At 46.2% G+C, this 54,432-nt stretch carries 65 protein-coding genes, 6 tRNA genes and 1 rRNA gene (1 of these 72 only partly in view); 38 read left to right on the plus strand and 34 right to left on the minus strand.

What is annotated here, in order from left to right; all coding sequences use genetic code 11:
* Positions 1-187 precede the first annotated feature (187 nt).
* Entirely contained in the window at positions 188-1,822 is a 1,635-nt protein-coding gene (gene pheT / locus NKMY2_RS00035; protein ID WP_042683691.1) for a phenylalanine--tRNA ligase subunit beta, read from the minus strand.
* On the minus strand, positions 1,813-3,219 hold the full coding sequence (gene pheS / locus NKMY2_RS00040; RefSeq protein WP_042683547.1) for a phenylalanine--tRNA ligase subunit alpha: 1,407 nt from the start codon (positions 3,217-3,219) through the stop codon (positions 1,813-1,815). The genes pheT and pheS overlap by 10 nt, the downstream gene beginning before the upstream one ends.
* A gap of 52 nt (positions 3,220-3,271) precedes the next feature.
* On the opposite strand from pheS, the gene NKMY2_RS00045 reads away from it, so the two are divergent.
* Positions 3,272-4,384 carry a tryptophan--tRNA ligase gene (locus NKMY2_RS00045; protein WP_042683548.1) on the plus strand — a complete coding sequence of 371 codons (1,113 nt, stop codon included), beginning with the start codon at positions 3,272-3,274 and terminating at the stop codon, positions 4,382-4,384.
* Positions 4,381-4,662, plus strand: coding sequence for a hypothetical protein (locus NKMY2_RS00050; RefSeq protein ID WP_042683549.1), 282 nt, complete (start codon positions 4,381-4,383; stop codon positions 4,660-4,662). The genes NKMY2_RS00045 and NKMY2_RS00050 overlap by 4 nt, the downstream gene beginning before the upstream one ends.
* Here NKMY2_RS00050 and NKMY2_RS00055 read toward each other — a convergent pair.
* The 4 genes from NKMY2_RS00055 to NKMY2_RS00070 form a co-directional block, all read right to left on the minus strand.
* Positions 4,659-4,967: a hypothetical protein gene (locus NKMY2_RS00055; RefSeq protein ID WP_420887340.1), complete on the minus strand. Its 309-nt coding sequence runs from the start codon at positions 4,965-4,967 to the stop codon at positions 4,659-4,661. The two genes, NKMY2_RS00050 and NKMY2_RS00055, sit on opposite strands and share 4 nt — an antisense overlap.
* Positions 4,968-5,048: 81 nt before the next feature.
* Complete coding sequence (locus NKMY2_RS00060) at positions 5,049-5,519, minus strand: phosphopantetheine adenylyltransferase (protein ID WP_042683551.1); 471 nt, start codon at positions 5,517-5,519, stop codon at positions 5,049-5,051.
* A 31-nt stretch (positions 5,520-5,550) separates the two neighbouring features.
* Entirely contained in the window at positions 5,551-6,609 is a 1,059-nt protein-coding gene (locus NKMY2_RS00065; protein WP_042683552.1) for a hypothetical protein, read from the minus strand.
* A gap of 297 nt (positions 6,610-6,906) precedes the next feature.
* Positions 6,907-6,978, minus strand: a tRNA-Ala gene (locus NKMY2_RS00070).
* Positions 6,979-7,064: 86 nt separating this feature from the next.
* Between NKMY2_RS00070 and NKMY2_RS00075 the strand changes: the two genes are divergently transcribed.
* Together NKMY2_RS00075 and NKMY2_RS00080 are read left to right on the plus strand one after the other, a co-directional pair.
* Positions 7,065-7,616, plus strand: a complete 552-nt coding sequence (locus NKMY2_RS00075) for a thioredoxin family protein (RefSeq protein ID WP_042683692.1) — start codon at positions 7,065-7,067, stop codon at positions 7,614-7,616.
* Between the two features lie 39 nt (positions 7,617-7,655).
* Positions 7,656-7,746 (plus strand) — tRNA-Ile (locus NKMY2_RS00080).
* 5 nt (positions 7,747-7,751) lie between these two features.
* On the opposite strand, the gene NKMY2_RS00085 is transcribed toward NKMY2_RS00080, so the two are convergent.
* The gene (locus tag NKMY2_RS00085) at positions 7,752-8,648 is read right to left on the minus strand and encodes a helix-turn-helix domain-containing protein (protein WP_042683553.1); all 897 of its coding nucleotides are present in this window, start codon (positions 8,646-8,648) and stop codon (positions 7,752-7,754) included.
* A gap of 183 nt (positions 8,649-8,831) precedes the next feature.
* Between NKMY2_RS00085 and NKMY2_RS00090 the strand changes: the two genes are divergently transcribed.
* Positions 8,832-8,996, plus strand: a complete 165-nt coding sequence (locus tag NKMY2_RS00090) for a hypothetical protein (RefSeq protein WP_157832398.1) — start codon at positions 8,832-8,834, stop codon at positions 8,994-8,996.
* A gap of 80 nt (positions 8,997-9,076) precedes the next feature.
* Entirely contained in the window at positions 9,077-9,463 is a 387-nt protein-coding gene (locus NKMY2_RS00095) for a hypothetical protein (protein WP_042683555.1), read from the plus strand.
* A gap of 5 nt (positions 9,464-9,468) precedes the next feature.
* Here NKMY2_RS00095 and NKMY2_RS00100 read toward each other — a convergent pair.
* Positions 9,469-9,589 (minus strand) — tRNA-Leu (locus NKMY2_RS00100).
* A gap of 91 nt (positions 9,590-9,680) precedes the next feature.
* On the opposite strand from NKMY2_RS00100, the gene NKMY2_RS00105 reads away from it, so the two are divergent.
* Positions 9,681-9,754 (plus strand) — tRNA-Thr (locus NKMY2_RS00105).
* Positions 9,755-9,863: 109 nt separating this feature from the next.
* Here NKMY2_RS00105 and NKMY2_RS00110 read toward each other — a convergent pair.
* The 4 genes from NKMY2_RS00110 to NKMY2_RS00125 form a co-directional block, all read right to left on the minus strand.
* A complete protein-coding gene (locus tag NKMY2_RS00110; protein WP_042683556.1) occupies positions 9,864-10,715 on the minus strand; it encodes a DNA adenine methylase in 852 nt (283 codons plus the stop codon).
* A 127-nt stretch (positions 10,716-10,842) separates the two neighbouring features.
* Positions 10,843-11,493 (minus strand): ammonia monooxygenase family protein, encoded by a 651-nt coding sequence (locus tag NKMY2_RS00115; RefSeq protein ID WP_042683557.1) that lies wholly within the window; start codon positions 11,491-11,493, stop codon positions 10,843-10,845.
* A 115-nt stretch (positions 11,494-11,608) separates the two neighbouring features.
* Positions 11,609-11,968 carry a hypothetical protein gene (locus tag NKMY2_RS00120; RefSeq protein ID WP_042683558.1) on the minus strand — a complete coding sequence of 120 codons (360 nt, stop codon included), beginning with the start codon at positions 11,966-11,968 and terminating at the stop codon, positions 11,609-11,611.
* 103 nt (positions 11,969-12,071) lie between these two features.
* Entirely contained in the window at positions 12,072-12,635 is a 564-nt protein-coding gene (locus tag NKMY2_RS00125) for a methane monooxygenase/ammonia monooxygenase subunit C (RefSeq protein ID WP_042683559.1), read from the minus strand.
* Between the two features lie 282 nt (positions 12,636-12,917).
* Here NKMY2_RS00125 and NKMY2_RS00130 point away from each other — a divergent pair, with 282 nt between their 5' ends.
* Positions 12,918-13,484 carry a methane monooxygenase/ammonia monooxygenase subunit B gene (locus tag NKMY2_RS00130; protein WP_042683560.1) on the plus strand — a complete coding sequence of 189 codons (567 nt, stop codon included), beginning with the start codon at positions 12,918-12,920 and terminating at the stop codon, positions 13,482-13,484.
* A gap of 110 nt (positions 13,485-13,594) precedes the next feature.
* Entirely contained in the window at positions 13,595-14,131 is a 537-nt protein-coding gene (locus NKMY2_RS00135; RefSeq protein WP_042683561.1) for a hypothetical protein, read from the plus strand.
* A 101-nt stretch (positions 14,132-14,232) separates the two neighbouring features.
* On the opposite strand, the gene NKMY2_RS00140 is transcribed toward NKMY2_RS00135, so the two are convergent.
* Together NKMY2_RS00140 and NKMY2_RS00145 are read right to left on the minus strand one after the other, a co-directional pair.
* The gene (locus NKMY2_RS00140) at positions 14,233-14,502 is read right to left on the minus strand and encodes a hypothetical protein (protein ID WP_042683693.1); all 270 of its coding nucleotides are present in this window, start codon (positions 14,500-14,502) and stop codon (positions 14,233-14,235) included.
* Between the two features lie 109 nt (positions 14,503-14,611).
* Positions 14,612-14,941, minus strand: coding sequence for a hypothetical protein (locus NKMY2_RS00145; RefSeq protein ID WP_042683562.1), 330 nt, complete (start codon positions 14,939-14,941; stop codon positions 14,612-14,614).
* A 114-nt stretch (positions 14,942-15,055) separates the two neighbouring features.
* On the opposite strand from NKMY2_RS00145, the gene NKMY2_RS00150 reads away from it, so the two are divergent.
* The 14 genes from NKMY2_RS00150 to NKMY2_RS00215 all read left to right on the plus strand — a co-directional run bounded on the left by NKMY2_RS00150 (position 15,056) and on the right by NKMY2_RS00215 (position 28,050).
* Positions 15,056-15,505, plus strand: a complete 450-nt coding sequence (locus NKMY2_RS00150) for a 30S ribosomal protein S15 (protein ID WP_042683694.1) — start codon at positions 15,056-15,058, stop codon at positions 15,503-15,505.
* On the plus strand, positions 15,505-16,923 hold the full coding sequence (recJ, locus tag NKMY2_RS00155; protein ID WP_042683563.1) for a RecJ family nuclease: 1,419 nt from the start codon (positions 15,505-15,507) through the stop codon (positions 16,921-16,923). The genes NKMY2_RS00150 and recJ overlap by 1 nt, the downstream gene beginning before the upstream one ends.
* Positions 16,889-17,131: a KEOPS complex subunit Pcc1 gene (locus NKMY2_RS00160; RefSeq protein WP_042683564.1), complete on the plus strand. Its 243-nt coding sequence runs from the start codon at positions 16,889-16,891 to the stop codon at positions 17,129-17,131. The genes recJ and NKMY2_RS00160 overlap by 35 nt, the downstream gene beginning before the upstream one ends.
* A complete protein-coding gene (gene serS / locus NKMY2_RS00165) occupies positions 17,131-18,393 on the plus strand; it encodes a serine--tRNA ligase (RefSeq protein WP_042683565.1) in 1,263 nt (420 codons plus the stop codon). Before NKMY2_RS00160 ends, serS begins: the two co-directional genes overlap by 1 nt.
* A 40-nt stretch (positions 18,394-18,433) precedes the next feature.
* A complete protein-coding gene (locus tag NKMY2_RS00170; protein ID WP_042683566.1) occupies positions 18,434-19,051 on the plus strand; it encodes a 30S ribosomal protein S3ae in 618 nt (205 codons plus the stop codon).
* A gap of 14 nt (positions 19,052-19,065) precedes the next feature.
* Complete coding sequence (locus NKMY2_RS00175) at positions 19,066-19,497, plus strand: RNA-binding domain-containing protein (protein WP_042683567.1); 432 nt, start codon at positions 19,066-19,068, stop codon at positions 19,495-19,497.
* A gap of 146 nt (positions 19,498-19,643) precedes the next feature.
* Complete coding sequence (locus tag NKMY2_RS00180; RefSeq protein WP_042683568.1) at positions 19,644-21,122, plus strand: FAD-dependent oxidoreductase; 1,479 nt, start codon at positions 19,644-19,646, stop codon at positions 21,120-21,122.
* Between the two features lie 35 nt (positions 21,123-21,157).
* Positions 21,158-21,958, plus strand: coding sequence for an AAA family ATPase (locus NKMY2_RS00185; protein ID WP_042683569.1), 801 nt, complete (start codon positions 21,158-21,160; stop codon positions 21,956-21,958).
* Positions 21,958-23,526 (plus strand): vWA domain-containing protein, encoded by a 1,569-nt coding sequence (locus tag NKMY2_RS00190; protein WP_042683570.1) that lies wholly within the window; start codon positions 21,958-21,960, stop codon positions 23,524-23,526. The genes NKMY2_RS00185 and NKMY2_RS00190 overlap by 1 nt, the downstream gene beginning before the upstream one ends.
* Before the next feature lie 45 nt (positions 23,527-23,571).
* Positions 23,572-24,975 (plus strand): MBL fold metallo-hydrolase, encoded by a 1,404-nt coding sequence (locus NKMY2_RS00195; RefSeq protein ID WP_042683571.1) that lies wholly within the window; start codon positions 23,572-23,574, stop codon positions 24,973-24,975.
* Positions 24,976-25,015: 40 nt separating this feature from the next.
* A complete protein-coding gene (locus NKMY2_RS00200; RefSeq protein WP_157832399.1) occupies positions 25,016-26,011 on the plus strand; it encodes a hypothetical protein in 996 nt (331 codons plus the stop codon).
* 25 nt (positions 26,012-26,036) lie between these two features.
* Positions 26,037-26,501 carry an ASCH domain-containing protein gene (locus tag NKMY2_RS00205; protein WP_255347473.1) on the plus strand — a complete coding sequence of 155 codons (465 nt, stop codon included), beginning with the start codon at positions 26,037-26,039 and terminating at the stop codon, positions 26,499-26,501.
* A 52-nt stretch (positions 26,502-26,553) separates the two neighbouring features.
* Positions 26,554-27,117, plus strand: coding sequence for a TATA-box-binding protein (locus NKMY2_RS00210; protein ID WP_042683573.1), 564 nt, complete (start codon positions 26,554-26,556; stop codon positions 27,115-27,117).
* A 90-nt stretch (positions 27,118-27,207) separates the two neighbouring features.
* Positions 27,208-28,050 carry a CBS domain-containing protein gene (locus NKMY2_RS00215; RefSeq protein WP_102007744.1) on the plus strand — a complete coding sequence of 281 codons (843 nt, stop codon included), beginning with the start codon at positions 27,208-27,210 and terminating at the stop codon, positions 28,048-28,050.
* Between the two features lie 55 nt (positions 28,051-28,105).
* On the opposite strand, the gene fsa is transcribed toward NKMY2_RS00215, so the two are convergent.
* From fsa to NKMY2_RS00230, 3 genes are read right to left on the minus strand one after another with little or no spacing between them, the layout of a single operon-like run.
* Positions 28,106-28,762 (minus strand): fructose-6-phosphate aldolase, encoded by a 657-nt coding sequence (gene fsa, locus NKMY2_RS00220; RefSeq protein ID WP_042683574.1) that lies wholly within the window; start codon positions 28,760-28,762, stop codon positions 28,106-28,108.
* Positions 28,759-29,733 carry a transketolase family protein gene (locus NKMY2_RS00225; RefSeq protein ID WP_238549717.1) on the minus strand — a complete coding sequence of 325 codons (975 nt, stop codon included), beginning with the start codon at positions 29,731-29,733 and terminating at the stop codon, positions 28,759-28,761. Before NKMY2_RS00225 ends, fsa begins: the two co-directional genes overlap by 4 nt.
* On the minus strand, positions 29,730-31,397 hold the full coding sequence (locus NKMY2_RS00230) for a ribulose-phosphate 3-epimerase (RefSeq protein WP_042683575.1): 1,668 nt from the start codon (positions 31,395-31,397) through the stop codon (positions 29,730-29,732). The genes NKMY2_RS00225 and NKMY2_RS00230 overlap by 4 nt, the downstream gene beginning before the upstream one ends.
* A 107-nt stretch (positions 31,398-31,504) precedes the next feature.
* Here NKMY2_RS00230 and NKMY2_RS00235 point away from each other — a divergent pair, with 107 nt between their 5' ends.
* Entirely contained in the window at positions 31,505-31,888 is a 384-nt protein-coding gene (locus NKMY2_RS00235) for a hypothetical protein (RefSeq protein ID WP_238549718.1), read from the plus strand.
* 275 nt (positions 31,889-32,163) lie between these two features.
* Positions 32,164-32,298, plus strand: a complete 135-nt coding sequence (locus NKMY2_RS10945) for an MscL family protein (protein WP_238549719.1) — start codon at positions 32,164-32,166, stop codon at positions 32,296-32,298.
* A 70-nt stretch (positions 32,299-32,368) separates the two neighbouring features.
* On the opposite strand, the gene NKMY2_RS10435 is transcribed toward NKMY2_RS10945, so the two are convergent.
* Positions 32,369-32,530 carry a CxxC-x17-CxxC domain-containing protein gene (locus NKMY2_RS10435; protein WP_420887341.1) on the minus strand — a complete coding sequence of 54 codons (162 nt, stop codon included), beginning with the start codon at positions 32,528-32,530 and terminating at the stop codon, positions 32,369-32,371.
* Between NKMY2_RS10435 and NKMY2_RS00245 the strand changes: the two genes are divergently transcribed.
* From NKMY2_RS00245 to NKMY2_RS00255, 3 genes are all read left to right on the plus strand, one after another.
* Positions 32,457-32,984: a hypothetical protein gene (locus tag NKMY2_RS00245; protein WP_177316485.1), complete on the plus strand. Its 528-nt coding sequence runs from the start codon at positions 32,457-32,459 to the stop codon at positions 32,982-32,984. The genes NKMY2_RS10435 and NKMY2_RS00245 overlap by 74 nt on opposite strands.
* A gap of 61 nt (positions 32,985-33,045) precedes the next feature.
* On the plus strand, positions 33,046-33,576 hold the full coding sequence (locus NKMY2_RS00250; RefSeq protein ID WP_042683577.1) for a hypothetical protein: 531 nt from the start codon (positions 33,046-33,048) through the stop codon (positions 33,574-33,576).
* Between the two features lie 266 nt (positions 33,577-33,842).
* The gene (locus tag NKMY2_RS00255) at positions 33,843-35,318 is read left to right on the plus strand and encodes a leucyl aminopeptidase (protein WP_042683578.1); all 1,476 of its coding nucleotides are present in this window, start codon (positions 33,843-33,845) and stop codon (positions 35,316-35,318) included.
* Here NKMY2_RS00255 and NKMY2_RS10990 read toward each other — a convergent pair.
* Both NKMY2_RS10990 and rrf read right to left on the minus strand, forming a co-directional pair.
* Positions 35,305-35,433: a hypothetical protein gene (locus NKMY2_RS10990; protein WP_255347474.1), complete on the minus strand. Its 129-nt coding sequence runs from the start codon at positions 35,431-35,433 to the stop codon at positions 35,305-35,307. The two genes, NKMY2_RS00255 and NKMY2_RS10990, sit on opposite strands and share 14 nt — an antisense overlap.
* Positions 35,434-35,476: 43 nt before the next feature.
* Positions 35,477-35,596, minus strand: a 5S ribosomal RNA gene (rrf, locus tag NKMY2_RS00260).
* Between the two features lie 95 nt (positions 35,597-35,691).
* Between rrf and NKMY2_RS00265 the strand changes: the two genes are divergently transcribed.
* Both NKMY2_RS00265 and NKMY2_RS00270 read left to right on the plus strand, forming a co-directional pair.
* Positions 35,692-37,476, plus strand: a complete 1,785-nt coding sequence (locus NKMY2_RS00265; protein WP_042683579.1) for a ribosome biogenesis/translation initiation ATPase RLI — start codon at positions 35,692-35,694, stop codon at positions 37,474-37,476.
* A gap of 5 nt (positions 37,477-37,481) precedes the next feature.
* Positions 37,482-38,309 carry a class I SAM-dependent methyltransferase gene (locus tag NKMY2_RS00270; protein WP_042683580.1) on the plus strand — a complete coding sequence of 276 codons (828 nt, stop codon included), beginning with the start codon at positions 37,482-37,484 and terminating at the stop codon, positions 38,307-38,309.
* On the opposite strand, the gene NKMY2_RS00275 is transcribed toward NKMY2_RS00270, so the two are convergent.
* From NKMY2_RS00275 to NKMY2_RS00285, 3 genes are all read right to left on the minus strand, one after another.
* Positions 38,310-38,531 (minus strand): hypothetical protein, encoded by a 222-nt coding sequence (locus tag NKMY2_RS00275; RefSeq protein ID WP_042683581.1) that lies wholly within the window; start codon positions 38,529-38,531, stop codon positions 38,310-38,312.
* 35 nt (positions 38,532-38,566) lie between these two features.
* A complete protein-coding gene (gene rimI, locus NKMY2_RS00280; RefSeq protein ID WP_042683582.1) occupies positions 38,567-39,067 on the minus strand; it encodes a ribosomal protein S18-alanine N-acetyltransferase in 501 nt (166 codons plus the stop codon).
* An 80-nt stretch (positions 39,068-39,147) separates the two neighbouring features.
* On the minus strand, positions 39,148-40,074 hold the full coding sequence (locus tag NKMY2_RS00285) for a mechanosensitive ion channel family protein (RefSeq protein WP_042683583.1): 927 nt from the start codon (positions 40,072-40,074) through the stop codon (positions 39,148-39,150).
* Between the two features lie 154 nt (positions 40,075-40,228).
* Between NKMY2_RS00285 and NKMY2_RS00290 the strand changes: the two genes are divergently transcribed.
* A complete protein-coding gene (locus tag NKMY2_RS00290; RefSeq protein WP_042683584.1) occupies positions 40,229-41,320 on the plus strand; it encodes a site-2 protease family protein in 1,092 nt (363 codons plus the stop codon).
* Here NKMY2_RS00290 and NKMY2_RS00295 read toward each other — a convergent pair.
* Positions 41,303-42,388: a nickel-dependent lactate racemase family protein gene (locus NKMY2_RS00295; protein ID WP_042683585.1), complete on the minus strand. Its 1,086-nt coding sequence runs from the start codon at positions 42,386-42,388 to the stop codon at positions 41,303-41,305. The genes NKMY2_RS00290 and NKMY2_RS00295 overlap by 18 nt on opposite strands.
* 51 nt (positions 42,389-42,439) lie before the next feature.
* Here NKMY2_RS00295 and pyrE point away from each other — a divergent pair, with 51 nt between their 5' ends.
* A complete protein-coding gene (gene pyrE, locus NKMY2_RS00300) occupies positions 42,440-43,045 on the plus strand; it encodes an orotate phosphoribosyltransferase (protein ID WP_042683586.1) in 606 nt (201 codons plus the stop codon).
* Here pyrE and NKMY2_RS00305 read toward each other — a convergent pair.
* Positions 43,042-43,605, minus strand: a complete 564-nt coding sequence (locus tag NKMY2_RS00305; RefSeq protein ID WP_042683587.1) for a TATA-box-binding protein — start codon at positions 43,603-43,605, stop codon at positions 43,042-43,044. The two genes, pyrE and NKMY2_RS00305, sit on opposite strands and share 4 nt — an antisense overlap.
* Positions 43,606-43,880: 275 nt before the next feature.
* On the opposite strand from NKMY2_RS00305, the gene NKMY2_RS00310 reads away from it, so the two are divergent.
* A complete protein-coding gene (locus NKMY2_RS00310) occupies positions 43,881-44,345 on the plus strand; it encodes a universal stress protein (RefSeq protein ID WP_042683588.1) in 465 nt (154 codons plus the stop codon).
* A 4-nt stretch (positions 44,346-44,349) separates the two neighbouring features.
* Here NKMY2_RS00310 and NKMY2_RS00315 read toward each other — a convergent pair whose 3' ends face one another.
* The 3 genes from NKMY2_RS00315 to NKMY2_RS00325 all read right to left on the minus strand — a co-directional run bounded on the left by NKMY2_RS00315 (position 44,350) and on the right by NKMY2_RS00325 (position 46,281).
* Complete coding sequence (locus NKMY2_RS00315; protein WP_042683589.1) at positions 44,350-44,706, minus strand: iron chaperone; 357 nt, start codon at positions 44,704-44,706, stop codon at positions 44,350-44,352.
* Between the two features lie 177 nt (positions 44,707-44,883).
* Positions 44,884-45,315 (minus strand): DoxX family protein, encoded by a 432-nt coding sequence (locus NKMY2_RS00320; protein ID WP_042683590.1) that lies wholly within the window; start codon positions 45,313-45,315, stop codon positions 44,884-44,886.
* 123 nt (positions 45,316-45,438) lie between these two features.
* Complete coding sequence (locus tag NKMY2_RS00325; RefSeq protein ID WP_042683591.1) at positions 45,439-46,281, minus strand: hypothetical protein; 843 nt, start codon at positions 46,279-46,281, stop codon at positions 45,439-45,441.
* Positions 46,282-46,633: 352 nt separating this feature from the next.
* On the opposite strand from NKMY2_RS00325, the gene NKMY2_RS00330 reads away from it, so the two are divergent.
* Positions 46,634-47,434: a hypothetical protein gene (locus tag NKMY2_RS00330; RefSeq protein WP_238549720.1), complete on the plus strand. Its 801-nt coding sequence runs from the start codon at positions 46,634-46,636 to the stop codon at positions 47,432-47,434.
* A gap of 394 nt (positions 47,435-47,828) precedes the next feature.
* Entirely contained in the window at positions 47,829-49,046 is a 1,218-nt protein-coding gene (locus NKMY2_RS00335; RefSeq protein ID WP_042683592.1) for a cation:proton antiporter, read from the plus strand.
* On the opposite strand, the gene NKMY2_RS11075 is transcribed toward NKMY2_RS00335, so the two are convergent.
* Complete coding sequence (locus NKMY2_RS11075) at positions 48,935-49,276, minus strand: DUF202 domain-containing protein (RefSeq protein WP_076613352.1); 342 nt, start codon at positions 49,274-49,276, stop codon at positions 48,935-48,937. The two genes, NKMY2_RS00335 and NKMY2_RS11075, sit on opposite strands and share 112 nt — an antisense overlap.
* Positions 49,269-49,694 (minus strand): hypothetical protein, encoded by a 426-nt coding sequence (locus tag NKMY2_RS00340; RefSeq protein WP_042683593.1) that lies wholly within the window; start codon positions 49,692-49,694, stop codon positions 49,269-49,271. The genes NKMY2_RS11075 and NKMY2_RS00340 overlap by 8 nt, the downstream gene beginning before the upstream one ends.
* 244 nt (positions 49,695-49,938) lie before the next feature.
* Here NKMY2_RS00340 and NKMY2_RS00345 point away from each other — a divergent pair, with 244 nt between their 5' ends.
* On the plus strand, positions 49,939-50,139 hold the full coding sequence (locus NKMY2_RS00345) for a hypothetical protein (RefSeq protein WP_157832400.1): 201 nt from the start codon (positions 49,939-49,941) through the stop codon (positions 50,137-50,139).
* 189 nt (positions 50,140-50,328) lie between these two features.
* On the opposite strand, the gene NKMY2_RS00350 is transcribed toward NKMY2_RS00345, so the two are convergent.
* Positions 50,329-50,402 (minus strand) — tRNA-Ile (locus tag NKMY2_RS00350).
* 30 nt (positions 50,403-50,432) lie between these two features.
* A complete protein-coding gene (locus tag NKMY2_RS00355) occupies positions 50,433-51,080 on the minus strand; it encodes an iron-containing redox enzyme family protein (RefSeq protein ID WP_042683595.1) in 648 nt (215 codons plus the stop codon).
* 79 nt (positions 51,081-51,159) lie between these two features.
* Between NKMY2_RS00355 and NKMY2_RS00360 the strand changes: the two genes are divergently transcribed.
* Positions 51,160-51,250 (plus strand) — tRNA-Glu (locus tag NKMY2_RS00360).
* 48 nt (positions 51,251-51,298) lie between these two features.
* Positions 51,299-52,150: a polyprenyl synthetase family protein gene (locus NKMY2_RS00365; protein WP_042683596.1), complete on the plus strand. Its 852-nt coding sequence runs from the start codon at positions 51,299-51,301 to the stop codon at positions 52,148-52,150.
* Here the strand turns inward: NKMY2_RS00365 and NKMY2_RS00370 are convergent.
* Together NKMY2_RS00370 and NKMY2_RS00375 are read right to left on the minus strand one after the other, a co-directional pair.
* Positions 52,134-53,621 carry an NADH-quinone oxidoreductase subunit N gene (locus NKMY2_RS00370; RefSeq protein ID WP_042683597.1) on the minus strand — a complete coding sequence of 496 codons (1,488 nt, stop codon included), beginning with the start codon at positions 53,619-53,621 and terminating at the stop codon, positions 52,134-52,136. The two genes, NKMY2_RS00365 and NKMY2_RS00370, sit on opposite strands and share 17 nt — an antisense overlap.
* A 10-nt stretch (positions 53,622-53,631) precedes the next feature.
* Positions 53,632-54,432, minus strand: the 3' end of a protein-coding gene (locus NKMY2_RS00375) for an NADH-quinone oxidoreductase subunit 5 family protein (protein ID WP_042683598.1). 1,272 nt of this gene lie beyond the right edge of the window; the window shows 801 of its 2,073 coding nt (coding positions 1,273-2,073); the start codon falls outside the window, past its right edge; the stop codon is at positions 53,632-53,634.

Below are 54,432 nucleotides of genomic sequence, written 5' to 3' on the forward strand. Positions count from 1 at the left end.
ATGATGTGCCCCGGCACTGACTCACATACGTTCATCGGTTTTTAGCCTAAATCCTCCATATGCTCTGTAGCCGGGGTCTTGTGCCCCATTGTTACACATCTGGGTGAATTAGAAATCACAGAAATCTAATACGATCGACTCATCCTAATCCGTCTATGTGTATGCTCTTGGGCAATAGCAGATACATCTAGTCAAATATTAATCCAGATAGTTTTATCTCAAATCCGGACACCGGCACTCTGATTTTGAAATTCTCAATTACCTGCGAGTCTATCTCGCCCACTATTCCTACCGGTTTTCCCCCAACCAAAACCTCCGCAGTTCTTCCGCTTGCAAACGACGGATGAGTGGTGGCATTTGTCTTGCATGTTATACCCGAGTCGGTTTTGAGCAGTGACTGAAGGATTGATTTTATCTCTGTGAAACTGGTGTCCTTGTGCGCACTCACGCATGATAGAGTGACAGTCTCGTCAATCGGGTGTCCCTTTGTGAATACGACTCCGGTCTCAAATAATTTTTGAGGGTACGATTCGTGTATGTTCTTTGAGAGATTCTCCAACAGCCCCGGAAGTATCGAGTCCCTCAGTACTGTGTGCTCCAGGCTCTTTGATTCTGCCACCTCGATTATTTCTGACGGATCCCTTTTGGTGTAATCATACAGGACCTGCCTGCTTGTAAGGCTCGAGTTTAGCGCCTCTGTGAACCCAAGTCCAATCATCACGGATGTGATTTGATCAAGTTTCTTTGTGACGTTGTTTTTCTCCCCGACAGATATTGACGGTGGAAGCGATGGTTTCAGGTTTTCAATTCCATGACCAAGTGCAATCTCCTCAACTAGATCCATCTCGCCCAGTATGTCAAATCGGAACCGCGGAATGCTGCAGAGGATCTTCTTTCCCCTCGGAATGGCATCCAGCCTACATTTTTTCAAAGAGTCGCAAATTTTTGGAACACTCAGGTCCAGTCCCAGAATCTGGTTCACCAGTGCAGGATCAAGCAGAATGGTGCGCGCCTTGAATGTATCAGACGAGCTTTTTGCATCTATCATAACATCTGATATTGCAAATCCCAGGTTCTGCAGGGTTGTCGCCACCACGGACAGAGAGTCATCTACTGCGCCCTTGTCCATCCCGGTTACCTCGACTAGAATGTTTTTTGTCCCGGTGGATACTGCAGTCAGCGCAGAGTTGATTATCGGCGGAAACGACACGGTGCGGTTTTTTGCATCAAGTATCATCGGGACCTTGGAGTCAGTCAGGAGATGCGAGTATTCCTGACCTGTGGCAGTCTTTTCAAGTATTTCCTTTACTGTGACGCTCTGGACAGATGCCAGCGGTACAAACTCGTGGTCCTTTGATACCGCGGTGTACCGGAGGGGCGACGATACCGAGTCAAGGTTGTGTATTCCGATTGACGCCTTTTTGCGGCGCCTTCCAATCCCAAAGTGAAGGTCTTCCTGTAGCGCTATCAGCTGCCGTATGGACTCGTCGTCAAGCTTTCCGTTTCTTGCTATTACCGCCGAGATAAAAGGGCGGATTTTCTTGACTGACGCATCAGTCTTTATCAGAAATTTCTTTTTTTCCTTTTTGACTGATACCTTTACCTGTCCTTTCTTTATGCCAAGCAACCCCTGCAGACCTGACGCTATTCCAACGTCTGTCGCATAGTCCGGTCTATTCGGGCTGTACTCGACTCGGACGAAATCCTTTTGCTCCTCCTCTATGTCGAGTCCCAGAAAAGGCAGGACATCTAGGATCTTGCTTTTGTTTGCCTTGCCGACAAGTCTTTGCAACCTGTCCAGGTATAATGTTACTACTGGCATTTTGGAACGCTCCTCAGCCACCCAAGGTTGTTGTTGTAAAATTCGCGGACATCGTCCAGTCCGTATTTTAGCATCGCTATTCTCTCAATTCCCCCTCCCCATGCAAGGACGGGTCGTGTTATTCCAAATGGTCTAGTCACCTCGGGTCGGAATATTCCCATTCCAAACAGCTCCACCCATTTTTCCAGCTTGTCGTTGTACACCATTGTCTGGAGGGACGGCTCCGTATACGGAAAAAATGTAGGCCAGAACTTTATCTTGGACAGTCCCAGTTTTTTGTAAAACTCTTTTTGTATTCCCATCAGGTCGCGGAGTGACACGTTTTTTCCAACGACAATCCCCTCCACCTGGTTAAACTCTACCAAATGCTTGTAGCTGACCTTTTCGTTTCGGAACACCCGTCCGAGCGAGAACACGCGGGCCTCTTCTGGCTTGTTTTCTGCCAGGTACTTTATGGTGACGCACGTGGTGTGGGTTCGAAGCACCATCTTTTTTGCAGCGTCAACGTTCCAGTTGTACTTCCACCCCCTTCTGTGGGAATCGGAGACCTGCCTTATCTGGGAAGGCGTGGCAAACTTTTCTGCCGCGTTCCCCTTTATGTAAAACGTGTCCTGCATCTCTCGCGCAGGATGGTCCTGCGGCGTGAACAACGCGTCAAAGTTCCAAAAGCTTGGCTGCGCAAAGTCGCCCATTATCTCGGTAAAGCCAAGGCTGACAAACGTCTCCCGGATTTCGTTGATGGTGTCTTTCAGTGGGTGGGTCCTTGCGGCAAATATTACCGGCGCGTCTGCTGCCACGTCGATTGCCCCGGACTCGATAGCGTCCAGGTCGATTACCTTTGCCTCGTCAGTCAGCGATACCGTTTTTGATTTTATGGTTTCAAGTATGATATAGTCTGGTCTTTTCTTTAGAGATTCAAGTGCGGACAGGTCCCCGATGTGCTCAATGGGAATCTTGTTTTTGCCAATCAGCGCGATTAGTTTTTCCTCGCCTGTCTGATCAGGCTTTTGCTTTAGCGACACCATGTTAGATGACTCGCCCTTTTGGATTGCAATCCAATCGTTTCGTTTTGCGTTTGCAATCGCTGTATTGATCTCGTCGAGTAGTTTTTTTCTCAGATCATCAAGCGATACGGGATTATTTTCAATCAGCTGGACAAGCTTCCTCTCAGGCAGTCCCTCGTCAAGTGACAGGGTTCCGTTTTTTCCAAGCGATGCAAAAGATTTTTCAGACTCGATAACCACCGCGAGGTTTTTCAGGCGCAGCCACTCTATTCCGCGCCTTATCTGATCAATTGAGAGGTCGCTCCTTTCCGCTATTTCCTCCGGAGTCAGATTCGGCGTCTCTCTGAGAATTTTGATCATTGTTTTTTCAATTGGGTGGAGGACCAGAGACAACAGTACAACGACCCGAAAAGACTTTTTAAACCTTAATCTACCCCAATCATGAATGCCCCCTGACGAATTCATCGTTACTCCCTGGCACGTGGAGGGGGACATTGACTATGACAAACTGATCAAGCAGTTTGGCACGGAAAAAATCACAGACTCGATACTAAAGAAAATAGAGAGAACTACAGGCGAGATCCACTTTATGCTAAGAAGGGGCGTGTTTTTCTCGCACCGGGACCTCGGCAGGCTGTTAGACGAGTACGAAAAGGGGAAAAAGTTTTTCCTGTATACAGGGCGCGGGCCGTCAGGTCACACCCATATCGGGCACCTGGTCCCGTGGGTCTTTGCAAAGTGGCTCCAGGAGAAATTTGACACGAACATCTACTTTCAGCTGACAGACGACGAAAAGTTCTTTGCAAAGCAGGATTTGACCTTGGAGCAGACTAGGAACTTTGCGTACGAGAACGCGCTTGACTTTATCGCGCTAGGATTCAAGCCGGAAAAAACCAAAATAATAATCAACACAAAAAACATCAAGACGCTATACCCGATAGCAGCCGAGGTCGCAAAAAAGATCAACTTTTCAAACACAAAGGCGGTGTTCGGTTTTACAAACGAGACAAACATAGGGATGATCTTCTACACATCTCTCCAGTCGGCGCCGTGCTTTATCGAGGACAGGCCTGTCCTAATTCCGCTAGGAGTCGACCAGGATCCGCACTTTAGGATAACGCGGGATGTGGCGCCAAGGATAGGAAAGCCAAAGCCCGCACTGATCCACAACATCATGATACCGTCGCTTTCAGGACCGGGGGGAAAGATGTCGGCGTCTGACGAATCAGGTACCGTGTACACTACGGATTCGCCAGAAACGGTAAAGAAGAAGATAAACAAGTACGCATTCTCAGGCGGGCAGCCAACCGTGGAGGAGCACAGAAAGATGGGAGGAAACCCGGACATCGACGTGTCGTACCAGTATTTGAGAATCTTCTTTGAGCCAGACGACCAGAAGCTAAAGACCATACACGATGACTACAAGTCGGGAAAACTTCTCACAGGCGAGCTAAAGGCAATACTAATCGAAAAGGTAAACTCGTTTCTCAAGGTCCACCAGGAGAGGCGCGAAAAGGCAAAAAGCCAGATTGACAGGTTCCTCTTTGAGGACCGATGAAAGTCAAGATATCGTGCCAGGACAAACACGAGGCAGTCAAGCTTGCAAGCCTCATTTTCATAAAGGATGGAATGGAGACTTTCATCAGATCGGTCGTAAACGTGTACGGAAGTGAGCTTGTCATTTCGCTCAAGGACAAGTCGGTCCATTCCATAGTGCTAAGGGACGCAGAGCAGGTCGAGGCGTTTACAGACTTTGTCCAGTCCGTGGTGGAGGGGAAAAGCAAGATCACCGGCACAAAGGCAGAAAACGACACCGTAGAGATTACAAAAGACTAGACTAGCGACTTGTCCATTTCGCCAGACAGCGTTTCCTGCACTTTTAGAAAGTACATCTTTGTCGAGTTCGGCATCGAGCCAAGGTTGTTGTCAACTGCAATCATGAAATACCTGACTGCCCTCTTTGATATGTCGAGGTTGAACTTCATCTTTAGAATTGGGTCCTGCTTTACTTTGATCTTGTCTGCAAGCCACGGGGGCGCCATGTCCTTTGCCTCAGATATTATCTTGGCATACCAGAGCGCAAGGTTCTCCGGGTGAAGTCCCTCCTGGAGGTTTGTCACGTCAGTTACGAACCGCTTCATCAGGTGGTTTGTTAGGGTCAACTGCTGGAGCTTGGGAATTTTCGTTTTATTTCAGTGAATCAAACATAGGCAAGCACTTTGTCAACTTTTCAGCAATTTGCCATCTGCGTCAATTTCAGAGTTTCGTATACGGGTGCTTGAGATCCTGCTCCCGTCCCCCGCAAGAATCATCGGGACTATGACGGTCTGGACCGGATCCAGTCCTCTTTGCCTTCTCTGCAGGTTTAGCACGTCTCCCTGGTGTGCGGTCTCCTCGCTTACTACTAGCGCCTCCACGTCTCCCTCAAGGACTGCGGGTCCAAAGTCGTCGTCAAGCGGGCTTATCGTATATGGTCTTCCAGGGTATTTTTTTTCAATTAGCGATTTTAAAGAATCAAGTCTCTGGGAGTATGTGTGCCACGGCTTTTTCCCCTTTTTTGCTGCAAGGGAGTCGCTTGTCAGGCCTATTATTACACGGGACGATATGGAAAACGCCCGCTCAAGGAGCGCAATGTGCCCTGCATGGATCACGTCAAATGTCCCGCCCATTGCAACTAGCCCGAACTGCGGCATGGTTTTTGCTTTGGCAATTTTGAAGATAAACCTATGGAGTTACCAGGATGACAGATACGGTGCTTGACTGGGATGCAAGTGCCACCCCGTTCTGGTCCCACACAAATGTCTCGATGAAAAACCCGCCCTCGTTTTCAGGAACCCATGTTACGTGCGGCGTCTGCTGTGCAGAGTCAAACGTGCCCTCTGCGATTCCCAGAAACTCGACGGTTCCCCTTTCTCCAAACTGCTTTACCTGGGCGTAGTAGACGTACTGCTGCCCTCCACCAGATACGTCCTGGATTGAGAGGGTGCTTGTAATGTCAACTGGCGTGCCGACTCGTATCTTGGAGAGGTGCTCGCCTGACTCGTCCAGAACCTGGATGTCGTTTATCGTGATGAGCCGCGTCATGATATCCACAGAGACGTCTGTTACCGGCGTGAGCTTTGACTGGTAGTTGTCAGATTCTGCGATTACCTTAAACGACACTGCCCTGGGGTCTACCTCTCCCTCAAACCCAAAGTCATATGTCGTGTTTGGCTTTAGCTCGTTGATCAGAACGGTCTGGATTCCCACCACTCTTGGAGGGCTGAACGCGTCGTACGATATCAGGTGGACCTGAGTGTCCACGCTTGACTGCTGTCCCTTGTTGGTGATTGTCCCGTCAAGGCTTGCCACATCAGATATTGACAGGGCAGACGGGATTACCTCGAGCAGCTGCTGCTTGGGAGACCCAGAGTTGAACCCGAGTATGTTTGCGGAGACCTGGGTGATTTCAGGATCAGGAGTCTTTGACTTTATCATAAACGGCGACTTGGCGTGCGGCTGCACTACGGTAAGAAGCGTGGTACCGGTGCTGGTTTCAAGGGGGTTTTTTGAGGACCCATCCCCGTAGAACCCGACCCAGATCTTGACGTTAGTCACAGGAAAGGTCATTGTGTTTTCCACCTCGCCTAAAACCACGGTGTACCCCTCGTCATCAGAATAGCTAAATGTGCCCCCAGTGAGCTTGACCTTTGAGCTTGACGGGGTGTCTGTCATCTGGGCAAACCCGGGCGCCGCAGGCAGAATCAAAACTAGTAATGCGAATACTGCAATTGTCTTTTTCAACTGATTCTAGTACACGGGTATGATTAATCACATAAGAAATATCATATTGTATACAATATGGACTAGAAGCTTTTACAAAATATTAAGAATAAAAGATAAAGAGTAAGAGTTTTACTTTTTACTTTTCATTGCGGTAATTGCGAGCCAGTAAACTAAACCTGGTGCTAAACCGACAATTAGTGGTATCCATACGCCGATTGCTGCGGCTTCGTTTGCCATGTGTTTGTCGACAAAATTATCATATTTAAATCCATCTCTGGCAACCACGGTTGCAAACGATCTGGTAAATAATAAAAATGGACTGAAGGGGATTTGAACCCCTGACCCCTCGCGTGCAAGGCGAGTATTCTACCACTGAACTATCAGCCCATTAAAAATAGTACCTGCCCGCGTGGATTTTAATTGTTGTTGTTTTGATGCCAAGAATTTTATTTGTAAAATTTCAGGCAAGAGCCATGGTAGTAATGGAATCCCAGATAGTCCTAAAGGCAGGAGACAGGGCGCCTGAATTTGACCTCACAGGGATTGACGACAAAAAGTACTCGCTTTCAAGCTTCAAAGGGTACGATGCGTTACTGGTAGTTTTCATGTGCAACCACTGCCCGTATGTCAAGGCAAAGGTGGGCGCGATAAACGAAATCCAGAACAAGTTCAAGGGAAAGGTGGCAGTTGTTGGAATAAACAGCAACGACTCGGTTGCGTATCCTGACGATTCCTTTGAGAGCATGAAAAAATTTGCAGCCGAAAAGAAAATCAGTTTCTTTTACCTGGTGGACGAGACCCAGCAGGTGGCAAAAAAATACGGGGCAGTCTGCACCCCGGATCCGTTCCTGTTTGACAAGGAGCAAAAGCTGGTGTTCCACGGAAAGATAGACAACGCAATGAAGCCGGAAGATTCCGCAACTGAAAAAACAATGATTGCAAACATTGAGAAATTACTTGGCGGTCAAAAGATTGCAAAAGATTTTGATCCTTCGATTGGTTGTTCCATAAAATGGAAGAGTTGACCACACACTTAAAAGACACTTCTTTTTGAGGATTTTTTAGGGCCGGTAGCTCAGCTTGGCTGGAGCGTTCGACTGATAAAATATCGTTTCAGATATCGAAAGGTCGAGAGTTCGAATCTCTCTCGGCCCATCAATTTATCCAAGCGCACTTGATGAAATTGATTCTGCCCACTGGATTGCGTTTTCAAAATCCCCAGTTACAAACTCCGCCTTTGCGCTTGGTTTTTTGCCGGTCCTAGAATAGATGGCAAGGTGCATGTTTTTTCCAAACTTCGGCCTAACAGAGTTTACCGCCTCTGAGAAGAACTTGATCCTCTCGTCTGTCGCAGAAATCACCAGCACCACCATTACTCCCTGCTTTTGCTTCCAGATTCTGGTGAGGAATTTTTGCAAGTCAAGGTCGTACATTACGTCTATTGCGTCTGACATGTCGCCTAGCGCCCAGACCTGCCACCCAAGTGAGCCAAACGCGCACGACGCGGCATGGGAGTGGGGCACGCTCTGCGAGTCTGCAGATATCACGATTACGTTTTTCTTCGGATTGGAATCGTGGGGGATCATGTTTAGGATTTGAATCGAGTTTGAAATTATTCCGCGGAACAGCTTTGACTCTGACTTGCCTATTTTTGCCTGAAGGTACAGATCATCTATAGAATCAATTGCAGGGATCATTATCTCGCTGATGATTTTTGAAATGCTTGCCCCCGAGTGCTGGCAGTTTCGGACAAGGTTGTACACCTGATTCTGCGAGCCCGAAACCAGATACTCTAGGAATTTTTCCTTTACGTGAAAATAGTCATCTGGAAAGTGCAGCTTTTCTGTTCCCGACTCTATAAACCACAAATTGATGTTGCCTGCGCTCTTTTGCTTTATCAGGCCCTCCGCCGCAAATACGTTCAGGTACTTTGCCATCGTTGCGCGGTTGACTTTGAGTCTTTCAGAAATCTCCACACCCGAAAGCCCCGTCTTTGAGTCGGACAGGACGTCGATTAGCTTTTGCTGTATTTCATCTAGGGAGTAACCTCGGGTCATGGCGAACGCTTTGAAATACAATTACTAATTATTTATGCTGTGATCAGTTTGGCACGCAAGGAAATGGACGGGTCGAATTACTAGTTGTCTTGCTGGCACCAGATACACCAATGGGTTTGTACGGGACGACGCCATGCAAAGATAAAACATCATATACATAGTATGATCCTCATACTATTAGAAATGATGAAAAAATGCCTCAACTGTGACAAGCAGTTTGACGGCGTTGAGAGGAAATTCTGCTCCTGGCAGTGCGATGAAAATTACAAAAAAGTACTCAGGACGAAAATAGACGACGCGATATCAAAAGACAATAGTCATACGGACAACCTTTCAAAAGACAAATAGTCCAGCCAGGAACAGCAAAACGGCCTGACGAGAAACATTAAATAGTACAGTACCTAAAAGTACGGTAACAGGTAAGTAAAATGCCGAAACCAGGTTTCAAATCAATAACAGTATCAGAACAAGTCTACGACAAGTTCTACGACGTGTTTGAAAAGAACAAGACAGACCTGACCATGAAGGGCATCAACAGCTTTTCAGGATACGTGACTTACATGCTCGAGGAGATGATGCAAAAGGACAAGACCTTTGCAAGGTATGCTCCAAAGCTAGAGAAAATCGCAATCGACGAGGACAGGGTAGTCCTAAAGGACAACATCAAAAACAGGATTGCCGAGGTCACCGTCCAAAAGGGAGAGCTCTTTTGCCAGCTGTGCGAGGAAAAGGACTGCGTTCATGTCGGCTTTGTGTTTTCGCTTCCAGACGTTTACGAAATTTTGAATTCCAAGGGAATCAAGCACCCTAAATAAAAAAATGCAGGAGGTGGGATTTGAACCCACGAACCCCTGAGAGACGGGATCACCCATTATTAGATCTTAAGTCCCGCGCATCCAAAAGCAACATTGCTTACTTTGGCCAGGCTCGGCTACTCCTGCGATATGGTTAGATTTTGGCTGAAATTTAACAGTTTAGAGAACGGCGCAATTTTTGAAAGAATAATAAGGATTCGAATCACGAAAAATTCGTGCTTCGATAGCTCAGCCTGGTAGAGCGTTACCTTGGTAAGGTAAAGGTCGCGGGTTCGGATCCCGTTCGAAGCTTCTTAATTTTTACAGTCATGGATTTCTTCCGCATGACATCCATGCAGGCGTATTTCGCATAAATGCGAGTCGCATAAATGCGAAACAATCACGGATTCAAAGCCACAGTCTAATAATTTTTAATCAGCAGCTCGGTGTGCCCCGTTCTTTTTGCAGAGTCGGAGTTTATCGCCCGGTTCACAGGGATTTCCACAACCTTCCATTTTGAAGAAAACAGGCAAGTTACCTCCTTTGAGTTTGAATTAGAGTGGAGCACCTTGCATCCCTTTTGGTGCAGTTTTTCTGAGACGTCGACTAGCATTTCAAGGTCCTGGTACGTAAAGTTCTTGTCAGTGTAGCTTGTGAAATTGGCAGTCCTGCTTACCGGCTGGTACGGAGGATCAAAGTACACAAAGTCGCCCTTCCTTGCATGGGACACAATAGACGTAAAGTCCTGGCATGTCACCTGGATTTTCTTTGACTGGAGTGCGTGGCTTACGGAGAGCAGGTTCTCCTCGTTTACGATATTCGGATTAGAGTATCGCCCAAGCGGGACGTTGAATTTTCCTTTGCTGTTTACCCTGTACAGCCCGTTAAAGCAGGTCCTGTTTAGGAACAACAGTCTTGAAACTTTTTCAATGCTGCTTGCCGGCTCGCTGTCGCGCACCGAGTAATAGTAAGAGTCGGGATTTTTCAAATAATGCTTTGAGTGGCGCTCAAGGGATGTGATCAGTTCCTTCACCCTGTCGCGGATCACCACGTATGACAGCACCAGGTCAGAGTTCAGGTCAGAGACGTTGCATTTCAGGTGAGGGTTCTTTGATAGCAGGTGAAACAGCACGGCGCCACCTCCAAGAAACGGCTCAAAGTACGCGCCAAACTCAGACGGCATGTGCTTTTCTATGACTGGCATGAGCTGCCTTTTTCCGCCGGCCCACTTTACAAACGGCTTTGGCTCGACTGACAGTAATTGCTGCTTCACAATAAATCATATCATAAGATAATTTCGTATTGCAAGGCAACAAAAGATCACAATGTGTGCAATATTTTTTAATCAAATCGTACCGATAGCATCAGAATCTAAGATAAAGGAAAAGAGAGTTTGGGTTTTAGTCCCACTTGGACCAAGCTGCCATCCATCTGTATGTCCACGTGTTCAGTTTGCATCCCAATGCGGCCATGGTTACTGATAATACAGCACCCGCGCCAGCACCTAGTGCGACTGGACTGTTATAGAACTTGCCTACGGCAGGCTCTATCGGAGTCATATACGGCGGAAGCGTTGGTCTTGGATATTTGAATGCAGTCTCTAATGGATCAGCCACAGTGATGAGGTTGACCATGTTAAACAACGGCAATGACATTCCACACATCACACCACCGAATAGTATCAGTGAGTGCTTGTTCTTCTTTGTAGCCCAGTACGCCAGGTCAAGCAACATTGCTGACGGTAGCCAAACGGGTGTTACAATGAAGTCATATGGGTATCCGAGTGCAAACCATGCACCTTTTGCTACCCATGTGTAAACAGTCATTATCAACGCATAATACGTTGCTGTTCCTGGGACTCCAGTAAATGTCAGGTAGTAGCATGCGCCGACTACTAACATCAGTGTTTGTGATATTGAAAATACGACAAACGAAGTCCAGGCCCAATCGGTGTAGAAGATGTAGTCTCCTGCGTTAATTGTTAGCAGGGTAGAGTTTACTGCAACCACTACTATGAACAAGTAGTGAGTACATCGTCTAAGCCAGACCATTAATCCAGTAGACAAGATGTCAGTATATAAAATTTTAGAAAAATGCAGAGATCGGAGCCCAAAAACGGCACCGTGGGGAGTGAAATTAAAAATAAGAAAAAGACGAAGATGTTCTCTAAACGCCTACGAATAGAGATATCAATACAGTTCCAACGGCTGTTGCACCTAATGTTGCTGCTACGATGCCGTTGCTCTTCTTCTTGGTTCCCTCTTCCATTACTTTAACACAGAAGAGATAGCCAATTGCTTCAACTATTGTTAGGACGATGAATGCATAGTGACCACTTGGTGTTGGATATGCCCATGGATAATAGAAGTATCCTGCGGCTGTACCACCAAAGGTTGCAAGCCAAGCTGCGATGTATGATAGTGTGATGATTCCAGTCATGTTTTCTACACGTCTGCCAATCATCTTCTCTACATCGGCGCTTGATGCGCCACTGCCACCGGAGCCAAATCCTTTTGGTAGAGTCATTTGTGTTACTAATCGGTAGAATCCTTTTAAGTCTTTCTTAAAATCGCGGCATGGATCAACCTAGGATTTAAAAGAGAAAAATAAGAAAAAAGCGATTTTACGCTTATGGGATGGATCTGCTGTACAGTTTGCCTTCGAGGGCTAGCTTGTACATTTCTGCAACATATGGGTTCTCACCTGGTGTTTCTGCACCTAGTTCGACTAGTCTAGCGTATACTCTTACGACATATGCTAGAGCGCCCATGAAGGCGACTACTACACCCATGTTGAACATCCAGTGGTTTGGAACTGCGAAGATTTCCTCTACAAACCAGAAGTGCCACATTTCATTGACTCCGATTGTGAACATGGTTGCAAGGTAACCTAGGATGGTCATCTTCAATCCGGTGTTCATGGAGTTGTTTGGGCCTCTGAGAATTGGTACCTTTCTGTCATAGATTGCAGCTGCTCCCCAACCGAGTGGTAGTGCAACAAAGTGGCTATAGAGCCACCAGTGTGCTGGGGTAAATGCTGAATCTCTGATAGAGGTCTGATGTAGAGAACCGTCTACAAAGTTATCAACTTCCACTGATGCTGCTGTAGATCCCATTGCGATGACGATGAGCCAGATTTTCTTTAATCTCTGGATCTCGACTTCTTTTGGAATTAATGCCGGCATCTGTGCCATGATTCCCTAGAGCAATTTTTGATATATAAAAGATGAGTTTACGTTTACAGAAATTTCTTGTATTTTTTATACAAAATCTATGCAAATAGTAGAATATTTAGTTGCATATAAGGCGTACTTACAAATTATCCTATGCTAAAAATCAGCCATTTCGATGTTCAACATCAGTGTTGAACTAATGGATCACAGTCCGGAATCCGCCGGATCATTTTCGTTTATGGATACCAACGGTAAAACATATATCATTCCATGTGGACGATGTCATTAATTAACGGGATAACTATGGTCGACAAAAAAATATTCGTAGTGGCACTCGCTGCAGTCTTAGCACTTGGCACATTTGGTCCAAACTTGGCCCACATGGTACAATCTGCAGAAGCGCACGGTGTACAAGCACAGTTGCAAAGTCGTTTCGTGAAAATTGAAGATGAGACATTCAACAGACAATCACTGCAAACCGGTGAAGAGCTAGTCCTCAGCGGCAAGTTCGTAAGTCTTGTTGAAAGAGACCTAAGAGGTTGGAACTCTATATTCTCAGAGTCAACCAACGCAGGTAACAGATGGGAGATTCTCGCAAGAAGTCCACCAGGAAACGTCTTTCAGATACCAGGCAATGCTGTAGTCCCATATGAGATTAGGGCAAAGGCATTAGAGCCAGGAGTATATCACGTACACACACAACTTAATGTTGCTTCAGTTGGACCAGGATTAGGCCCAGGACAGACAGTAGTAGTTACTGGCGAACCAATATTGAAACCAATTCCATACACAAACATCATGTATCAATCAATCATCATTGGAGTTGGCTACGTCATAACATTCGCAACTCGCCCCTGGCAAGTAATCTAAACCAACACCCTCTCTTTTCATTTTATTATTTACGGCACACGAGTGCGTATTTTGCATAGTCGGCAAGACAATTTAGAAACGACTTTATGTAATCTAGGAATCATCGAGGCATGATTTGGCCGGGGATGGGAGATCCTGCAAAAAGGAAAAAAACTCTCAAGTTCCTGCTGCTCACGGCGGCAGTCGGCATATCAGTTGGAGTAGCAAGCATTTTCATCCAGCAGTGGTTCAACATGGACAATCCGCTTAGAATGTGCGTCAACACGGTCGATGCAGATTACAAGATTAGCGCGACTTTGGAATTATACGTAAACAATGAAAAAGTCGAGATCCCGGCAAACATCGGGAACAACGAAAACTGCAGGCACTCGCTGTACACTTTGACTAACGACGGGACAATACATGCGGAATGGAAGGAAGAGTACCCCTTTGAGATAGGGCACTTTTTGTGGACTTGGACGCAGTATCACGAGGGAGGGTTCCCAAAGACAGACATGGACGACTCCAAGTCAAAGATATTCGTAAACGGCAACGAGGCCAAAGAATACATCCATGCGCGCCTAGTAGACGGATACCACTACCGCGCAGAGTTTTTCACAAAGACGTATGACAAGTCGCAAGAGCACGACTTTGCACCGCCGCAATAACGGCCTAGTCCGCATAGACTGAAAAGCAAGATTTGTCAAGCCAGAGCTAAAAAATACGCAAAGTGCACTAGAGGTATTAAAAATAATGAAAAAAGAGAATTTTACCAGTATTTACCGTTGTCTGGAATGAGGCCGATTCCTTCTCTTTCAAAGTGTCTGTCTAACTCGTCTACCCATCTCTCACGGTTGTCTTTGTATGACCAGCCGTGTACGCGCAACCAGTATGCTATGATTCCTAGAAGGAACACAGTAAACATGATTGTGCCGAAGATGTAAACCATAACGTCGTAGAACAATGGATCATAGTTTGGTCCTAATTGTCCAAATACGGTAGACAGAATGCTGAACACTGTACCGAGTAATGGAGTCATTGAATTAATCAACTCAATATGTGCGTTATATACATTTCTCTGATAATCAAAAATTTGGCAAGATCGGTTTCACTAGGAGATAATAATAAAATAGGAAAAAGAGGTTTTTTTACCCTCGGCCTTGGGCTGCATATCGTCCGCTTCTCGCTCTGATGAAGAATGCTGCTGCGATTCCTCCAAAGATTGCTGCGGAAATTGCTGAAGCTCCCAAGACACCATCTGCTGCAAGGTATGGAGTGCCTGAACCTGTTGATGGGTTCGCTTTGGCCCAATCCACTCGCTCTTTAGCAAGTTTTAGTGTCTCTTCCAAGGTGTTCTTGCCTGTTTTACCAGTCTGATCAACGCTTCCCATGTACTGGGCAAATGCCTGTGAGGTCATTAGGCTGACAGATATGGCAGCTATGGCAAGTATTGATGCGCCTAATAGTGCTTTATTCATAGTGTTTACCTGTTGTGTGGAAACCAAGGTTTCTATTTAACTTTTTTCTAATGTCCACTTTTGATAATTTTCGTCCGGGGTAACGTTTATGTTTGTTCTAGAATGACGATTTTCATGGGACGAGTTCACACTCACAGACACGGTCAGTCACACTCTACTAGACCGATCACACAGAGAACACCTTCTTGGTTGTCAATGAGCCAAAAAGAAGTTGAGGATCTTGTTGTAAAATACGGCAAGGACGGAGTCCCAATGAGCCAGATAGGAATCAGGATGCGAGATCAGCACGCGATCCCACTTGTAAAACCAATTGTCAAAAAGTCGATCAAAAAAATTCTTGACGACAACGGAGTGACACCTGAGATCCCAGAGGACCTAAACAACATCGTGAGAAAAGCAGTAGGACTGCAAAAGCACCTCAAGACACACAACTCTGACAAGAGAAACGTCAGATCGCTTGAACTGGTAGAGGCAAAGGTGCACAGAATTTCAACATACTACAAAAGAATCGGAGCACTTCCTGAAAACTGGAAATATAAGTCAGTGGTAGCCCAACTAGAATAATGGGAAAAAATTTTAGCGAACATTTATCAAATTTCAACGACAAAATTTCAGACTGCATAAAATCCGGAAAGGACGTGATCGTCACCACTCACATCGATTGTGACGGGCTGACATCTGGAAGCATAATCACAAAGGCACTCATCCACGCAGGCGCCAAGGTAACAGTAAGGACAGTCAAGGAGATGAACGGCGCAGTCATCAAAAACATGCAGCAGGATTCTCGCGATCTCCACATAGTAACGGATCTCGGCGGCGGGTTTGCAAAGCAGTTTGACGAGGCGTTTGGCGAAAACTGGTTTGTTTTGGATCACCACGAAATCCCGCAAGAAGAGTGCGAAAACGAGCGCGTCATAAACGCCTGGAAGTTCGGGATGAACGGCGGCACGGAAATTTGCGCAGGCGGCATGGCATACCTTGCTGCAAAATCACTTGACAGGAGAAACGCAAATCTTGCGGCAATTGCAGTAGTATCGGCACTGGGCGACAGGCAAGACCAGGGCGAAAGAAAGTCGTTTACCGGAATGAACGCAGAAATTGCGGAGGAGGCAAAAAACGCAGGCCACCTAAAAATCGATTTGGATTTATTGCTAGTAGGAAGGGAGACCAGACCTATTGCAGACTCCCTGGCATTTACATCGCAGCCGTTCATCGAGGGGCTGACGTGGAACCGGGACTCTTGCTTTTCATTACTTAGAACGTCCGGGATAAACCTCAAGGACGGCGGAAGGTGGAGGACACCGTCGGATCTCACAGACGACGAAAAGCGAACCCTGATCGAAATAATTACAAAATTTGCCAGCAGCCAAAATGCAACGCAGATAATGGAAGAGTTAATCGGGTACACCTACACGTTTCCAAGCGAGGACAGACGCAGCTTTTTGCGCGATGCCCGCGAGTTTTCAACCATGCTAAATTCCTGCGGAAGAATAAACAGGGCAGGAGTCGGAATAGCAATCTGCATGGGCGACAGAAACAAGATGCTGCAGGCAGGAGAAAACATCCTTGGAGAATACAGGAAAATGATCAGAGACTACATGAACATTTTGTCAAACGAGCGCTGGAGAATGAACGACTCGATTAGCTGCCTGATGGTAAACGGCGAGGGCGTCGTCCCAGAGACGATGAGCGGAACGATTTCGTCCCTACTTGCAGGCTCCCCAAAGAACGCAGGAAAAATAATAATTTTGAGGACAAACGGAGAGGAAAACACGATCAAGTTTTCCTCAAGAAAGTCAATGGGCTGCAAGTCCGATGTGAACCTGAGCATACTGATGAGGACCGGCGCTGAAAAGTTCGACGGAGTGGGCGGCGGACACGATGCCGCTGCAGGAGCAAAGATAACTAAAGACAAATTGGATGGATTTTTGGATTACCTTGAAGACAATGTCGCTCACGTGCAGAGTTCAGATAGCAATTAACAACATCTCTGAGAAAAAGGCAAAGGCGGTGCAAAGTGCGCTTGAGCCAGATAACGTGGACTTTCCAGAGGGGCTCTCACTTGAAATAGAAAATATTGATAATGCACTAGTCTTTAATTTTCAGAGTACAGGCAGCATGAAAAAACTAATCCCCACAATAGACGAGGTCCTGGCGCACGTGCAGATGGCGCTAAAGGTGATTGAATAATGCTTGACCCAAAGACAATCAAGGAAAAACCGGAACTAATCCGCAAGATGCTCAGGGACAGAAACTCTGACTTTGACTTGGATTCCCTGGTATCTCTTGACTCCAAGAGAAGGGAGATGATAGTAAAAACAGACGAGCTTAGAAAAAAGAAAAACACGGTATCCATAGAGATTGCCCAAAAGAAAAAGTCAGGCCAGGACGCGAGTGCCGCAATTGCGCAGATGCAGCAGGTCTCACAGGAATTGATATCGCTTGAGGAGGACCAGAAAAAGACAGAGTCGAATTACGAAAAACTGATACTTACGATTCCGAACTTGGTTCACGAGTCAGTGCCAATAGGGCCAGACGATGCTGCAAATTTGGAGATCAGGAAATTTGGCACCATACCACAGTTTGACTTTCAAGCCAAGGACCACATCGACATATCGCAGAGCTTGGACCTTGTGGATTTGGAGCGCGCCGCAAAGACTGCAGGTGCGAGATTTTATTATTTGAAAAACGGTCTGGTCAAACTCAACCAGGCGCTCATCCACTTTGCGCTGGACTACATGGAGCAAAAGCAGTATGTCCTGGTTCAGCCCCCATACATGATAAACCAAAAGTCGATGGAGGGCGCAATCATCGCGCAGGACTTTCAGGATGTAATTTACAAAATACAGGACGAGGATCTGTTTCTGATTGGAACGTCCGAGCACTCGATTGCATCGATGCACTCTGATGAAATTTTGGATGGAAAGGACCTGCCGATAAGATACGCGGGGATAAGCCCGTGCTTTAGAAAGGAGGCAGGCGCCCACGGGCGGGACCAGAAGGGGATATTCCGGGTCCACCAGTTTGAGAAAATCGAGCAGTACGTGTTTGCAAGGCCCGAGGAATCCTGGAAGGAGCACGAAAGAATGCTTGCAGTGGCAGAGGAATTCTACCAAAGGCTCGAAATCCCATACCGCGTGATGCTCCTCTCAAGTGGAGACATGGGAAAGATTTCCGCAAAGACATACGACATCGAGGCGTGGATGGCAGGCCAGAACGCGTACCGCGAAATAGTGTCCTGCTCAAACTGCCTTGACTTTCAGACGCGCAGACTCAAGATAAGATTCCGTGACAAGACAAACGAGCAGACGCAGTACCTGCATTCGCTAAACAGCACACTTGTCGCAACCACAAGAACGCTTGTTGCAATCATGGAGAACTTTCAGACAAAGGACGGACACATTGCAGTCCCAAAGGCTTTGCAAAAATACCTCGGATCAAGTGCCATATAGGTAGTACAACTTATATTTTGGAGTTAGACGCCGTTAGTAATTGGCACGTAGAAAGGGTGGAAAGGTAAAAGACAAGTGGCGTGAGAAAAAATGGGTCACAGTTATCGCCCCAGAGTCATTTAACAATGCACCAATAGCATACATACCAATCACTGATGAGCAAAAAGCAATCGGCAGAGTTATCGAGGTTACATTGTTTGACATCCTAAAGGGAGATCCATCCCAGTACCAGTACAAGATTTACTTCCAGATCAGCAAAATTGACGGAGACAAGGCATACTCCATATTCAAGAGATACGAGTACGCAAAGGAGTTCCTGAGAAGCCTCATCAGACGAGGATCAAGCAAGGTCAGCTATGTAATGGACGTAAAGACAAAAGACAATTACATTTTCAGAATAAAGATAATTGCACTCACACACAAAAAGCTAAACACGTCAAGAAAGCACGCGCTAAGACTAATCGCAAACGACGTGATGAGCAAGACAATCAAAGAGATGACAATTGATCAGTTCGTCCAGGCAACGTGCTATGGAAAGATAAACTCCGACATCATGGCAGCTGCAAAGAAGGTCATCCGCATGAGACATGTGGGATTAGAAAAAGTAAAGCTAATCAGAACAGCAGAAGCCGAAGTCGCATTGCTACAAGCGCAATAGACTTTCTTTTTACTATGGAAAAAAGGCTCGAAGTAGACATTCAACTAATTGTCCACGCGACTGAGGATTTGGAAAAGATCCTTGCCACATTCAAGGAAGCGTTTGACATAGACAGGGAGGACTTTGACATGCAAAACCTCACAGGCCACTTTGAGAACCCAATCATCATGCTGCACGCAAAGATTAAGAAAAAAAAGGCGCAGTTCTTTGTAAAAAAACTAGTCGCGTCAATCCCGAGGGAGCAGATCAACACGATAATTGAGGACTTGGAAAACAGATACGACGACTCTACGCTGTACCTGAGAATAGGCAAGCAGTCGCTTGTAAAGGGCGAAATAGTGCTAAGCGACAAGGAGCCGGTCAAGATTAAAATTTTCACCCCGATATACAAGCAGGCAGACATCGAGGACACATTTACCAGACTGCTCACACAAGGCACGATTTAATATCAATTTGATCAGTACAGAAACGGGAATGAAGAGCTGCAAAGCCGCTCCAGTCTGAGTAATACTGTGAAGATGCCGCGACGATCTGACCCAAAAAAATTCGATGCAAGATTGTTTTAAATAATGTTGCTTCAGCTGTCTGATAGTTGAAAGCCGATTACGACCTGATTGTAGCAGGAGGGGGACTTGCCGGAATGGTTGCTGCCCAGTCTGCAGCGCATCACTCCAAACAGAGACTGTCCATTTTGGTGATTGATAGAAACCCATCGATTTTCCTTGGGCGCAAGACCATAAACGGATGGGTCTGCGGAGACGCAGTCAGCAAAGAAGCAGTAGACTACATGGGAAAAAAGATCAACGTAATCTGGGGAAAGCCTGAGCTCGAATACAGGGTAAAAGGCGTAATCGCGTTGTCACCTGACAGGGAAACGTCAATCCCATTTGACGGCGACGGATATCTCCTCAACAGGCAGGAGCTTCCACAGAGCCAGTACAAGCAGGCGCAGAAAATGGGAATAAATTTTGATTTTGAAATTAATCTTACCAACCTTCTCTATGACGGAAACCAGGTCATCGGGGTGCAGGGAACAAACAGGCATACAAACGAGCCTTACAAAAAAACCGCAAAGGTGGTAATTGACGCAACAGGCGTTGCATCGATGCTGAGAAACGGAGTCCAGAACACCACGAAGATGGAAAAGAAAATCGACCGCAGAGATCTGGAATCGACTGGAAGGCACATCATGTTTTTTGAAAAAGGGGTAGAGGACCTCACGGAGTTTGATCCTGATTACTGTTTGATTCACCTAGACCAGGACATCGCACCTGGCGGCTACGGGTGGGTTTTTCCAAAGGGCAAAGACAAGGTAAACATCGGACTTGGGGTCGAAAAGACGCTTTTGGAAAAGCGAAACAAGAGGCTTGGAAAACACGACGACGTCACGGGGCTGATAAACCAGTATGTGGCGCGCAACAAGGCAATCAAGAACCCAAGGCTTTCTGACGATCCATCGGATATTCACAATGCAACGGGCAACTGGCAGGTGTCGGTGAGAAGGCAAAACGACTGCATGGTTTCAAACGGGTTCATGCTAGTTGGCGATTCCGCATGGATGCCAAAACCGCTTGATGCAGGAGGCATAGGCCCCGCCCTCATCGCAGGATCACTCATTGGCAAAAACGTAGTTGACGCAATCGAGTCAAACGATGTCACGGAAAAAGGACTCTGGCAGTACAATGTGGATTATGTAAAAGAGTACGGGTACAAGACCCCTGGACTGGAGGTGTTTAGAAGACTATTGCAGTTGCTGACAAACGCCCAGCTCAACTACGGCATGAAGCACTTTTTGGGAAACCTCGATGTCGAGGCAATAAGCAAGGGGGAGCACCCGGACTTTAGCGCAGTTGGAAAGATGAGCGTCATTGGAAAGATGACCATGCTCATGCGCGGCGCACTAAACATGAAGCTTGCAGAGGGATTACGATACACCACACAGCGAAACAAGATCCTCACAGAGCACTATGCCAATTATCCAAAGAACCCTGAGAGCTTTGACGCATGGAACAAGCAGCTGCAAAAAATACTCCACGAGTCATTTGTGCATTTGGAAAAATGGGAAAACTGACTAGTCTTAAATAAAGTAAAGCAGATAGGAAAATCATGTTACAGGCAGCATCGACCTACCTTGACTGGAACAACTCCATTGACATTTTGAACAAGGCGTATGACGCCGGGCTTTTTGCACTTATCATAGGCCCAAAGGGAACCGGAAAGACTTCGCTTGTGCGAGAGTTTGCCGCAAAAAAATCTGCAAAGCTAGAGTCAGTCAACTTTTCGCTTCGAACGAGGGAGAGCCACCTCGTTGGAGCAAAGACCCTGACTGACGGCTCGATTGGGTTTGACGAGGGAATTTTGATTAGATCAATGAGGGAGGGAAGCCTCCTGTATCTTGACGAGATAAACGCAGCAGAGGCAGACGTCCTGCTAAGGCTTGACGAGGCGCTAGACGACAGAAGGCAGATAGTCCTCAAAGAGTCGACAGGCGAGATGATCAAGGCAAACGAGAAATGGTTTGTAGTCGCGACAATCAACCCGCTCACGCACGTGGGGACAAAGGAGCTTCCGCCGCAAATCCTGAGCAGGTTCCCAATAAGGATAAGACTTGACTACCCCCCAGAAGAAACCGAGCTGCAGATCGTAAAGAGATACGCATCGAGCGGACACGATGAAAAGCTGATCCAGGGAATAAAGCTTGCAAACACGCTGCGCCAGGCAGCGGCAGTGGAGGAGCTGTACTACTCCCCAAGTCTCAGGGAGACAATCGCGTTTGCAAAACTTCTTGACTCTGGCATGAACGCCAAGGAGGCGGCCGTAATCGTGTTTGGCAACGTATATTCCCAGTGGGGAAACGTCGAGTATCAAAAAGTAAATGACATCATCACGTCGATGTTTGGTAGTTAATGCAAACGCTACACCTAAGAAACGACACGCTAGTTGAGATTGCAACATTTCTTGCAAGACGCTGGTCTGAAAAGGACAAGATCACAGTCGAGTTCTCAGACAAAAGAGAAACGCAGACTAAGCTAAAGGAAAACAAGATCAGCCTTGTCTCCCCCGAGAGGCTAGCAGGAACTGACTTTGACAAATACAGGCAGTTTCGAACGGCAATATGGTACGAGGCGATGCGAATCAAGTTTTGCAAAAAAATCCTAAGCAACGAGCACGCATTTGGCTTTGTCCTAAACACGCTTGAGACGCGCAGAATCGAGCTGCTCGGAAGAAAGGTCTGGCGAGGAATGGATGCAGAGATGATCTTCAGCTACACGTACCAGTGGCTATACAGGCCCCAGCTTGCAAACGTTCTTGGAAAGCACAGGATAGTCGAGGCGTTCTACCAGTACTTTTTGTTTGGCGACATAAAGGGCGAGATGCAGCCAAGCTACTACGACAAAATAACAAACGCATCGGCACGCGCAAAAGAAATCGTAAACGAGGCACTTGAAAAAAAGCACGACACAGAATGGATTGAGAAAAAAATTCCAGAGATTTTGAAAATTTTGGATCTTGATGCGCTAGTCACCATACAGATATCACTGCCATGGAAGAATCCCGGACTTTTGACAACGCAGCAGGACTTTGTAAAGGCGGTGCAAAAGACGGCAAAAAACAGGGAGTCGGATTTTGGAAAAATCGACGTTCAGAACATTTTGGAGAGCACGTCGGTTGCAGAAGAGTTCAAGGTGCTAAAGGACGAAAACAGGAAAAACGAGAACAAGGGGCTTGGCACCGAGTCAGTCGGGATACAGATCCCGGGATCTACCAACGTGGACGAGACCAGGATTTACGACCAGGACCTGATCAGCAACCTAAAGACAAAGTTCAAGGAATGGAAGACCAGCTGGAGCGAGCAGCACGTCGTATCGGGGGACGAGTTTGACGAGGAGGCATACGCGGAAGGGCATCATTCCCCGTTTATCACGGATGTGAAAAAATCAATCAAGGCAAAGATCGTAATTTTGCTTGATCACTCGTCATCCATAATGGACCAGCAAATCCAGTACAAGAAGGCAACGCTTGCACTGTGCGAGGTGCTGTCATTTTTAAAAATAAAATTCTCAGTGTACGCGTTTAACACGACGCAAAAGCAGGTGGTGTGCTGGCTTGTAAAACCAGAGGACATCAAGTGGAACAATGCTTCTGCAAAGAGGCTTGCGCAGATTGACGCAAACGGGGGTACTCCGCTTGCAGAGGTCTACGAAAAGATGTATCCTAGCTTGCGCTCAAAAAAGCCAGACATATTTTTGACACTGTCAGACGGCGAGCCGTCTGACCCGGACGCGGTGCGCTATATGATAAAATCCCTAAAGGCACTCGGGATAAGGATGGTCGCAATCGGAGTCGGCAGGGACACGTTTGGCGCAACAAACATTGCAAACAACTTGAAGTATCTTGGATATGAGAACACGCTTGCAGTCTCAAGACTAAAGGACATTCCAAACAGGGTCCTTTCTGTTTTGAGTGCAGAGTAATCCCAACCATAAATTCTAAATTTAGCGTCAAATTGACCGAGAGTCATGAGTACGATAGAAATCACGCAGGACGAGTTATTATCAAACATAGAAAGCAAGATTCCGCTTTTAATTTTGGACATAAGGGCAAAAGACGCATACATGCAGGGTCACATACAGGGTGCGGCAAACGCCATATGCGATTCGATGCAGCAAAAACAGGTCATAATGTCAAAGATTCCGCAAAACATGAGAATCGTTCTAATCGATGATGACGCCACCGCAGCAAAGGAAAACGCCACAATGATGGCAAGATTTGGCTTTGATGTACACTATCTAAAAGACGGAATGAAAGGCTGGGACAAGGAGACGGTAAAGAGCACGCAGGACACAACTGTCAGCGGCGACAACTTGTGGAACTCCATAAAACAAAACGAGAACGTGTTTTTGCTAGACGTCAGAGAGCCGCAGGAATATGCAGAGTTTAGAATTCCAGGCGCAGTAAACATCCCGTTATCCAGACTGTTCATGCCAGGATCACAGTCAGAAATTCCAAAGGACAAAAAAATTATAACGATATGCTCGCACGGGAATCGCTCCATGGTTGCGACGTTTGCGCTTGCAAAAAACGGAATCGAGTCGACATCGCTTGTCGGAGGAATGGCGTGGTGGAACCAGGTCCTAAATGCAACCACACTCAAAGAGGGAGACGTCACAATAATCCAGGTGGAAAAAATCGGAAAGGGCTGCCTCTCCCACATAGTCGGCTCAAACGGCGAGGCAGTAGTAATTGATCCCACATATCCCGCAGCAAAATACATCGAGTTTGCGCAAAAGGAAGGACTCAAGATTACCAAAGTAATTGACACGCACCAGCACGCAGACCACGTCTCTGCAGCAAAGGAACTGGCGCATTCTACGGGCGCAAAACTCTACTTCAGCAAGCTGGAAGAGTACAAGCTGGAAAGCGAAAAAGTCGAGGACGGAAACACCATACCTTTTGGGACAAAACATCTGCGCGCAATCCACACGCCAGGACACACTGCGGGTAGCATGTCGTACGTTCTTGATGACAAGTACGTTTTCAGCGGCGACATACTGTTTGTAGAGGGGATAGGCAGGCCAGACCTGAGAGACCAGGTGGAGGAATACGCCACAAAACTATACGACACGTTACACAGCAAGCTTTTGAAATTTTCCGACAGCACCAAGGTCTTCCCAACGCACCACGGCGAGGGAGTAAAGCCAACTGAGAACGGCATCTACTGCACCACCATAGGAGTGGCAAGGAAGCTTCCCCTGCTGGATCTTGATCAGTCAGCGTTTGTCTCCAAGGTTGTCAGCATCACGACCCCAAGGCCAATGAACTACTCCATGATCATCAAGATAAACAAGGGAGTGATTCCAATGTCCCCAATGCAGATTCCCGACCTAGAGATGGGTCCAAACAGATGCAGCATCAAGATGTGATTGACTAAATTCATAAGATTGATCAGTTGAGAGTCAAGCAGTGTCTTGGACTAATTTTGGCGCAATGATATTACTTGGGCTATCACTTCTTTTCGTTTTATCAGTCCCGCACGTCTATGCGATTAATTCCAGTACTGACAAAACGTCCTACGGTCCAGGCGATAAAATCACGATTTCAGGAAACGTCGGAAATATAGCTGCTGGAAAATACATCGGTCTGCAGATTAGAAGCTCAAACGACTTGGTTCAGATTGACCAGTTTATGCCGTCAGGGGACGGATCGTTTTCAAAAGAATATTTTGCAAAGGGCGCAAAGTGGAGCTTGCCTGGAACATACAGCGTAATTGTCGCATATGACGGGCAGACTGCCACGTCTACTTTTCAGTTCAGCCTAGAACCAAATCAAGACAATCCAGATGATCAGGAAGATCAAAGTCCGAGCCAGCCCCCCATGCAGCCAACTGTTCAGCCAGCGCCCCAGACAAAGCCAAAGGTCCCAGGCTTTCCCGCACTAGATGCGTCACCGCAGCACTACTTTGACAGATACCAGAACGAGCCGGCATTCAGGGAATGGTTTGAGAAAGCATTCCAGGGCTACACCATACAGGAAATTGTCGGATACAAAAAAACTCACCTGGAATCATTTCCAGACGTGACAAAGTCGCGCCAGTATTATCTGGACAGGTACAACAGCGAAACAGAGTACAAGGAGTGGTTTGACTCGCAGTTTCCAGGAGAGTCCGTCTACGAGTTCTTCGACATAGCGCATGACAAGATACCAAGCTGGATAAAAAACATGGCAGCGCAGTGGTCAAGAGGGGAAACGTCAGATTCTGACTTTGTAAACGGAATAAAATACCTCATTGAAAACGATTTCATAAAAACGCACGACATGCAGGACACGGGGTCAGAAAGCGAGATACCGGACTGGATAAAAAACAGCGCGTCATGGTGGGCGTCTGGAAAAATAACTGAAGACGAGTTCGTAAACTCTATCAAGTATTTAATCGAAAACAAAATCATCATACTAGATTAAATCACGCCATACCCGCAGATACCAAGTGCCAATTGCAAAATGTTTGTCCGTATCACAGCCGTTTGCGGACCTGATCATCATGGGAAAGAAAACAATTGAGCTAAGAAAGTGGAACACCAGATTTCGCGGCGAGTTTCTCATTCACTCCCCAGTGGCAATAAAATCAGACGACTGCAAGAGGCTTGGGATTGACGAGTCGGGCCTTAGGACTGGCGCAATAATCGGCAAGGCAGTGATCTACGACGTGAAGATTTACAAGACAAAAAAAGAACTGCAGGCAGACAAGAAATATCATTTTGCGTCAGACGAGTCATACAGAAAATACGGGTTTCTGCTAAAAAACGCAAAAGCATTCAAGGTCCCAATACCATACAAGGGCAAGCTTGGGTTTTTCGACATACGTCTGGACGACACCATAGTAAGGGACGAAGATATTACGTCGGATCTTTTCGACGAGGAATACCGCACGCAGTGGATAAACCACCACTAGTGCGAAAAACCGTTACTATCTATATATAAAGGCGGTATTTAAAAAACCGCAAATGCCACAGACAAAGCCAATCGTTAGCGTTGAAAACGTAGTAGCCTCCGCATCAGTTGACCAAAAAATAGACCTAAACGAGGTAACAAAAAAATTCCCAGACACTGAATATCATCCTGACCAGTTTCCAGGACTTGTCTTTAGACTGAAGACCCCAAGGACTGCCACGCTGATATTTAGAACAGGAAAGATGGTCTGCACTGGCGCAAAATCAGAGGAGATGGCAATCAAGGCAGTGCAAACAGTTGTGCAGCAACTGCGAAAGGGAGGAATCAAAATAAAAAAGGACGCAGAGATTGTAGTTCAGAACATTGTTGCCGCAATTAACCTGGGCGGCAAGATTCACCTCGAGTCGGCTGCAAGAACCCTGCCGCGAAGCATGTACGAGCCAGAGCAGTTTCCGGGATTGATCCACAGGATGCTTGACCCAAAGACGGTGATACTGCTATTTGCATCAGGCAAGCTGGTTTGCACGGGCGCAAAAAAGGAGGCAGACGTGTACCGCTCCGTGAACAACCTGCATGCGCTACTTGAAGAAAAAAAACTAATGATCTACGACAAGTAGATTCCAAACATCTTTGTATAATAAAAGGCCGATTTCCAAGACTGAAAATTAAATGATTTTATTTATAGTCCCACAATGCCAGTGTTTTTGTTGCCAGCAGTAAAATCAATAATGAAAAAGGCCATTTCGATCCCAAAGGAATCGTCAGTGGCGCACGCGATCAGGCAGATGCTTGATCACAAAGTATCGCGTCTCCTAGTCAGCAAGGAGGACGAACCCGTAGGGATTGTAACTGAAAGGGATGTGGGTTTTTTTCTTTTGGCAGACAACACCGAGGAAAACCTGGACAAAATACCTCTCAGCAAGGTAACAAAGCCCCTTGTAACTGTCGATGAGGAAATGAGCATAAAGGAATGCGCACAGATAATGGCAGACAGGAAAATAGGATCACTTGGAATAAACCTGCACGGAAAGACAGTCGGAATAATCACAAAGACAGATTTGACAAGACATTATCTGCAAGAGCACGTAGGCAAAAAACGCGTCGGCGACTTTATGACAGTATCATATGTTTCGATGTACGAGGACGATCCGATTTACAAGATTGCCGCAAAGATGGTAGAAGAAAAGGTGTCCAGAATAATTCTAAAAAACAAAAGCGACGTGCCAATTGGAGTGGTCACGTTTAGGGACTTGTTCAGAATTGCCCTCACCATGGGACAGGAAGAAAACACAGTAGACAATACAGATTCTATGATTTCAGTGGTTTTCCCAAGAAAGGGATTTCTCTCAGAGTCAGGCTTTGGCAAGACGATCATCACAAAGGAAGTGATGAGCAACAAAATAGTAACGGCAGACTACAATGACGACGTGATAACTGCATGCGAGATCATACTGGACAACAATGTAAACGGCGTTGGCGTTTTGATCAATGGCAAGCTTGGCGGAGTGCTAAGCAAGACAGACATCACACGCGCGCTAGTATCAGTGTGAGTTTCAGGTTTGAAATTACACCATACCGAGTGTGAAAATTTGTGCGCTCGTACAGTTATTTGTGATTTTCTTGTTTTAGCTTTTCCCAGTCTGCCAGGAAATTCTTCAGTCCTATATCCGTGAGTGGGTGCTTTAGCATTTTTCCCAGAACATCTGGCGGGAGAGTAACTACGTCTGCGCCGATTTTGGCAGCCTCCACTATATGCATCGGGTGTCGTATGCTTGCAACTAGGATCTGCGTCTTGAAATTATAATTTGTAAATATTTGCTTTATCTCCGCAATTAGGCTCATCCCGTCCTGGCCAATGTCGTCCAGCCTTCCGATGAATGGGCTGACATATTTTGCCCCGGCCTTTGCCGCAAGAATTGCCTGGTTTGGCGAGAACACCAGTGTGACATTTACCGGAATCCCCTCAGATGAAAAGCTCTTGCATGCCTTTAGCCCGTCGGCAGTCATCGGGACCTTGATCACGACGTTTTGCCCGTATTTTTTTAGCCTGTGCCCCTCGTCCATCATTCCGGAATAGTCTGTTGCGACAACCTCGAGGCTCACGTCGCCTTTGATTATTTTGGTGATCTCCTCCATTGCCTTTAGCGGGTCGCCGCCTTCCTTTGCCAACAGCGACGGGTTGGTGGTTATTCCGTCAAGCAGGCCCATGTCGTTGTACGTTCTAATGGACTGGAGGTTTGCAGTATCAAGAAAGATTTTCATTGTTTTTTCTTACCTGTGATTTCCCTTACCGCTTTTGCTATATTAATTGATGTAAGGCCGTGCTTTTCTAAGAGCAGCGGAATTTCAGAGTCACGCGCAGACTCGCCGAACCTATCGTTTACGCCGATGCGCTTGATTGGAACAGGATACGATTCAGAAACCACTTCGGCAACTGCCGAGCCAAGCCCACCCATGATGTTGTGCTCCTCGCATGTCACAATGCACCCGGTTTCCCTTGCGGACTTTTCCAAGAGTGCAGAGTCAATTGGCTTTATCGAAAACATGTCAATCACCTTGCAGGACACTCCCTCCTGCTTTAGAGAGTCGGCAGCATCAAGTGCCATCTTTACCGTTATGCCGCACGCTGCAATCGTGCAGTCAGCGCCTTCCCTCATCGTGATCCCCTTTCCCGCTTCAAATTCCTGCGAGTCCTCGTGCACGACAGGGCTGTTTGATCTGGTCATCCTCATGTAGAAGGGTCCGTACCTTTGAGACATCAGCCTGGTCAGCTTGCCCACTGCAACAGTGTCTGCCGGAATGAAAACGGAAAAGTGCGGGATTGCGCGCATTATTGCGATGTCTTCTATTTGCTGGTGCGACCCGCCGTCTGCGCCAACTGAGATTCCACCGTGAGACACTACAAGCTTCACGTTTAGCCCCTTGTTGCCATTTGGCGATGGATATGCAATCGCGTTTCGGATTTGATCGACGCACCTTCCCGGAAGAAATATCGCATATGTGCTGGCAAACGCGGTTTTGCCAGATATTGCAAGGCCTGCAGAAACGGAGACAAGGTTTGCCTCCGCTATGCCAACGTTGAAAAATCTGTCGGGAAACTTTTTCCCAAAGTCTGCTGTTTTTAGCGAGTCAGTCGTGTCTGCCCCAAGCACCACAACGTTTGGGTTTTCGTCCCCTATCTCCAATAGCGCCTTTCCATAAGCGGTGCGCATGTCAGTCATCTGGCCAATCATGCGTATCCAAGCTCCTTTGCAATTTGGCTAATCAGATTCTTTTTTTCTCCAATTATGTGCAGGTCAATCCACTTTGCCACGAGATCCTTTCCCCCAAGGTCAAATGCCTTTTGGATTAGCATCTTGCGTCTGGCGTGCGCAATTTTGTGTCTAAACTCTCTTATTATTCCGCGCACGTCCTGCTGCCCTATGATGGCACTTCCCCCGACAAATGCCCTCGCCCCGTCAACAAAACACGCGCCAATGTTATCCAGTGTGACTCCCCCGTCTGCCTCTATGCACCCATCAAATCTGTTCTCAGACAGGATTTGGTTTAGCCTGCGCATTTTTTCATGCGTTGACTCGATGTATTTCTGTCCTGACCTGCCAGGTACCACTGACATCACTATGATTTGGTCAAGCCTTGGGATGAACTGCTTTGACCATTCGGGCAGCTCCGTGTCAGGATTTATGGCAAGCCCCACGCCGACCTGGTTTGCGTTTAGGATGTCACAGATTTCTCCAAAGCTTGCCGCGTCGCAGACCTCTGCATGGACAGTCACTATGTCAGAGCCGGCGTCCACGTAATCTCTTACGTGTCGTACGGGATTGTTTATCATCAGATGGGTGTCAAACGGGATTACGGTTAGCGGCCTGAGCTCTTTTATTTTTGTGTGATCAAAAGTCTTGTTTGGGACGAACTCCCCGTCCATCACGTCCAAATGGATATAGTCGGCCCGCCCTGCAACGCATCGCTTTACCTCGTTTTCAAGGTTTGTCATGTCGCCTGCGATTATGGACGGCGCAATCATCGACTGGGAGTCCAGCTCCATTTCGATTATCGGGACGAACTCTTTTTTCGGGGCCTGGCCGTGCCACTTGGGGTTGTCCTCCATGTGCTCGACGCCTTTTCCCTTTATGGTCCTTGCAATTATTATTGACGGCGCTCCCTTGGTCTGTGCCGCTTTTTTTATTGCCGAGTCAACCTGCTCTATCCTGTGCCCGTCTATCTCAATTACGTTCCACCCAAACGATCTCCACTTGTCGCCAACCTTCCACCTGCTCGCATCCTTCCACATTTCGGACAAGTCGTCGCCGACTAGCTCCTCGTCAAGCGGCATTACCTTCTCAGTGTAAGAGTCCTGCTGTATGAAATTCCTGTCCAAAATTGCAGTCAGATTGTCCACCTTGTATTTTGATGCAGACATCGCAGCCTCCCATACCTGGCCCTCGTCTGTCTCGCCGTCTCCCATGACGGTGTAGATTCTTGTCTGCTTGCCGTCAAGCCTTGCTGCAAGTGCGCTGCCTATTGAAAACGACAGTCCAATCCCAAGTGATCCTCCGCAAAATTCTACGCCGGGGCACTTTAGGTCAGGGTGTCCCTGGAGTCTACTTCCAAACTGCCTCAGGGTGTCAAGCTCCGACGTGTCAAAATATCCAGCAAGTGCCATATTTGAAAACAGCCCAGGCGACGCGTGTCCCTTTGAGAGAATCAGCTTGTCCCTTTGGTCCCACTGCGGATTCTTTGGATCAAATCTGAGATGCTTGAAAAAAACACATCCCATTATCTCTGCCATCGAGAAGGATCCTCCGGGATGTCCTGAGCCCGCGTTTGAGGTCGCCTTGATTACAAGCTTGCGCGCATTGCGGACATTTTTTTTAATTTGATAATAGTTTAGGCCCATTTCTAATCAAAATTCATAATCGGCAGATTCATGATTTGAGACTTTTCCTGAATTCAATAAAAAGCTACTTCTGCAAAAGTTTAATCTCGGAGCGGCATACCATACACATGATAGATCTGAAGGGAGTGGTTCCGCTCATCATATATGACAACAGGTGCTACCTCTGCACAAAATTTGCCAAAATTGTCGACTTTGTGGCGGGGAAAAGGCTGACGCTTGTTGGCCACTATACGGATCTTGGAGAGGAGCTCCGGGGCCAGATACTTGATTCAAGCGCCCTTGAGATGTTTTGGTTTGTCGACGGAAAGACGGCATATGGCGGAAGGGCCGCCCTCATCCCGCTGATATTGTCAATAATTCGCCACGACAGAAGTCAAGGCCGCGGCACCGCAGACATAGGGTCCTGCGAGACGGAGTGCAGGACTGCAAAGGCAGTCTTTTTGCGATCTGCCAGCCTGCTCTCACACAGCAAGAAAATAAAAATAGCCTAAGATGTTTTTACCAAAAGATCTACCACGCTAAAACACTAGTTTGGAATATGCTCAGAACCATACACGGCCTGTGTCAGAAAAGCCGCCTGAGAAAAAAGGGCTCATTCAAGAGTTCGCGCATTTCCTGCAGACGTTTGGGGTAATAGGCCTGCAATAGCGTTTGTAATCGGCTCTGCATCATCGAATCTTGTAACGGCAGTGGTAAACGACATTGTAAACCGCTAATCGGACTTGCCCTGCAAGACGTAGGCGACCTAAAGCAGCTGTCATTTACAGTGTACAAGTCGACGTTTGCCTACGGCGACCTCATTGCAAGCACGGTTGACCTTCTCATAATTGCAGGACTGGTATTCTTGCCGTACAAGCAGCTCTCCAAGTTCAAGCTGGTAGAGGACAAGACAAAGGGCTAACGCTAGTACTGTAATAAAATAAAAAAGAACTGGCCCCAGATTATTTTAAAAATTAAAATCTAAATTTAATTTAAAATCTTGGAGTTCTGTGTTTTGGTAGGCATTCACGACAATAAACTGGTTTGCCTTCTTTTGGTTGGAAAGGTACCTCTGCTGACTTGCCGCAATCGGAACAAGTGCATGGATACATTTTCTTGTTGTATGACATGATTGTCGATATTTTTCTCCACATAAAAACGAAGGGGTTTTCCGGAATCAAACACCCGCGAACTCTTATAGTCTCACGCCTAGGGATTCCATTGTCAAGAAAGCAGAGCCACCCGTCTTTGATCAAGGGCATGATAGATCATTTTGTGTCAGGCGGGCTCCAAGTCCAGTATGCAAACTATGACGGATTTGACAAACCATTTGTGATAACGCGCCATGCGCCAGATGTCATTGCAGTCAATCCCCAAAACCAGCTAAAATACATCGGAAAGGTAAAACTTTGCAGCGAGCTTGTGGAGCAGTCCACCAAGGAGCAGTTTACGGATTTTTCAAAAATGCTGATGAAGGGCGGCAAGTCGCAAGGCCTAAAGATTCCGTTTTTCATCGGCGTTCCACAGGAGTGCCATTCCAAGATAAGGCAGACATACAGCAATTTTGACATCGCTTGGAGAGAGAACATCCAAGTGCTTGGATTCTAATTACAAAGTTTCCTTTACAGCGGGACAAGGTTTTTTAGGTAATCGCATCTGATGATGGTGCTTGTTAGCAAAGAAGAACATAATCATGATTGGGGTTGCAGCAGCGATTGTGATTGGCTTTGCAGCGTATGCCATCGCAGGCCAAGATCTTACAAAGCAGGACTTGGAATCAGACATTGCGCATGATGTCACAGATGAGGTACTAGGACCAAGCCCCACTCCAGAGGAAAATGCAGATATGTACAAGATCAACACGGAATGCGAATTGATTTATGCCATTGCTTACGGCAAATACCCCGACGGCGAGGAATTGCCTGACGTAAAAGTAGAGACTTTGCTTGCCAACTACCCAGAGGAGTTTGAGCCGTGGAAAGAAAATTTGCAGAACATAGAAAACAGGACGGCGTTTTTCGCAAAACCGCTCTCAGACGAGTTTCGAAATGTTTTGACGCCGGCACTCATGAAGGAGGCATCGATAAACCCGGTGCTTGAACAAACCGCAAGAATTGTCTCAGACGGAAACGGGCAAGAAAAGCTCCAGCAGGCATTCCAGGAATTCGGATGCCAGAAATACTTTGACGAGAGAAGGTAGCGTTCCTGATTTTATAAAATTAAAATAAAAAATTAGTGACTATGTCCGCAACCGCAAGAGTCGTGGCCATGATCCATTTCTGCGCCCTGATTTTTTGTGCACTTGGGACACTTGTTTGAGCCAGTTGGCGAAAAGAAGCCGATTCCGCAAGATACACATTTCATGCTAGTCATGTTAATTGAGGGAAAAATCATCTATTTATCAATATGCATCAAAGAGCCCTGTCAAAGTAATCTATAATAGCGCAAAAAATGCGAGCCAGAACAATGATTATCAGTTCAGAAAGCGCGCAGCCGATAAAAAAGAAAACACGCGCCCTGTGCTTTTTTGTTGCAGAAAAATCAGAACCGTTTGGCCTTCCAAAGATGGACGCAAAGATACTTGCGGCGATAAAACAGTCGGTAAAGGAAACAAAGGGCAAGCGCGCAAGCCTTGACGTAATACACAGCCACGGGCTGATTCCTGCAGAAAGAATTGTCATTGCAGGGCTGGGGCCGGTTCACAAGATAACCCATGAGACTGTCAGGATATCGTCAGGCAAGATAGCAAAAAAGATCAGGGATTTAGAGATATCAGAATTTTCAATCGTGCTTCCAGACAAGTTTCCCCTCAAGGCAGATGTCGCTGCAAACGCAATAGTCGAAGGAGTCAGCCTCTCGCAGTACTCGTTTGACAAATACAAAAAGGAAAAAAATCCAAAACTGCAAAGAGTTACAATCTTAGTATCAGACAAAACCAAGATATCGGATCAAATATCAAAGGCAATGACAGTCTCAGACGGAGTGAATTTTGCAAGAAGTATAGCAAATCTCCCCCCAAACGAGTGCGCCCCAGTGCACATGGCAGGCTTTGCAAAGTCGCTTGCGGCAAAAAACAAGCTCAAGTGCACAATCCTATCAAAAAACGAGCTGCGGCAAAAGGGGTTTGGCGGAATCACGGCAGTGGGCCAGGGAAGTAAAAACGAGCCAAAACTCATCATACTAGAATACAACGGGAAAAAGGACGACAGGCCCACGGTTCTGGTTGGAAAGGCAGTTACCTTTGACACCGGCGGGATTTCGATCAAGCCTGCGGACAAAATGGACGAGATGAAATTTGACAAGTGCGGCGGCTGCACGGTTTTAGGGATAATGAAGGCAGTCTCAGAATTAAAGCTGCCAGTAAACGTAGTTGGAATAATTCCGTCAGTTGAGAACATGCCGGGAGGAGAGTCGTACAGGCCGGGGGACATCATCAGGATGTACGGAGGAAGCACTGCGGAAATTCTCAACACGGATGCCGAGGGAAGGCTCATTTTATCTGACGCATTATCATACGGAGTGAAGACGTACAAGCCAAAGGCAGTGCTTGACTTTGCAACGCTCACTGGCGCGTGCATTGTTGCACTCGGTCCAAACGTGGCAGGACTTGTGAGCAACAACAACGGCATCGCAAGCAAGATCAGAAAATCCTCAGAGAAGACAGGGGAGGAGGTGTGGCAGCTTCCGCTAAATGACGACTATACCGACATGATAAAGTCAGACTATGCGGACATCAAAAACGTAGGAATTGGAAGGGCTGCAGGCGCGATTACGGCTGCCGCGTTTTTGGCAAACGCAGTTGGAACCACCCCGTGGGCCCACTTTGACATTGCCGGAACCGCGTGGATTCAGACTGGGACAAAGGAAAAATCCTACAATCCAAAGGGCGCAACAGGATTTGGCGTAAGGCTCGGCGTGGATTACTTGGCTAGTAGCCCCTAGAGTTTCTGTCAGGCGTGCCGACGTTTGAATTTCTAAATCCGTGTTTTTCCATCATGTGGTTTAGGAACCGGATGTCATTTTCTATCTGCTGGCCGCAAACAGTACATGTGGGCATGGAATGGTGTCAAAAATTGTCTCTTATAGGTCATTTGATTAAAAGATGCCAGCACTACTGCTTCCCAAGAGCTCTCGCACCTTAGTAGCACAGTAGCGACATTGGGTTTGACTTCCAGGTTCGGAAAGAGACTGGGTCGCGCCCCAACGCTGTGGCCGGCTTGAAAACATTTCTTCGCTTGATCTGTATTAAGATTACTCTTAGATTTGCAAAAACAGCCTATATGAGATATAAATTGAACAAGTCCGAGATGTTTTTGTGACCCACAGAGTAGCGGTACTTGACAAGGAGCTGTGCCAGCCAAAAAAATGCGGCCTTGAGTGCATCAAGTACTGTCCAGTGAACAAGTCCGGCGCGGACTGCATCGTAATGAATGAGGAAATAAAAAAAGCGCAGATCGACGAGGACCTCTGCAACGGGTGCGGGATTTGCGTAAAGGTTTGCCCCTTTGAGGCAATTACAATTGTCAATTTAGCAACTGAGCTTGGAACTGAGAAAATCCACCAGTACGGGATGAACTCGTTTAGGCTGTACCGCCTTCCGACTCCGAAAAAAGGCGAAGTCGTCGGGCTGCTTGGAAGAAACGGAATGGGAAAAAGCACGGTGGTGAGCATTTTGTCCGGTAACCTAAAACCAAACCTCGGAAACTATGAGAACCCTCCAGAGTGGGACGAGATCCTGAAATCTTTTGCCGGGACCGAGCTCAAGACTCACTTTGAAAAAATTAAAAATCAGGAAATAAAGGCGTCCATAAAACCGCAGCAGGTGTACCACGTGGCGGAGATATTTGACGGGACGGCCAAGGAACTGCTAGACAAGTACGACCAGCGAAACGTAACACAGGATTTGATCAGGCAGCTTTCACTTGAGAATTCCATAGAGCATCACGTAAAGGAGCTCAGCGGCGGGGAACTGCAAAGGCTTGCAGTCGCAGTCGCGGCATCAAAAGAGGCCGACTTTTACTTTTTTGACGAGCCGTCATCGTACAACGACGTGTTTCAGAGAAGGGGGGTGGCAAGGGTGATTCACAGCCTTGCAAACATTGGGAAAAGCGTAATGGTAGTCGAGCACGACCTGACTCTGCTAGACTTTCTCAGCGACTATATCGACGTGCTGTACGGCGAGCCTGCGGCATACGGTATCGTCTCAAACATTCTGTCAACCAAGGTCGGCATCAACGTGTTTTTGGACGGCTATCTGCCAAACGAGAACGTAAGGTTCAGGGACAAAAAATTCACATTTGACGTATCCACCTCTACTGACGATTTCGAGAAAGGCGAAGTCGTCATATCATATCCTGAGCTAAAGCGACAGTACCCGGCATTTTCTGTATCAATTGATGCAGGGCAGGTAAGGAGGGGAGAGGTCCTTGGAATAATGGGCGCAAACGCGCTTGGCAAGACAACGATGATGAAGATGATTGCTGGGGTCGAAAAGCCAGACGTCGGCGAAATAGACAGGGCAGTCACCATTTCCTACAAGCCCCAGTACCTGACAAACGACATTGACGTTGACGTCATATCGGTGCTCGACGCTGCAAACGGTGGGCCGATTTTTGGAAGCGTGGAGGAGGAGCAGATCGTCGATCCGCTAAAAATTAAAAAACTCTACAACAAGTCAGTCAAGAATCTGTCAGGCGGCGAACTGCAAAAGGTGGCAATTGTCACGTGCCTCTTGAAAAAGGCAGACGTGTACGCGCTAGACGAGCCGTCCGCATTTTTGGATGTGGAGGACAGAATAGCAGTTGCCAAGTTCATCCAGAGGTTTGTCCGCTCTTATGCAAAATCAGCAATAATAATTGATCACGACATCCAGCTGATGGACTTGATTTCTGACAAGATGGTAATTTTTGAGGGAGTCTCCGGAAAGGCAGGGCATGCGACATCCCCCCTGACCAAGGCAGAGGCGATGAACATGTTTCTCAAGTCACTTGACATCACGTTTAGGAGAGACGAGGCAACTCGCAGGCCCCGCGTAAACAAGGCAGAGAGCAGACTGGACAAGATGCAAAAAGAATCGGGCAACTTTTACTACAAGATTTGACACGAATGCTAAAAAAAGCACTGGAGGGGATCCTCTCAGAGGAGGAGGGCCTGGAACTATTTTCGGCCTTTGACCAGATAGGCGAGATAATCATAGTCAGGATTCCGGACTCTTTGCTGTCAAAGAAAAAGATGATTGGCGAGGCCCTGCTTGAAAACGTGCACCCGGCAAGGTCAGTGTTCTACCAGGCAACCCCGGTCGAGGGTGACTTTAGGACAAGAAACCTGGAGATACTTGCAGGAGAGGACAATACCGAAACGGAGTACAGAGAGTACGGCTGCAGGTTCAAAGTTGATGTGGAAAAGGCGTTTTTTTCTCCGAGGCTTTCGACTGAGCGAGACAGAATCGCCCAGATGATCCAGGACGGGGAAACCATGATCAACATGTTTGGGGGGATAGGAATGTTTTCGATAATTGCAGCTAAAAAGAAAAAATGCACTGTATACAACATAGACCTAAACCCGTACGCTGCCAAGCTCTGCGAGGAAAACATCAGGCTGAACAAACTGGCAGGCAGGGTGATTTCAATTCACGGGGACGCGGCGCAGGTGGTAAAAGAGCAACTCCAGGACAAGGGCGACAGGACGCTGATGCTCCTCCCCGAGAGGTCAGACGAGTTTTTGGATTCGGCAATCAGCGCAACCAAAAGCGGCGGGACAATCCACTATTACTCGCACCAACACGCAGACAAAAGGCAGGACGCAGTCGAGGTCTCAAAGCAGCACTACCTGCAGGTCACGCCAGTAAAATCAGAAATCCTGGGCGGCAGAATGGTCAGGGCAGTCGGTCCCAGATACTACCAGACGGTAGTCGATGTCAGGATAACTAAATAATTATTTGTCGTCTGGAAAAATCGAAGACGGCGAGGGCTTTGTCGTTGCCATCATGTACCCAATCCACGATATGACGCCAAGTATTCCGCCTGCAATCATCAGAACGGACAGCTGCAATACAATCGGGCTCCACTCAGAAAGCATGAGCAGGTACGCGTATAGAAAGAACGCCACGATGCACGCGCAAAATATGAAAATTCCAGTAGTCTTCCGCCTTGACATTAGCTAAAACCTCGAACGGAGTAATTTAACTGAATCTAGTATTCGAACTCGATTGCCATCAAAAAGGCGTCTTCGCCGTCGCGGTAGTACGCCTTGAGCCTCTGCTTTATGACAAAGCCCAGCTTCTCGTACAGTCTTACGGCGTCAGTGTTGCTGCACCTCACCTCAAGGTACAGCTCATCGCATCGCTTTTCCTTTATTCCGTTGATTGACTCTTCGATTATCGCAGAGCCAACGCCAAGCTTCCTGTGCTCGTCTAGCACGGCAACGGACACCACGTGCCCCTTTTTTACAAATCCTAATTTTTTAAAATTGGAAAACCCGTACTCTGTCTTGCACATGATGTATCCGACTGCCTTTCCGTTTAGTTCTGCAACCAGAAACGCCTCTGGAAGCTCTGCAAGAAGGCTTTCGTAGAAATAATCAGAATAATGCTCAGGCAGAGTCTTTAGATTTATTTCCATCACTGGGATCAGATCGCCTGGCTGGCACCGCCTAACGACGTAATCGCCCACCTGCCTGTTGATTATCTGCATCGCTATGGCTTCCAATACCAGAATATTTAATGTTAAAGTAGAATACTAGACATAGAAATTATTTCGCTTAAAATCAGGATTTAGTTTAAGAGCACTATTGTTTTGCTCATCAGATCTTTGGTTGGAATGACGGTGCTCTCGTTTTTCTCGTTTGTCACTATCAGGTACAGCAACTGGGACGCAGTTACGGTGCCGGTGATCTCCCCGATTCTGACCTTTTGACCCACCTTGAGCAGCGAGCGCTGGTTTGACGCGCCGACTATCGATGCCGGGATGATATCCTTTAGCGCAAATCCAAGGCCTACCGCTATTGCTGCGCCTATTGCAATTGCAATGCTCCAGGAAAACGCAGATACCAGGATTGGAATTATTGATTCGCCTACGCCAAGCTGTGTAAAGCCTATTGCAAACACCAAGCCGTACAGGACTGCCTTTATCACCGGAGTGATGAATTTTGGGCTGCCTACGTGGTGGTCCAGCAACTGGTGCTCTACCCATCGCGTCACAAAGTTGACAACGATTGAGCCTATCACTATAATCAGAACAAATGCAAGCAGGTTTGGAACCCACAGCCACAGGTTTGTCAGCGCAGTCGTAAGCTGGTCAAACTGCATCGCGTTTACTGCTGCAACTATGAAAAACAGATAGACAAACCAGCGTATGGTAGCAGAAATCAGTCGTACAGAGTCGAATTTGTCTGATAACCCTTCAAGTATTTGTGAATCATGAGCTTGCTGGCGGGTTTTTTGCAGGATATTTTTTGTAACCTTGGTGACAACCCTGCCGACAATCTTTCCAGCTGCAAAACCAATCACAAGCAGGATTGTTGCGGCAATTATCTTCGGTATGCTGCCTGCAATGCTTACGGCAAATTCCGTTAGCGCGTCGCGCGTAGGACTGTAAATTCCTGCAAGCGGATCAGACTGGGCAAATGCTGCCTGGCTTGCAAATACGGTAAGCGAGAAAAGAGCAGAGAAAAGCAGTGCTTTTTGTTTTACAGAGCGCATTCTTTAACGCAGACGGCAGAGTCGATTTAAACGCAGCCGCTAAATTTTTCTACACTAGAGTTTTTTATTTAGTTGACAAGATCTGCTTCCAGTACACGGTTTTAGGAGAAGTTCTCAGATAACAATTAATGCGCATGCAGACCACTTAGGATCAATGAGCGAACCGACACAGGAAGATGTAATCAGCACAGTGTCTTCGTTTTTTGACGTCAGGGAAGTGTCAGTAACCCTTGAGAAAATGGAGTTTGAAATTTCTGATTTGGACTTTAAACAAAAATTTGTTTTGCTTGCGCAAAAGATGGAAGGCATGGGCCTTGTTTGTTTTATCAACGAGTCGCACGGAAGGCTTCTAATCCAGGTAAACAGGCTTCCCCCGCAGCGACGCGGCTTTAAGCTGATTCCCAAGTCGTGGACTCCGAGAATACTTTTTGCAATAGTGGTGTCCTTTGTTATGGTTGACGGATACTACAGGACCCTTGGCGTAAACAGCATCATCTTCATAGGGGATCCGCTTGATTTTGCCATCCTGTACACGTTTTCGCTTGTCGGAATTTTGGGGGTGCACGAGGCGGGCCACATCATTGCAGCAAGGATTCACAAGTTGCGTACGAGCTGGCCGTATTTCATTCCAGGAATACCTGTCTTTGGGATACCGACGTTTGGCGCACTCATCCAGTCCCGAAGCCTCACCATCAACAGGGACATTCTGTTTGACGTGGCAATTGCAGGCCCGATTGCTGGCCTTGTGATCACCATAATAGTGTCATTTTACGGCGCATACACATCACCCATTTTGGATGAGGAGACCGTTGCGGGTTTTTCTGACCTGCGTTTGGAAAAGTTAAACGACAACATTCTGATGAAGTTAGCCCTTGGCGCATACGGCAAGGGAGGTCCCAACACAGAGGTGATAATGTCTCCCATTTTGTTTGCAGCATGGCTTGGCTTTTTGATTACGTTTCTAAACTTGCTTCCAGCCTGGCAGCTGGACGGGGGCCACATGGCACGCGCCATCTTTGGCCAAAGGATACACCAGTTTGCAACATACGGGAGCGTCGGGGTTTTGTTCCTTCTAGACTACCAGTTCATGGCAATGTTCATTCTGATTTTCAGCATCAGAAACATGAGCGCAAGGCCGCTTGACGACGTATCACCGCTTTCAAAAAACAGAAAGATCCTCTACATAGGAATCATAATAGTGGCAATGCTGTGCGCCCCGCTGCCAGACTCAATTTGGCCCAAGTAATATTCTTGAACCGTCAGGTACGATTGAAACTTTTTGCCTTGCTCCCTGAACCTTCAACACGTGATCAAGCGTCTCCTTTACGCCGTCAAACGAAAGAATGTTGAGCTTCTTTAGGTAGAATTCCGGCAGGACTGAAACCAATCCAATTTGGATCTTTTTTTGGATTTCAGTCAGATACAAAAGATCCTCCATTCCATCAATGTATTTTGCTGGCTTTTGGAGCCTGTCTGTGCTCATCCTTCCCTCAACGTACTGCCTTATTGCCTCAGAGCCAATCCCTCCCTTGCATTCGCAGAGCAGAATTGCAAGGCCGTCGTCCCGTATTGCAGAATGACAGTTCCAGATAGAATTTAGCGATTTTCCAAGCGTGTAGTTGCTAGAATCCTTTCCAGTGCTGATGAGAAGTGTTCGGTGCTTGTCTATTTTTTGAACGAATGTTCCAAGCGTTTTTGATGTCTCAAGCGTTTTTGATGGATGCCCCACAGAAATGTCGGCAATTCCCTTTGGGCTGGCGACAATTTCGATTGCAGATATCTCAAAAGAGTCTGTAAAGTTTTTTGCAACTGGCATGCTCTCTGTTTCCTGGCCGGAACTTGGGAGATTCCCGCGCCTTTTCTCATATGCCAAAAGCATCGAGTCCTTGCCAAACCTCCTTAGAAGTTTGGTGGAAACCGTATCAAACCCAAAGAGGCCGTCAAACTCCATCTCGCCTACAAACACAAGGTCGGGATTTGCGCTTTCGATTCCCTCAAAGGCCAAGACCTGTCCGTCTGGAGGAAGCAGTGACTTTACCAGGTTCATGATTTGCCTGTCTGCAAAAACCTTGGGCCGGGGGACGGACTTTTGGGCGCATTTCTCAAAGATCATTCCGAGTGTTTTTTTTACCGAGTCAGTATAATTTAGGACCACCAGATCAAGCGGCCTTGTAATGTCAAGTGCGTCCAGTTTCTCAGACACTGCAGAGTCTTGCAGGAGAGGGCTGTCAAACTCTACTTTTTGCTCCAGATTTTCCGCCTTTATATCGAGTACGACATCTGTTGCACCGTAGTTTAACCAGATTTCAGGCACGACTATATCCAGAAAACAAACCAAAATAAATCCAGTATAGTAAATTTTGGTGTGGAATTTGTAAAAGAGTTTGCAACGTTTTTGCACCAAAAGGGCATAATTCGCTTTGGAGACTTTACGCTGGCAAGCGGCAAAAAAAGCTCATACTATGTAGATTTGAGAATAGTCCCAAGCTTCCCGCACCAGTTCAGGCGCATGATAAAGCATCTCCAAAACACCATATCGGAGGAGGTAGGCCTTGACAGTTTCGACGCAATCGCGTCCGTGCCAACAGGCGGGCTAGTAATTGCGTCTGCCCTTGCCCTAGAGACGGTAAAGCCACTTGTGTACGTACGAAGCCAGGCAAAAAGCTACGGCACTGGAAAGCTAGTCGAGGGAGTGGTCACCGAGGGAATGAGAATACTAGTTGTGGACGACGTTGCAACTACCGGCGGCTCCGTCATAAACGGAATTAAAGAGCTCAAAAAGGCAGGCGCCGTCATATCAGACACATACGTAATAGTGAACCGCCTAGAGGGGGCGCAGGAAGCACTTGAGCAAGAAAACGTAAAACTGCACCACATGCTTGACATTCTCAGTGCGGCAAGGACACTGGCAGACTCAAAGCTCATCGATAAATCAGTTCTAGACAGGGTACAAAAGCAGGTATCTGCCTAGCTGTCGTAAATCATCAGATTCTTTTCTTCAAGACTATTGTGCAGGTTGTGCACTGAGCGGTACACGTCTGCTTCCTTTTTTGCGCCGGTGCAGACCAATTTGCCTGATGCAAACAACAGTATCACTGTCTTTGGGTCAAGCATCCTGTGGATCAATCCCGGGAATTGCTCCGGCTCGTACATGCTTCGCGGCAGGGTTCTTGCCGCCTGCTCCAAGTGAATCTTTCCGCCCAGGTTAATTGACGCCACAATATTTTGCACTGTGACGACTGGCTCGTTTTTTACTTTGACTCCGCCTTTGCGCAATTGCTGCACTACGGATCTTACTGCCTTTACTGCCATGTCTTCTGATTTGCCTCCGGTGCAGACCATCTTGCCTGATGAGAAGATCAGCGTTGCAGTTTTAGGGTTCTTTATTCTAAAGACGAGTCCTGGGAACTGATCAGGGTTCCACTCGGTGTCTGGAAATTTTTTTGTAATCTCGTTTAGGTCAAGCTTCTGATCCACAGTAGCAGATGCAACCACGTTTTCAATACTAACAATCGGCTTTGTCTGTGGCATCTGCAGTTGTTATATATCGCTTTTATATATACTCCAAGGATTGATACCAGCACTGAAAAAAGGCAGCTCAGACAAATGCCTTCACATCATCTTTCAGATATAACTCTGATTCTTCATTGCGGCCAACCATTAACTGGCCGCCACATCTTAAATTGATTTCATTGGGGACTCAGTAGGCGTGGTTTGCCAATCTTTTCAAGTCGGACAAACGCATCTATTTTAGATCATGTTTTGCAAAAAAACCAACGGCTGAAAGTCAAATAGTATGCACCGGTGTGGATAGTTGCCAGATAGTAAACACGTCCCTCATCAGAAACATTCTCGTTCCTTTTGACAACTCAAAGCATGCGGTGCGGGCGTTTGGACACGCGCTTGATCTGGCAAGAAAGTATCACTCCTCCATAATCCTGATAACTGTGACAGACGAGGACCAGGCAACGCAGTGGCTCAACGACACGCCAAGCAGACAGCACGGAGTGGAAAAAAGCAGGAACTCGGAATTTAAGAGAATATTTAAGATATTGGAAACGCAGGCTGCAAAATTCCAGATTCGTTTTGAGGCAATGATTCTAGAGTCCAGCACCATTGCAGAGTCAATAATTTCATTTGCCACAAAAAAGAACATCGACTATATCGTAATGGGAACGCACGGGAACGGGATGGTAAAAGAAATGATGCTAGGAAGGGTGTCAACAAACATAGCGCTAAACGCGCACTGCCCCGTGGTATTGGTAAAATAATGAATTATCTCCTTGCCTCGTTTTCCGCGATTCGCGCCTTGACGAGTTTCTTTACCAGTGCGGCGGGAAGCGGTTTGTCGGCTGGAAAGTTTATGGTGGCCTTGCCGAGTTTGTAGCCCTTGAGCTCAGCGGAATGCGAACGCATCACGGACGGGCTTGCGACAAAGAAACTGCAATGATCCCTGAATGCACCAAAGCCCACAAGCGATCCGTGGTCTTTGTACATTGGTATCCTGTAGCTGATCGTCTCTGTGGCCTTGGGTGCCGCAGCCTTGATAGCACTGCGAATCTTCGCAAGCGCGGCTCGTGCATCATCTGGCACAGCCGCAAGGTAGTCATCCACAGTCTTAATTTTTGTCATGACAGTTTTCCATTACGCTTGTCTAATCCTCTTTTTGTAATATTTCCTTTTTGACATCATAAATTCATACGGCATGTTTAGAAAAAGCGCAACTCAAACTCTCCCATAAATTGCAGTCAGCCAATGAAGAGTAAAACTACCACATAATAAAAAAAATAAATTGTGCCAAAAACGGCATTATTGAAGAAAGTTTGGGATTCTCTTCAAACGAGAGGAAATTGAAAGACTTCCTGAACCTGCCACTATTATGAACAGCACCATTGCAAGTAGTGCCAAATCATAATCCCAGCCGCCCTTTGCTATGAAAAACCCCTTTTCCCACCTAATGTGAAATATTGCGTCAACCAAGATTATGCTAAATATTGCACCAGTTATTCTGGTCAACACTCCAACAATCAGAGCTATTCCACCAATGGTTTCAGCTAGTGCGATTGGAATTTGCAGCTCAGGTGGAAGCCCAAAACCCACCAACAGATCTCTCCAGACAGGGTCAAATTTTTGCAGACCATATGCAATAAAGATGACGCCGACTGAAGATCTGATTCCCCAGTATGTTATCTCGTGTAACCTACTGGTTTTTGCGACGTTTTCGCTTAAACTTGTACTCATTGATTTGATGAAGTAATGCCAGATACAAAAACACCCAGCTTTACAATTGTAAAATATGATCATCTGAAATATAAAACTCGTACTTTACAATTGTAAAATCAAAAAATAAGAAAATGCTTTTACTCACATTCCAGCAAACTGTGTGCCTAAAAGTGATTCAAGCAGATTCGTCATCTCGGGGTTTTGTCCTACATACAGAACAATTAGTTTGCCTTTTGTGTAAAAGTGCGGCGTGTCAATCCAGTGAATTATGCTGGTTCCAATCTCGGTGCCGTCATCGGACACAGTAAGACCTGATGCTTGTGCGTCAGATTCGCTTTGGAACTCAAAGACTTGAACATCTGCACCTCCAACTGATATGACCTGGGTTGGAACAGAAAACGATGAGCTTTCGGCTGCAATCTCCTCAACATGCTCTACCAGAATACCGCGTGACCTGATGGCCTCGACCAACGACGCATAGTCAGTGACTTCTCCTTCAAACGGTGTGACTGGACTGTCATGAGACGGCAGTTTGGGCTGTGGTTTTAGTACGTATTGATTATTCAACTCGTCCCATGTCTCATCGATCACTGCAGATATTACAGAACCTTCTGAAATCAGAATTCGCATTTCATGAGGCGTGAGCGCTTGCGTTAGCATCTGCCCCTCCCTATTTCCAAATCCACCATGTGCTGACGTGAATTGTATCACTATCTCATATTCTTGTGGATTTGGCATGGCAGTAACACCAACCAAATCTACAGTATCTGCAATTCCGTCAAAGGTAAATGTAGGCGATTCCCCGCGAACAAATCGCTGAGCAATGTCAACTGCTTTTCCTTCTTCTATATCTTGTACGGTTGGCGGGATTGTAGTAGGGGCGGTTTGGGCTGGAATAAAATACGCACCAGTTGCACCTGCAGCAATAACTCCTATTATTGCCGCCGTTATGGCAAATTTTTTGTGTTTTAGATGTTGTGACATTTTGTTGTCTAAGGAAAAACAATCTCCTAGGACTATAACCTTTGATTAAATTTGATTTTAACTGAAGATTTATCTAGTAAAAATGGCAATACGTCGGAACTCTTCCAAACAGAAATGTCGTGCTAAAACAGGGCTCATCGAATACATAAGTGGTCACTTGTGCTCGGTGTCAGTTGGGCATCACGAAGGCAGAAGTAAGATCAAGTCTTTATTGATTGAATCTGCAAAAAACGCGGATGTATTATTGAAAATCTACAGCTTGGCATTACCACCGCAAGAGCCCTGAAAAATACGTTATCAGCCCATATGTCACTACTTAATTTAATATCTCGGTTATACAAAATGCTCATTAATGCAAGACACTTTCTTAGCTAGGATGAAAGACAGGATTATTGTATCAAAATTTGTATTTGTGATCTTATTGCTCGTGTTTTTACCATTGATATCAAATTCAGTTCATGCAGCTGAGACTATTGAATTAGATAATCTGAATGAGGAGTTCGTCATTGGGCATTTGAATAGGATTGTAGAAAACATAATCCAAGAGGCTTCATTCTATGATCTTATCAGCTTTTCAATCGGGATGGTAGTTTATGGAATTTTCATCTTTCACTTCTACCGATTTCTTGCGAAAAGGAATATTCTTTCCTATGATATTGAAAGACGTCTTCGTGGCGGGAAACTCAAATCGAGTGGGGAAAAGATTTCAGCAGCACCAAGAATTGCGGCATACATAGCAACAAAAATCTTCATTTTCCCAATCATAATTTTTCTCTGGTTTTTGGCATACTCGCTTTTCATGCTCTTTCTTGCCCAAGATCTGTCAATAAAGACGATTTTTCTTGTCTCCAGTTCTCTTGTGATTGCAATTCGAATTACCGCATATTACAACGAGGATCTTGCCAGAGATATCGCAAAACTACTGCCACTCATATTATTGGGCATATTCTTGCTCAGCCCTACATTTTTTGATGTTGGTGAGATAAAATCCAGACTCACAGAAGTACCCAATTTTTTGGTTCACATACCGGCATTTATCCTAGTGGCCATCATGGTTGAGACATCCCTGAGCATTTTATATATAATCAAGCTCAAATTCTTTAGTCATAAAGAAAAAAAGAGCAGTCTTTCTGATTCCGAGCAGCCGGTGTGATTAATTACCTTTGGAAAAATACTAAAATCAATATTTAGTATCCATGACGTTTGACACAAAAACATGAGTGTAGGAATATCATCAGAATCACAGATCCCGAAACTGGCGAAATAGCCTGTGATCAGCGTGGAATTGTCTCAATCAGGATTGAACAAACTTTCAAAAGAATCAATTGGTGTAATGCATGAAAAAAGCACAGATGCAGTGATGACAATAAAAAAACTATTGACAAACTAGAAAATTCAAATAAAAATATAATTCATCTTGAAAAACTATACAAAGAATTGAACAATTAATTTAATCCACGATAAATGTACCGATGACTAGATGTATTATTTGAGTATTTTCTTGAAATAACAGATAAGAATTTCTACACACAAGAATCACATCAGTTATGTCTGAATCGTTTGTATTCAACATACTTGTAATGTTGACATCTGCTATTGTGTTGGGTGAAGCTTTCAAGAGAATAAAGATGCCTGCAATGGTAGGACATCTCTTAGCTGGTGTAATCATAGGGCCGACGTTATTGAATCTAGTCCGTACAGACGATTCATTTATGGTATTAATAGATCTCTGTGTCTTCTTTCTGATGTTTCTTGCGGGCTTGGAACTGCATCCTGAAGAAATCAAAAAGGCAGGCAAAAAAGCAATAATTCTTTCTCTGTTTGCATTTACAATTCCGTTTGTATCTACATTTGGCCTGATGCAGTTACTAGAACAATCTATGGTGTCTTCGTTATTTATTGCACTGACGCTTGCCATTACGGCAGTACCAGTAAGCGCAGTTATCTTAATGGAATTCGGTCTACTAAAAAGCAAGCTTGGGACTACGGTAATGACTGCAGGAATAATTAACGACATAATATCTCTAGTAATCCTAGCAATAATTTTGCAGATGGTAGCTAACGGTGATGATGGAATTAATGGAGTCAATGTGAGCGAAATTGTGTTTTCGACTGCCAAAATTGCTGCATTCGTAGGCGGGATATTCCTGCTAGACTTTTTACTTGGCAAAATCAGACACCTGATTCCTACTAAGATCTCGCCACTATTTTCAAAATTAAAAACAAAAGAGTCAAGCTTTGCAATTTTAATCATAGTGACTTTTGCAATATCACTGATTGCAGAACAATCTGGACTTCATTTTGTAATTGGCACGTTTTTTGCAGGATTGATAATCTACAGAGATGTCATTGGGAAAGAAAACTTTGAAACCGTTAATGATGTGTATTCAAAGATTACTTTTGGTTTCTTCTCTCCCGTATTCTTCGCATTCATCGGAGTTGAATTATACGCTCAATCACTTTCGCCTGTCCTTCCACTGTTTTTGGCATTATTGGGAGTTGCAATCATTGGTAAAGTTGGGGGAGGATTCATTGGAGCTAAAATTGTTGGATTCTCAACTGTTGAAAGCAAAACGATAGGATATCTTATGAATAGTAGGGGAATGGTTGAATTGGTTATTGCGATTATTGGACTTGAGGCAGGCCTGATAGATCATACCATGTTTTCAATTATAGTGGCAGTTGGATTTATCACCACAATTCTTGCCCCAATTCTCTCAAGAGTCTCACTTAAGCATTCAAAGGACAAAATTGCGCAAGAGTAAATCACGTCCATTCCAAGCAATAAAGATAGTGAATCGAGCGAGTCTTGAGGAGGAATTGAGACATTTGTGATCGAACCAATCTCGGTTAGGAATACGTTAAACTTGGCAATTACAAACCCGAGTCCAATTAGGACTATGCAGGTTCCAAGCCATGTAAGAAACATCCGTTGGTTTGCAAGAGGTTGCTGTGATCTGTCAAGATTTTTTTTCGTCCATACGACACTACACATGCTTGCGAGACAGGCCAGAAAGATCTCGTTCGAGAAACGTACTATGCTCGCATGATTTTGCCAGTTCGCGCACGTTTTTAGCAATGTTCACTACCAAGTGTTTTTGTCTGCGATGAATCTGGGCAATCGACTTTTCCGAGAGCTGCTCCAAGCCAGATACGGAAACTGATTGCTGTTCAAGCTTTTTTATTTCCACGTACATATTTCGCAATAGTTTTTTTTGTTCCACTTGCTTTGCCCTAATCTGTTTTTTCAATGAATTCTTTAGGCGGATATCCACGCCGCCGAATCGCTTTTTGTATTCTTTGTTTATGAGTATTGGAAATGGGCTTATTTCTATTCCCTCTGCAAGCATTCGGAGCTTGTTGTCTGGAAGTTTCGACAACATATGTTTCAGATTTCGTTCTGTTTGCTTCATGTTTTCTCTTATTCTAAAATGATACTTAACTGTTAACAGATTACCAGACATCAGTGATGTTATTTTTTAAATAACAAGCAGTTAGGCCCAAAGGGCTTCATCGTACTGAGGGTAGCGAAGCCCAAACTACGGCAGAAAGTCATCGGTGGGCTTAGAATACACCTACACATTTTTTATTGCAAATTTAGAATAGTGGTCTTTGTTTTATCATCAGATTAAAAAGCATGAAACAATCACCAACGGTATGACAAAATCTCTGGATAAAACACTGGAAGCATTTCAGAATGTAGAAGATGCGATAGTAGATATCAAAACACAGAGAAACGTCATGACGGATAAAACCAAGATTGCAGATTACGACAAAATACTTGTCCAGCTAGAAAAGGCGTCAGAAGATCTGATCAATGCGATTGTGATATTTCAGAAACATGAAGGGTCTCTGTAAAAGCCTCGATTGTTCCAAGATAATTGCAGTTCTTACACTTGTAGAATATTGTTCCGTTTGAGTGGCTGACAAACTTTTGCGGCTCTGCTTTTGAGCAATGTGGTCTTCTCAAGTCGTGCCTTGTTTCCATGCTGTACATATACAAAATTTGTATAAAAAGATGTTAGTAACATAACCAAGAAAATTTTATGGGCCCAAAGGGCTTCGATCCCTTGGCTCACCGGTTATGAGCCGGTTACTCTACCAAGCTGAGTTATGGGCCCCAAAAAACAGATTTCTTTTGCGTATAAAAGTTATAGAGCTCGGCAGTAGTTTTCGTAACAGCTGTCAAGCAGATGGTTTTGTGCAGACAGGGATTTTTCTGCCACACGGATCAGTTCATCGTGTCTTTCTTCAGGTATGGCATCGATTATGTTTCTCCATGTTGCCGCATGTCGTATGTCTGCCTCCATGTGCAGCCTAAAGTATTCGGTCGCCTCGCTTGCAGTGATGCTGTAGAATTTTTCCAGCCCCTCCAGCTTTGTGTGGCTTATTTTTGGAATTTCTTTTTCAAACGCATACATTGCGACTGCGCCAGATTCCAGATTTGTGATTAACTGAGATAGTTCAGATACTGCACTGTTTGTTTTCTCCAGCCCAGAATAGTTTACAACCTCGGTGTCATTGACGCCCAAGGAAACTGCAAAGTTTATCCACGGTTCTAGGTGCTCTGCCTCTTCTGCCTGGTTTTCCTTGATTTCGGTGACTAGTGACTCTGGGGCAAATGACGCGATCGTCCCTACAAAGCCCGGGACTGCCTTTACCATCTGAAAGTATTCTTTTGAGTATCCGGCAAGTGAGTCAATTGAGAGCTTTCCATCGCTCCACATTTGGTAAAACGGGTGTTTTAGCAAGCTTTTTTCTTCTATGATATTATCAATTTTTTTTGAAAGTGAGTTCATGTGGTACTGATGTTCTGCCGATAAAAAAATCTTTCATGTTCAAAACGATTTTAAGGACTCGATGCGGCGATGCAAACGGGCTCCTGTGGTGTAGTCCGGTCAAGCATGTCGCCCTTTCAAGGCGGAGATCCCGGGTCCAAAATCTTATGATGGAAATCCCGGCGGGAGCACCTACAACTATTAATAATCTCAGGTGAGAGGAAAACTTGAGCAGTTTTTTGGATCGAAAAAATCTGAAAATAAATCCATTATTTGAGACGTATAAGGAGTATATTACAAGAATTGATCACGCACTCGAATCAGAGCTTGCACTGTATTCGCAGTCCGAGTTTATGCAGCCGCTCAAATACGCAATTGACGGCGGCAAGAGAATCAGGCCGCTGATTCTGCTTCTTTCCGCAGAATGCGTCGGAAAGATAGACGAGCGCGCATACATTGCGGGATGCGCAGTTGAATTCTTGCACACAGAGTCAGTCATACACGATGACATCATCGACAACGAGACGTCAAGGCGCTACAAGGATCCGTTCCACATCAAATACGGGTACAACACCAGCATTCTGACTGGCGATTTTGTCCTGGGATTAATACTAAACATTTCATCTCGACTAAACGACCCGCGAGTCACAAAGGACCTGGCAAACACTGCGATGCTGATGAGTGAAGGCGAGGTCATAGAGACAAGGCTTGAGACAAGCGAGGACGTAACGTTTGACGACTACCTAAAGGTCATAGAGTACAAGACTGCCGTTGCCTTTGAGACAGCCGCAAGGCTTGGCGCAATAATCGGGGGCGGTGACGAAGAAAAGATAATGGCATTATCAGAGTATGGAAAAAACATCGGCATCGCATACCAGATAAGAGATGACCTCATAGACTGGAAAAACGAGGACAAGCTGTTCAACTTGCTTGTGAAAAAGAGTGCAGACCCCCGCGACGTTTTCAACCACATGGAAAAACTGCTAAAGGATTATGCAGACAAGGCAAACACTAGTTTGCGAAAGATTTCAGAGAGCAACGCAAAATCGCATTTAGAGTTCCTGCTGAAATTTACTACCCTGAAGGTGTAATCAGGGCGCTAAGCGAAGGCACCGCAGTCTTTGTAAAGTCAATTATCGGATCCGGATAGACTCCTATTCCGACTAGGAAGATGATTGAGAATATCATCACTGCAATTATTGACTTGGGCTCTGCGATTCTCTTTTCTGTCTCCCCTTCAAAGTACATCTTGCGAATTATCCAACCATAGTAAGCCAGAGAGAGTGCGCTGTTTAGCACGCCGGCTATTGCAAGCCATGGGGCCCACGACGGCACGCCAGTGTCAAGCGCTGAGCCAAAGAGCATCAGCTTGCTCCAGAATCCGGCTGTCGGCGGAACGCCTGCAAGCGCAAGCAGAGATATTACCAAACCAATTGATATGATTGGCATTTTCCTGCCAAGCCCCTTTAGCTTGTCGATGTTCGTTATGCCAAGTGCGACTACTATTCCCGCAATTGCGATAAATGCAGCACCCTTCATGACTGCATGGTTTAAAATGTGAAACAGAGAGCCCTGGATTCCAAGTATCGTAAACGGTGCGACTGCCAGGCCTATGAGAATGTATCCTGCGTGCCCGATGCTAGAGTAAGCAAGCATTCTTGAGATGTTCTTTTGCATTATGGCTGCAACGTTTCCGACAGTCATTGTCATTACCGCGATTACTGCAAGCGCAAACGACCAGTCCAGGTTCAGCGCCACAGTTCCCATTATTATTACTCTGAGTGCGGCTGCAAATCCTGCCTTTTTGGTTCCTGCTGCAAGCAGCGCAGTTATGGTAGGAGGTGCGCCCTCGTAGGTGTCAGGAAGCCACATGTGGAACGGGACAAGTCCCATCTTGAATCCAAATCCCGCAATGAACATTCCCACTGCCAGTATGGCAAGCGGCATCATCTGCGGATCCAGAGTTGCAAGGCCTGCTATCACGACTCCGATGTTTGTAGAGCCGGTCAGTCCGTATACAAGCGAGATTCCGTAAACTATGATTGCAGACGACAGTGCGCCAAACAAAAAGTACTTGAGTGCCGCTTCGTTTGAGCTTGGGTTCTTTTTCATGAATCCCGCAAGGACGTATGTCGGGATGCTCATCAGCTCCCATGCGACAAAGAGCATTACCAAGTCAGTCGAATATGCGACAAGCACCATTCCGATTGTGGATAGCAGTATCAGGGAGTAGTAGACTGCAGGGTGCGACTGGCCCCTCATGAAGTTAAACGAGCCGACAGTTGTCATGATTGACACGATTAGCATTGCGATTGCAAACAGCGCGCTAAACGAGTCGTTTGCAAGTACATCGCCTGAGAACAGCGCAGACTGTGGTATCTGGTTTGTGAATACCTCGTATACTACGTATCCTATCGATGCGATGAGTGCGCCAAATGCGATTGCGCCGTACAGCGAGGACGAGCCCTTTTCTTTTCTCAGTATGCTAATTACCGGAAGAATCATTCCGATTGTTCCAAGTATCGCTATTAGGATTACCGGTGGAGAAGTTATTTCGATCATGCCATGTCTCCTAAATGAACAAAAACAGGACTACGAAAAGTATTCCAGCTCCAAATACGTAAAGATATGATTGTGCAACGCCAGTCTGAGTCTTTTGCACTACTTTGGCACTCCAGCCAACTGCGCGCTCGACTCCCATGTTCATGCCGGCGTCAATTGCTGTCTTTTCAAAGTATCTCCAGACTCCCCTTGCCAACCAAAGCGGCGCTACGACAAAGCACCAGTATACCATGGCGTTGAGGTACCATCTGTTTAGTATTACCTTGTGAAGAGAGTAAAAGAAAATGTTAGAGTTTACAAACTTGACTGGGTCTACAAATCTTCCGATATAGAACACGTACCCAAGGCCTGCACCTATTGCAAATGCTGCAAGCGATGCGCCAAGTGCGACGGGGTTGATTCCCTCAAGGAACGGAATTCCAATGCCGGACTCTGCTTCCACGTGCGCAGACTCGATGTGGAACGTGTGTGCAAGGTATTCTGTGAACAGTTCGTGAATTCCATGTTCTGCTGTCAGTCCAATTACTCCGATTCCAATTGTCAGCGCTGCAAGTATTCCGTATGGCACCCACATTGAGAGGGGCGCCTCGTGCACGTGGTGTCCTTCTTTTTCCATGTGCTCTATGTGCTTGCTCTTGTCTCCAAAGAAGACCATGCCGATCATTCTTGTTGTATAGAATGCGGTGATTACCGCAGTGAGTACTGCTATTGCAAATAATGGCAATGCCCACTCGCTTCCAGACTCGTACACTGCTGCAAATATTGCGTCCTTGCTCCAAAATCCAGTAGTGATAAACGGCGCGCCCATCAG

The organism is Candidatus Nitrosotenuis chungbukensis (genome assembly GCF_000685395.1).
GTDB lineage: Archaea > Thermoproteota > Nitrososphaeria > Nitrososphaerales > Nitrosopumilaceae > Nitrosotenuis > Nitrosotenuis chungbukensis.

What these genes read in the sequence shown, in the direction of transcription:
- NKMY2_RS00285 (WP_042683583.1), bottom strand. Translation starts at nt 40,074, where the DNA reads ATGCGCTCTGTAAAACAAAAAGCACTGCTTTTCTCTGCTCTTTTCTCG.
- NKMY2_RS00125 (WP_042683559.1), bottom strand. Translation starts at nt 12,635, where the DNA reads ATGGCACAGATGCCGGCATTAATTCCAAAAGAAGTCGAGATCCAGAGA.
- NKMY2_RS00135 (WP_042683561.1), top strand. Translation starts at nt 13,595, where the DNA reads ATGATTTGGCCGGGGATGGGAGATCCTGCAAAAAGGAAAAAAACTCTC.
- NKMY2_RS00045 (WP_042683548.1), top strand. Translation starts at nt 3,272, where the DNA reads ATGCCCCCTGACGAATTCATCGTTACTCCCTGGCACGTGGAGGGGGAC.
- NKMY2_RS00095 (WP_042683555.1), top strand. Translation starts at nt 9,077, where the DNA reads ATGCCGAAACCAGGTTTCAAATCAATAACAGTATCAGAACAAGTCTAC.
- NKMY2_RS00150 (WP_042683694.1), top strand. Translation starts at nt 15,056, where the DNA reads ATGGGACGAGTTCACACTCACAGACACGGTCAGTCACACTCTACTAGA.
- NKMY2_RS00090 (WP_157832398.1), top strand. Translation starts at nt 8,832, where the DNA reads ATGATGAAAAAATGCCTCAACTGTGACAAGCAGTTTGACGGCGTTGAG.
- NKMY2_RS00075 (WP_042683692.1), top strand. Translation starts at nt 7,065, where the DNA reads ATGGTAGTAATGGAATCCCAGATAGTCCTAAAGGCAGGAGACAGGGCG.
- NKMY2_RS10435 (WP_420887341.1), bottom strand. Translation starts at nt 32,530, where the DNA reads ATGTGGAGAAAAATATCGACAATCATGTCATACAACAAGAAAATGTAT.
- NKMY2_RS00370 (WP_042683597.1), bottom strand. Translation starts at nt 53,621, where the DNA reads ATGATCGAAATAACTTCTCCACCGGTAATCCTAATAGCGATACTTGGA.
- rimI (WP_042683582.1), bottom strand. Translation starts at nt 39,067, where the DNA reads ATGCAGATAATCAACAGGCAGGTGGGCGATTACGTCGTTAGGCGGTGC.
- NKMY2_RS00050 (WP_042683549.1), top strand. Translation starts at nt 4,381, where the DNA reads ATGAAAGTCAAGATATCGTGCCAGGACAAACACGAGGCAGTCAAGCTT.
- NKMY2_RS00290 (WP_042683584.1), top strand. Translation starts at nt 40,229, where the DNA reads ATGAGCGAACCGACACAGGAAGATGTAATCAGCACAGTGTCTTCGTTT.
- NKMY2_RS00115 (WP_042683557.1), bottom strand. Translation starts at nt 11,493, where the DNA reads ATGGTCTGGCTTAGACGATGTACTCACTACTTGTTCATAGTAGTGGTT.
- pheT (WP_042683691.1), bottom strand. Translation starts at nt 1,822, where the DNA reads ATGCCAGTAGTAACATTATACCTGGACAGGTTGCAAAGACTTGTCGGC.
- NKMY2_RS11075 (WP_076613352.1), bottom strand. Translation starts at nt 49,276, where the DNA reads ATGTGTAGTGTCGTATGGACGAAAAAAAATCTTGACAGATCACAGCAA.
- NKMY2_RS00195 (WP_042683571.1), top strand. Translation starts at nt 23,572, where the DNA reads ATGAGTACGATAGAAATCACGCAGGACGAGTTATTATCAAACATAGAA.
- NKMY2_RS00325 (WP_042683591.1), bottom strand. Translation starts at nt 46,281, where the DNA reads ATGTCACAACATCTAAAACACAAAAAATTTGCCATAACGGCGGCAATA.
- NKMY2_RS00355 (WP_042683595.1), bottom strand. Translation starts at nt 51,080, where the DNA reads ATGAACTCACTTTCAAAAAAAATTGATAATATCATAGAAGAAAAAAGC.
- serS (WP_042683565.1), top strand. Translation starts at nt 17,131, where the DNA reads ATGCTTGACCCAAAGACAATCAAGGAAAAACCGGAACTAATCCGCAAG.
- NKMY2_RS00140 (WP_042683693.1), bottom strand. Translation starts at nt 14,502, where the DNA reads ATGACTCCATTACTCGGTACAGTGTTCAGCATTCTGTCTACCGTATTT.
- NKMY2_RS00275 (WP_042683581.1), bottom strand. Translation starts at nt 38,531, where the DNA reads ATGTCAAGGCGGAAGACTACTGGAATTTTCATATTTTGCGCGTGCATC.
- NKMY2_RS00185 (WP_042683569.1), top strand. Translation starts at nt 21,158, where the DNA reads ATGTTACAGGCAGCATCGACCTACCTTGACTGGAACAACTCCATTGAC.
- NKMY2_RS00060 (WP_042683551.1), bottom strand. Translation starts at nt 5,519, where the DNA reads ATGCCGCAGTTCGGGCTAGTTGCAATGGGCGGGACATTTGACGTGATC.
- NKMY2_RS00230 (WP_042683575.1), bottom strand. Translation starts at nt 31,397, where the DNA reads ATGGGCCTAAACTATTATCAAATTAAAAAAAATGTCCGCAATGCGCGC.
- NKMY2_RS00130 (WP_042683560.1), top strand. Translation starts at nt 12,918, where the DNA reads ATGGTCGACAAAAAAATATTCGTAGTGGCACTCGCTGCAGTCTTAGCA.
- NKMY2_RS00160 (WP_042683564.1), top strand. Translation starts at nt 16,889, where the DNA reads ATGTCGCTCACGTGCAGAGTTCAGATAGCAATTAACAACATCTCTGAG.
- NKMY2_RS00315 (WP_042683589.1), bottom strand. Translation starts at nt 44,706, where the DNA reads ATGACAAAAATTAAGACTGTGGATGACTACCTTGCGGCTGTGCCAGAT.
- NKMY2_RS00320 (WP_042683590.1), bottom strand. Translation starts at nt 45,315, where the DNA reads ATGAGTACAAGTTTAAGCGAAAACGTCGCAAAAACCAGTAGGTTACAC.
- NKMY2_RS00055 (WP_420887340.1), bottom strand. Translation starts at nt 4,967, where the DNA reads ATGAAGCGGTTCGTAACTGACGTGACAAACCTCCAGGAGGGACTTCAC.
- NKMY2_RS00255 (WP_042683578.1), top strand. Translation starts at nt 33,843, where the DNA reads ATGATTATCAGTTCAGAAAGCGCGCAGCCGATAAAAAAGAAAACACGC.
- NKMY2_RS00235 (WP_238549718.1), top strand. Translation starts at nt 31,505, where the DNA reads ATGATAGATCTGAAGGGAGTGGTTCCGCTCATCATATATGACAACAGG.
- NKMY2_RS00190 (WP_042683570.1), top strand. Translation starts at nt 21,958, where the DNA reads ATGCAAACGCTACACCTAAGAAACGACACGCTAGTTGAGATTGCAACA.
- fsa (WP_042683574.1), bottom strand. Translation starts at nt 28,762, where the DNA reads ATGAAAATCTTTCTTGATACTGCAAACCTCCAGTCCATTAGAACGTAC.
- NKMY2_RS00210 (WP_042683573.1), top strand. Translation starts at nt 26,554, where the DNA reads ATGCCACAGACAAAGCCAATCGTTAGCGTTGAAAACGTAGTAGCCTCC.
- NKMY2_RS00345 (WP_157832400.1), top strand. Translation starts at nt 49,939, where the DNA reads ATGACAAAATCTCTGGATAAAACACTGGAAGCATTTCAGAATGTAGAA.
- NKMY2_RS00305 (WP_042683587.1), bottom strand. Translation starts at nt 43,605, where the DNA reads ATGCCACAGACAAAGCCGATTGTTAGTATTGAAAACGTGGTTGCATCT.
- NKMY2_RS00270 (WP_042683580.1), top strand. Translation starts at nt 37,482, where the DNA reads ATGCTAAAAAAAGCACTGGAGGGGATCCTCTCAGAGGAGGAGGGCCTG.
- NKMY2_RS10990 (WP_255347474.1), bottom strand. Translation starts at nt 35,433, where the DNA reads ATGCCCACATGTACTGTTTGCGGCCAGCAGATAGAAAATGACATCCGG.
- NKMY2_RS00175 (WP_042683567.1), top strand. Translation starts at nt 19,066, where the DNA reads ATGGAAAAAAGGCTCGAAGTAGACATTCAACTAATTGTCCACGCGACT.
- NKMY2_RS00085 (WP_042683553.1), bottom strand. Translation starts at nt 8,648, where the DNA reads ATGACCCGAGGTTACTCCCTAGATGAAATACAGCAAAAGCTAATCGAC.
- NKMY2_RS00225 (WP_238549717.1), bottom strand. Translation starts at nt 29,733, where the DNA reads ATGATTGGCCAGATGACTGACATGCGCACCGCTTATGGAAAGGCGCTA.
- NKMY2_RS00120 (WP_042683558.1), bottom strand. Translation starts at nt 11,968, where the DNA reads ATGACTCTACCAAAAGGATTTGGCTCCGGTGGCAGTGGCGCATCAAGC.
- NKMY2_RS00330 (WP_238549720.1), top strand. Translation starts at nt 46,634, where the DNA reads ATGCAAGACACTTTCTTAGCTAGGATGAAAGACAGGATTATTGTATCA.
- recJ (WP_042683563.1), top strand. Translation starts at nt 15,505, where the DNA reads ATGGGAAAAAATTTTAGCGAACATTTATCAAATTTCAACGACAAAATT.
- NKMY2_RS00340 (WP_042683593.1), bottom strand. Translation starts at nt 49,694, where the DNA reads ATGAAGCAAACAGAACGAAATCTGAAACATATGTTGTCGAAACTTCCA.
- NKMY2_RS00145 (WP_042683562.1), bottom strand. Translation starts at nt 14,941, where the DNA reads ATGAATAAAGCACTATTAGGCGCATCAATACTTGCCATAGCTGCCATA.
- NKMY2_RS00335 (WP_042683592.1), top strand. Translation starts at nt 47,829, where the DNA reads ATGTCTGAATCGTTTGTATTCAACATACTTGTAATGTTGACATCTGCT.